This is a genomic window from Bacillus songklensis (assembly GCF_042649685.1).
Taxonomy (GTDB): Bacteria; Bacillota; Bacilli; order Bacillales; family Bacillaceae_H; genus Bacillus_BA; species Bacillus_BA songklensis.
The window spans coordinates 382613-440283 of record NZ_JBHRZT010000073.1; the positions used below are offsets into that span (position 1 = coordinate 382613).

General features: G+C 38.4%; 59 protein-coding genes and 2 riboswitches (2 of these 61 running past the window's edge). Of the genes, 51 read left to right on the top strand and 8 right to left on the bottom strand.

Going from position 1 to position 57671, the window contains the following annotated elements; genetic code table 11:
- Positions 1-508, bottom strand: the 5' portion of a protein-coding gene (locus ACFOU2_RS25015; protein ID WP_377919040.1) for a glycosyltransferase family 8 protein. It extends 293 nt beyond the left edge of the window; only the first 508 of its 801 coding nucleotides appear in the window; it begins with the start codon at positions 506-508; the stop codon falls past the left edge of the window.
- A gap of 107 nt (positions 509-615) precedes the next feature.
- Between ACFOU2_RS25015 and ACFOU2_RS25020 the strand changes: the two genes are divergently transcribed.
- On the top strand, positions 616-774 hold the full coding sequence (locus tag ACFOU2_RS25020) for a hypothetical protein (protein ID WP_377919041.1): 159 nt from the start codon (positions 616-618) through the stop codon (positions 772-774).
- 271 nt (positions 775-1045) lie between these two features.
- Here ACFOU2_RS25020 and ACFOU2_RS25025 read toward each other — a convergent pair whose 3' ends face one another.
- On the bottom strand, positions 1046-1831 hold the full coding sequence (locus ACFOU2_RS25025; protein WP_377919042.1) for a glycosyltransferase family 8 protein: 786 nt from the start codon (positions 1829-1831) through the stop codon (positions 1046-1048).
- Positions 1832-1864: 33 nt separating this feature from the next.
- Positions 1865-2650 carry a glycosyltransferase family 8 protein gene (locus tag ACFOU2_RS25030; protein ID WP_377919043.1) on the bottom strand — a complete coding sequence of 262 codons (786 nt, stop codon included), beginning with the start codon at positions 2648-2650 and terminating at the stop codon, positions 1865-1867.
- 651 nt (positions 2651-3301) lie between these two features.
- Here ACFOU2_RS25030 and ACFOU2_RS25035 point away from each other — a divergent pair.
- The 19 genes from ACFOU2_RS25035 to ACFOU2_RS25125 all read left to right on the top strand — a co-directional run bounded on the left by ACFOU2_RS25035 (position 3302) and on the right by ACFOU2_RS25125 (position 22557).
- Positions 3302-4006 carry a glycosyltransferase family 2 protein gene (locus ACFOU2_RS25035; protein ID WP_377919044.1) on the top strand — a complete coding sequence of 235 codons (705 nt, stop codon included), beginning with the start codon at positions 3302-3304 and terminating at the stop codon, positions 4004-4006.
- Between the two features lie 211 nt (positions 4007-4217).
- Positions 4218-4889, top strand: coding sequence for a GNAT family N-acetyltransferase (locus tag ACFOU2_RS25040; RefSeq protein WP_377919046.1), 672 nt, complete (start codon positions 4218-4220; stop codon positions 4887-4889).
- Between the two features lie 213 nt (positions 4890-5102).
- Positions 5103-5333, top strand: coding sequence for an acyl carrier protein (locus ACFOU2_RS25045; RefSeq protein WP_377919047.1), 231 nt, complete (start codon positions 5103-5105; stop codon positions 5331-5333).
- A 16-nt stretch (positions 5334-5349) separates the two neighbouring features.
- Positions 5350-5727 (top strand): VOC family protein, encoded by a 378-nt coding sequence (locus ACFOU2_RS25050; protein ID WP_377919048.1) that lies wholly within the window; start codon positions 5350-5352, stop codon positions 5725-5727.
- A gap of 390 nt (positions 5728-6117) precedes the next feature.
- Positions 6118-7380: a surface carbohydrate biosynthesis protein gene (locus tag ACFOU2_RS25055; protein ID WP_377919049.1), complete on the top strand. Its 1263-nt coding sequence runs from the start codon at positions 6118-6120 to the stop codon at positions 7378-7380.
- 345 nt (positions 7381-7725) lie between these two features.
- Positions 7726-8730, top strand: coding sequence for an SDR family NAD(P)-dependent oxidoreductase (locus tag ACFOU2_RS25060; RefSeq protein WP_377919050.1), 1005 nt, complete (start codon positions 7726-7728; stop codon positions 8728-8730).
- A 17-nt stretch (positions 8731-8747) separates the two neighbouring features.
- Entirely contained in the window at positions 8748-9692 is a 945-nt protein-coding gene (locus tag ACFOU2_RS25065; protein WP_377919051.1) for a dTDP-glucose 4,6-dehydratase, read from the top strand.
- A gap of 13 nt (positions 9693-9705) precedes the next feature.
- Positions 9706-10920: a UDP-4-amino-4,6-dideoxy-N-acetyl-beta-L-altrosamine transaminase gene (gene pseC / locus ACFOU2_RS25070; RefSeq protein ID WP_377919052.1), complete on the top strand. Its 1215-nt coding sequence runs from the start codon at positions 9706-9708 to the stop codon at positions 10918-10920.
- A gap of 121 nt (positions 10921-11041) precedes the next feature.
- On the top strand, positions 11042-11977 hold the full coding sequence (locus tag ACFOU2_RS25075; RefSeq protein WP_377919053.1) for an aldo/keto reductase: 936 nt from the start codon (positions 11042-11044) through the stop codon (positions 11975-11977).
- Positions 11978-12036: 59 nt separating this feature from the next.
- On the top strand, positions 12037-12861 hold the full coding sequence (locus ACFOU2_RS25080; RefSeq protein ID WP_377919054.1) for a cytidylyltransferase domain-containing protein: 825 nt from the start codon (positions 12037-12039) through the stop codon (positions 12859-12861).
- 2 nt (positions 12862-12863) lie between these two features.
- A complete protein-coding gene (locus ACFOU2_RS25085) occupies positions 12864-14153 on the top strand; it encodes an aminotransferase class III-fold pyridoxal phosphate-dependent enzyme (RefSeq protein ID WP_377919055.1) in 1290 nt (429 codons plus the stop codon).
- A gap of 32 nt (positions 14154-14185) precedes the next feature.
- Complete coding sequence (gene pseG / locus ACFOU2_RS25090) at positions 14186-15253, top strand: UDP-2,4-diacetamido-2,4,6-trideoxy-beta-L-altropyranose hydrolase (protein ID WP_377919056.1); 1068 nt, start codon at positions 14186-14188, stop codon at positions 15251-15253.
- A gap of 9 nt (positions 15254-15262) precedes the next feature.
- Positions 15263-16213: an ATP-grasp domain-containing protein gene (locus ACFOU2_RS25095; RefSeq protein WP_377919057.1), complete on the top strand. Its 951-nt coding sequence runs from the start codon at positions 15263-15265 to the stop codon at positions 16211-16213.
- Positions 16210-16887 carry an HAD family hydrolase gene (locus tag ACFOU2_RS25100; protein WP_377919058.1) on the top strand — a complete coding sequence of 226 codons (678 nt, stop codon included), beginning with the start codon at positions 16210-16212 and terminating at the stop codon, positions 16885-16887. Before ACFOU2_RS25095 ends, ACFOU2_RS25100 begins: the two co-directional genes overlap by 4 nt.
- 19 nt (positions 16888-16906) lie before the next feature.
- Positions 16907-17956, top strand: a complete 1050-nt coding sequence (pseI, locus tag ACFOU2_RS25105) for a pseudaminic acid synthase (RefSeq protein WP_377919059.1) — start codon at positions 16907-16909, stop codon at positions 17954-17956.
- Between the two features lie 419 nt (positions 17957-18375).
- Positions 18376-19149, top strand: a complete 774-nt coding sequence (locus ACFOU2_RS25110) for an AAC(3) family N-acetyltransferase (RefSeq protein WP_377919060.1) — start codon at positions 18376-18378, stop codon at positions 19147-19149.
- A gap of 37 nt (positions 19150-19186) precedes the next feature.
- Complete coding sequence (locus tag ACFOU2_RS25115) at positions 19187-20482, top strand: DUF4910 domain-containing protein (protein WP_377919061.1); 1296 nt, start codon at positions 19187-19189, stop codon at positions 20480-20482.
- 93 nt (positions 20483-20575) lie between these two features.
- On the top strand, positions 20576-22351 hold the full coding sequence (locus tag ACFOU2_RS25120; RefSeq protein ID WP_377919182.1) for an HAD-IIIC family phosphatase: 1776 nt from the start codon (positions 20576-20578) through the stop codon (positions 22349-22351).
- Positions 22348-22557, top strand: coding sequence for a hypothetical protein (locus ACFOU2_RS25125; protein WP_377919062.1), 210 nt, complete (start codon positions 22348-22350; stop codon positions 22555-22557). Before ACFOU2_RS25120 ends, ACFOU2_RS25125 begins: the two co-directional genes overlap by 4 nt.
- Positions 22558-22790: 233 nt before the next feature.
- Here ACFOU2_RS25125 and trhO read toward each other — a convergent pair whose 3' ends face one another.
- Positions 22791-23705, bottom strand: coding sequence for an oxygen-dependent tRNA uridine(34) hydroxylase TrhO (gene trhO / locus ACFOU2_RS25130; RefSeq protein WP_377919063.1), 915 nt, complete (start codon positions 23703-23705; stop codon positions 22791-22793).
- Positions 23706-24234: 529 nt separating this feature from the next.
- Between trhO and ACFOU2_RS25135 the strand changes: the two genes are divergently transcribed.
- The gene (locus ACFOU2_RS25135) at positions 24235-25497 is read left to right on the top strand and encodes a cation:dicarboxylate symporter family transporter (protein WP_377919064.1); all 1263 of its coding nucleotides are present in this window, start codon (positions 24235-24237) and stop codon (positions 25495-25497) included.
- A gap of 254 nt (positions 25498-25751) precedes the next feature.
- Here the strand turns inward: ACFOU2_RS25135 and ACFOU2_RS25140 are convergent, their stop codons facing one another.
- The gene (locus ACFOU2_RS25140; protein WP_377919183.1) at positions 25752-26705 is read right to left on the bottom strand and encodes an ABC transporter substrate-binding protein; all 954 of its coding nucleotides are present in this window, start codon (positions 26703-26705) and stop codon (positions 25752-25754) included.
- Between the two features lie 217 nt (positions 26706-26922).
- Here ACFOU2_RS25140 and ACFOU2_RS25145 point away from each other — a divergent pair, with 217 nt between their 5' ends.
- From ACFOU2_RS25145 to ACFOU2_RS25165, 5 genes are read left to right on the top strand one after another with little or no spacing between them, the layout of a single operon-like run.
- Entirely contained in the window at positions 26923-27927 is a 1005-nt protein-coding gene (locus ACFOU2_RS25145; RefSeq protein ID WP_377919065.1) for a FecCD family ABC transporter permease, read from the top strand.
- Positions 27924-28979: a FecCD family ABC transporter permease gene (locus tag ACFOU2_RS25150; protein ID WP_377919066.1), complete on the top strand. Its 1056-nt coding sequence runs from the start codon at positions 27924-27926 to the stop codon at positions 28977-28979. Before ACFOU2_RS25145 ends, ACFOU2_RS25150 begins: the two co-directional genes overlap by 4 nt.
- Before the next feature lie 18 nt (positions 28980-28997).
- Entirely contained in the window at positions 28998-29822 is an 825-nt protein-coding gene (locus tag ACFOU2_RS25155) for an ABC transporter ATP-binding protein (RefSeq protein ID WP_377919067.1), read from the top strand.
- Entirely contained in the window at positions 29809-30591 is a 783-nt protein-coding gene (locus ACFOU2_RS25160) for a (2Fe-2S)-binding protein (protein ID WP_377919068.1), read from the top strand. The genes ACFOU2_RS25155 and ACFOU2_RS25160 overlap by 14 nt, the downstream gene beginning before the upstream one ends.
- 21 nt (positions 30592-30612) lie before the next feature.
- Positions 30613-30861, top strand: coding sequence for a YusU family protein (locus tag ACFOU2_RS25165; protein WP_377919069.1), 249 nt, complete (start codon positions 30613-30615; stop codon positions 30859-30861).
- A 43-nt stretch (positions 30862-30904) separates the two neighbouring features.
- Here ACFOU2_RS25165 and ACFOU2_RS25170 read toward each other — a convergent pair whose 3' ends face one another.
- A complete protein-coding gene (locus ACFOU2_RS25170; protein WP_377919070.1) occupies positions 30905-31231 on the bottom strand; it encodes a spore coat protein in 327 nt (108 codons plus the stop codon).
- Positions 31232-31243: 12 nt separating this feature from the next.
- A complete protein-coding gene (locus ACFOU2_RS25175; RefSeq protein WP_377919072.1) occupies positions 31244-31513 on the bottom strand; it encodes a hypothetical protein in 270 nt (89 codons plus the stop codon).
- A 214-nt stretch (positions 31514-31727) separates the two neighbouring features.
- On the opposite strand from ACFOU2_RS25175, the gene ACFOU2_RS25180 reads away from it, so the two are divergent.
- Positions 31728-32645 (top strand): proline dehydrogenase family protein, encoded by a 918-nt coding sequence (locus ACFOU2_RS25180; RefSeq protein WP_377919073.1) that lies wholly within the window; start codon positions 31728-31730, stop codon positions 32643-32645.
- A gap of 144 nt (positions 32646-32789) precedes the next feature.
- Here ACFOU2_RS25180 and ACFOU2_RS25185 read toward each other — a convergent pair whose 3' ends face one another.
- Positions 32790-32939: a YuzL family protein gene (locus tag ACFOU2_RS25185; protein ID WP_377919075.1), complete on the bottom strand. Its 150-nt coding sequence runs from the start codon at positions 32937-32939 to the stop codon at positions 32790-32792.
- Positions 32940-33208: 269 nt separating this feature from the next.
- On the opposite strand from ACFOU2_RS25185, the gene ACFOU2_RS25190 reads away from it, so the two are divergent.
- The 24 genes from ACFOU2_RS25190 to ACFOU2_RS25305 all read left to right on the top strand — a co-directional run.
- Positions 33209-35593 (top strand): 3-hydroxyacyl-CoA dehydrogenase/enoyl-CoA hydratase family protein, encoded by a 2385-nt coding sequence (locus ACFOU2_RS25190; RefSeq protein ID WP_377919076.1) that lies wholly within the window; start codon positions 33209-33211, stop codon positions 35591-35593.
- 12 nt (positions 35594-35605) lie between these two features.
- Positions 35606-36781: an acetyl-CoA C-acetyltransferase gene (locus ACFOU2_RS25195; protein ID WP_377919077.1), complete on the top strand. Its 1176-nt coding sequence runs from the start codon at positions 35606-35608 to the stop codon at positions 36779-36781.
- Positions 36782-36803: 22 nt separating this feature from the next.
- Positions 36804-38588, top strand: a complete 1785-nt coding sequence (locus tag ACFOU2_RS25200; RefSeq protein ID WP_377919078.1) for an acyl-CoA dehydrogenase family protein — start codon at positions 36804-36806, stop codon at positions 38586-38588.
- Positions 38589-38952: 364 nt separating this feature from the next.
- On the top strand, positions 38953-39309 hold the full coding sequence (locus ACFOU2_RS25205; protein ID WP_377919079.1) for an arsenate reductase family protein: 357 nt from the start codon (positions 38953-38955) through the stop codon (positions 39307-39309).
- Positions 39310-39457: 148 nt separating this feature from the next.
- A complete protein-coding gene (gene gcvH, locus ACFOU2_RS25210; protein WP_377919080.1) occupies positions 39458-39841 on the top strand; it encodes a glycine cleavage system protein GcvH in 384 nt (127 codons plus the stop codon).
- A 93-nt stretch (positions 39842-39934) separates the two neighbouring features.
- On the top strand, positions 39935-40177 hold the full coding sequence (locus tag ACFOU2_RS25215) for a YusG family protein (protein ID WP_377919081.1): 243 nt from the start codon (positions 39935-39937) through the stop codon (positions 40175-40177).
- Positions 40178-40536: 359 nt separating this feature from the next.
- A complete protein-coding gene (locus ACFOU2_RS25220) occupies positions 40537-40887 on the top strand; it encodes a toprim domain-containing protein (protein WP_377919082.1) in 351 nt (116 codons plus the stop codon).
- 22 nt (positions 40888-40909) lie between these two features.
- Entirely contained in the window at positions 40910-41221 is a 312-nt protein-coding gene (locus ACFOU2_RS25225) for a thioredoxin family protein (RefSeq protein ID WP_377919083.1), read from the top strand.
- Between the two features lie 350 nt (positions 41222-41571).
- A riboswitch (SAM riboswitch) is annotated at positions 41572-41675 on the top strand.
- Positions 41676-41735: 60 nt separating this feature from the next.
- The gene (locus ACFOU2_RS25230; protein WP_377919084.1) at positions 41736-43049 is read left to right on the top strand and encodes an O-acetylhomoserine aminocarboxypropyltransferase/cysteine synthase family protein; all 1314 of its coding nucleotides are present in this window, start codon (positions 41736-41738) and stop codon (positions 43047-43049) included.
- Positions 43050-43223: 174 nt separating this feature from the next.
- Positions 43224-43335, top strand: a riboswitch (SAM riboswitch).
- Between the two features lie 120 nt (positions 43336-43455).
- Positions 43456-44481 carry a methionine ABC transporter ATP-binding protein gene (locus ACFOU2_RS25235; protein WP_377919085.1) on the top strand — a complete coding sequence of 342 codons (1026 nt, stop codon included), beginning with the start codon at positions 43456-43458 and terminating at the stop codon, positions 44479-44481.
- Entirely contained in the window at positions 44474-45142 is a 669-nt protein-coding gene (locus tag ACFOU2_RS25240) for a methionine ABC transporter permease (RefSeq protein WP_377919086.1), read from the top strand. The genes ACFOU2_RS25235 and ACFOU2_RS25240 overlap by 8 nt, the downstream gene beginning before the upstream one ends.
- 28 nt (positions 45143-45170) lie before the next feature.
- The gene (locus ACFOU2_RS25245; RefSeq protein ID WP_377919087.1) at positions 45171-46010 is read left to right on the top strand and encodes a MetQ/NlpA family ABC transporter substrate-binding protein; all 840 of its coding nucleotides are present in this window, start codon (positions 45171-45173) and stop codon (positions 46008-46010) included.
- A 345-nt stretch (positions 46011-46355) separates the two neighbouring features.
- On the top strand, positions 46356-47783 hold the full coding sequence (locus tag ACFOU2_RS25250) for an alanine/glycine:cation symporter family protein (protein ID WP_377919088.1): 1428 nt from the start codon (positions 46356-46358) through the stop codon (positions 47781-47783).
- A 319-nt stretch (positions 47784-48102) separates the two neighbouring features.
- The gene (locus tag ACFOU2_RS25255; protein ID WP_377919184.1) at positions 48103-48468 is read left to right on the top strand and encodes a carboxymuconolactone decarboxylase family protein; all 366 of its coding nucleotides are present in this window, start codon (positions 48103-48105) and stop codon (positions 48466-48468) included.
- A 389-nt stretch (positions 48469-48857) separates the two neighbouring features.
- Positions 48858-49643 carry a Fe-S cluster assembly ATPase SufC gene (gene sufC / locus ACFOU2_RS25260; RefSeq protein WP_377919089.1) on the top strand — a complete coding sequence of 262 codons (786 nt, stop codon included), beginning with the start codon at positions 48858-48860 and terminating at the stop codon, positions 49641-49643.
- Between the two features lie 17 nt (positions 49644-49660).
- A complete protein-coding gene (gene sufD, locus ACFOU2_RS25265) occupies positions 49661-50962 on the top strand; it encodes a Fe-S cluster assembly protein SufD (RefSeq protein ID WP_377919090.1) in 1302 nt (433 codons plus the stop codon).
- Positions 50962-52182, top strand: a complete 1221-nt coding sequence (locus tag ACFOU2_RS25270) for a cysteine desulfurase (protein ID WP_377919091.1) — start codon at positions 50962-50964, stop codon at positions 52180-52182. Before sufD ends, ACFOU2_RS25270 begins: the two co-directional genes overlap by 1 nt.
- The gene (sufU, locus tag ACFOU2_RS25275) at positions 52172-52618 is read left to right on the top strand and encodes a Fe-S cluster assembly sulfur transfer protein SufU (RefSeq protein WP_377919092.1); all 447 of its coding nucleotides are present in this window, start codon (positions 52172-52174) and stop codon (positions 52616-52618) included. The genes ACFOU2_RS25270 and sufU overlap by 11 nt, the downstream gene beginning before the upstream one ends.
- Before the next feature lie 33 nt (positions 52619-52651).
- A complete protein-coding gene (gene sufB, locus ACFOU2_RS25280) occupies positions 52652-54049 on the top strand; it encodes a Fe-S cluster assembly protein SufB (protein WP_377919093.1) in 1398 nt (465 codons plus the stop codon).
- Positions 54050-54437: 388 nt separating this feature from the next.
- Entirely contained in the window at positions 54438-55292 is an 855-nt protein-coding gene (locus tag ACFOU2_RS25285) for a DUF72 domain-containing protein (RefSeq protein WP_377919094.1), read from the top strand.
- Positions 55293-55309: 17 nt separating this feature from the next.
- Entirely contained in the window at positions 55310-55480 is a 171-nt protein-coding gene (locus ACFOU2_RS25290) for a hypothetical protein (protein ID WP_377919095.1), read from the top strand.
- A gap of 95 nt (positions 55481-55575) precedes the next feature.
- Entirely contained in the window at positions 55576-55878 is a 303-nt protein-coding gene (locus tag ACFOU2_RS25295; protein ID WP_377919096.1) for a YunC family protein, read from the top strand.
- 106 nt (positions 55879-55984) lie between these two features.
- Positions 55985-56743, top strand: coding sequence for a sporulation protein YunB (gene yunB / locus ACFOU2_RS25300; protein ID WP_377919098.1), 759 nt, complete (start codon positions 55985-55987; stop codon positions 56741-56743).
- A gap of 405 nt (positions 56744-57148) precedes the next feature.
- On the top strand, positions 57149-57671 hold the 5' end (the start) of the coding sequence (locus ACFOU2_RS25305; RefSeq protein WP_377919099.1) for a sodium-dependent transporter. Its footprint extends 995 nt past the window's final position; 523 of the gene's 1518 nt are visible here — the first part of the coding sequence; its start codon is at positions 57149-57151; the stop codon falls past the right edge of the window.

A 57671-nucleotide genomic window follows, 5' to 3' on the forward strand; every position in this document is an offset into this window, starting at 1 on the left:
ACTTTTGTAAATTGATTAACAAGACACCGGCATTAAAATAACTGGATTTTTTAGGTATTGATAGAGTTTTTTTTCTTTTTTTCTTAATACCTTCCTCGGTTGCGGCTAGGAAATAGTCATCAATATTTATATTCCATAATGTTGATATGTCTTCTTCTACGATAAGATCGCAGTCAAGATACAGTACTTTCGTAATATCCTTACTCAATAGGTCTGGAATGATAATCCGATAATATGCTTCTTTACTGCCGTAACAGAGTTTACTGCCGAACCAGAAAATACCTGTGTCAAAAGAATTAAAAAGATTGTCATCAACGGTGATAAATTTAGCCTGTAGATTAAACCTTTCTACAATTCTTTCAAGTTTACATTTATTTTCACTAGAGATATTTGCCTCAATAATAAAGATATGGGTATCGGTTTTGTTGTCCAGATTCTCTAATAATGAATGTAACATGACTCCCATGTGTTGGGCATAACCATCACTCGATGCGGTCACAATGTACATGTTGAATCACCTCAATGATTTGTGTTAGTCATATATTATGTAAGTTGATAATAATGTGATTGTGTGTTCTCCTATAGGAGGAATGTAAGACAAACGGTGCTGCAACAATGAAGCTTTGTTTTCATGATCAGTTGTACGAATGGATGACTCCAGATGCTTTTGTCGTTTGGATGGAAAAAGTGATACCCCACACGATTCCATTGGAGCATTCGCCTGTGACGAAGGCTATGTCTTTTCACGTGATTGATTTACAAGGTACTATTTAGAATAAATTATCATCAATTTTGCTGTATAAAATAGAAAAGAAGAGGGTGTCCCAATTTTAGGGACACCCTCCTGCAATGAACCGTCATTAAAACTCCAAGAAAATCAAGGATCTCGGTGACGGTTCATCACAGAAAAATAGATTATTGTCATTCCCTGAAGGCTTTTGAGTCGGCCCCTTCATTTTTTAACCTCCGTCATCGATCTTTCTTCTATTTGCGCTTTTCTGTTTTTCATCTTGAACGAGCTTACAAAGATCTTCGTATCGTCATGTTAGATTGATTCATTTTCTTGTTCCCATAGAGAAGAACTTAGATACTTAAAGTATTCTTTCTTAAATGGATGCTCTGAATTCCATGGTTTCTTCGCACTAGTGAAATGAATAATAGCCGGGTTATCAATGTGAATCTTTCCCTTATTCTCAGTTGTGTAATTCCATTTAGGGTCCAGTTCGAGCCACTTATCATGCAGAATAGCATTTAATCCATCTTGATCCCTGTATTCAATTTTTGTAGGGTTATCTTTAATATATTGGATCACTTGTGTTGACATATTATGTTCTCTCCACTTTTGCAAATTGATTAACAAGACACCGGCATTAAAATAACTGGATTTTTTAGGCATTGATAGACTTCTTTTCTTTTTTTTCTTAATGCCTAACTCCTCGACCGCAGCTAGGAAATAGTCATCAATATTTATATTCCATAATGTTGATATGTCCTCTTTTACGATAAGATCACAGTCAAGATACAGTACTTTCGTAATATCCTTACTCAATAGGTCCGGAATGATAATCCGATAATATGCTTCTTTACTGCCGTACCAGTGTTTACCTTTTTCCAAAGAATTAAAAAGATTGTCATCAACGGTGATAAAGTTGGCCTGTAAATTAAACCTTCCTACAATTCTTTCAAGTTTGGATTTATTTTCACTAGAGATATTTGCTTCGATAATAAAGATATGGGTATCGGTTTTGTTGTCCAGATTTTCTAGTAATGAATGTAACATTACTCCCAAGTGTTTAGCATAATCATCGCTCGATGCGGTCACAATGTACATGTTGAATCACCTCAATGATTTGTGTTAGTCATGTTAGATTAATTCATTTTCTTGTTCCCATAGAGAAGAACTTAGATATTTAAAGTATTCTTGCTTAAATGGATGCTCTGAATTCCATGGTTTATTCCGGCCGGTGAAATGAATAATAGCCGGGTTATCAATATGAAGCCTGTTCCGAATATCAGTTGTGTAATTCCATTTAGGGTCCAGTTCGAGCCACTTATCATGTAAAATGGCATTTAGTCCATCTTGATCCATTATTTTTATTTTTGTAGGGTTATCTCTTATATATTGGATCACTTGTGTTAAGATATTATGTTCTCTCCACTTTTGTAAATTGATTAACAAGACACCGGCATTAAAATAGCCAAACTTTTTAGGTATTGATAGAGTTTTTTTTCTTTTTTTCTTAACACCTAATTCCTCGACCGCAGCTAAGAAATAGTCATCAATATTTATATTCCATAATGTTGATATGTCTTCTTTTACGATAAGATCACAGTCAAGATACAGTGCTTTCGTAATATCCCCCCTCAATAGGTCCGGAATGATAATCCGATAATATGTTTCTTTACCGATATAACTGATTTTACGGTTTTCAAAAGAGTGAAAAAAATCATCGTCAATCGTGATAAATTCAGCCTGTAAATTAAACCTTCCTACAACTCTTTGAAGTTTACATTTATTTTCACTAGAGATATTTCCCTCAATAATAAAGATATAGGTATCGGTTTTGTTGTCCAGATTTTCTAGTAATGAATGTAGCATTACTCCCAAGTGTTTAGCATAACCATCACTCGATGCCGTTACAATGTACATTTTGAGTCACCTCAATCATTTGTGTTAGTCATATATTATGTAGGTAAATATTAATGTGATTGTGTGTTCTCCTATAGGAGGAACGTAAGACAAACGATGCTGCAACAATGAAGCATATCTAAACCTTCCTACAGGCTAATTCAAACAAGTGATTTCAAGTTTGCGGGAGGCAGGAGTTTATTACTTCCCAATCAAATCAAACAGCGTCGCTTTAATAGGGACGCTGTTTGATTTAATCTATTAAAATGGGCATTTGATGTATGATTATTGTCCAATCAGTTTTAGGAATTAACAATATACTATTAAAGGAGAATTAATTGATATAAAAAGCTTTTCAAGTTTTGAATCTCGATAAAAGATGGTTTGGTACTCCGGCTAATATGACCTCATGTGTTTACCCTGGTTATAGAAGAGTTTAAAGCGGTATATGACTTTCTATTGAACATTCTCCCAGCTTACAATCACTGCTATCGAGAGTAAATCATGTTGTTATTTTAACAGCGTGAGGTGAATGTATAAAAAACGAAGAATCCATTAAAAAGAAGAATGTTTTATATATACAATTAGTTAACTAATTGTAATTACGAGGCCCCGATTGGAAGACGCAAAAAGACTGAATAAATGTTCTTTCTTTGAAAGGAGTATAAGAAAATGGTTTCTATTGTATGTTGTTCAATGCGACAGAACTTTATGGAAAATGTGTTTCAAAACTATGAAAGACAAGCTTGGAAGGAAAAAGAGCTTATCATTATTTTAAACAAGGATAATATGGATATTACGAAATGGGAAGAAAGGGCAAAACAATCCCAAGGAGTATCCGTGTATCAATTATCGGAAGAGGTCACTTTAGGTGAGTGTTTAAATTACGGAATTGAAAAAGCAAAGTACGATTTTATTGCGAAATTTGATGATGACGATTACTATGCTCCTCATTATCTTGCACAGTCAATGGAGGCCTTAGAGGAGATGAATGCAGATATAGTTGGGAAAAGGACGGTCTATATGTACTTTGAAAATTTGCGAACACTCGCAATACACAGACCAGGTAATGAAAATATGTTCGTGGAAGGAGAATTAATGGGAGCTACATTGTTATTCAAGAAGGAAATCAGTGAACAAGTCAGGTTTCGCCATAAAAATAAAGGGGAAGATAGTACTTTTTTAAGAAAGTGCAGAACAAAAGGATATAGAATGTATTCAACAGACAAGTGCCATTATGCATGCTTAAGAGCATCAACACCGGAGCATCATACTTGGCGTAAAGGTACTAAAAGTCTTCTAAAAAACTCTTCTATCGTTTGCGAAACGGACGACTATAAATCTCTCGTTCAGTGTACGAGTGCGGATAGTGAGTGATGGATTACCTAATATAAATCCACATAAATCATTGAACATGAGCAAAAAGCGCTCTCATGTTCAATGATTTACGCATGAGCGTTTTTTGCTCATGTCAAATTCTTTATGTGGATTTATATATTAAGGTTAAATAATGAAAAAAATAATTTGAACTTTTGTCATTGTTAAGCATATGTATAAAAGTGACAATTTAGAGAAAGAAGGTGTGAAAATGGATGTATTTTTAAAAGGAACGGTAGTGGATCTAAGAGTACCAAATATAGAGAATGATATTATACAAGGTGACTGGCATACATGGTTTAATAATGATGAAGTAACAAAATATCTCCATCAAGGGGTATATCCTAACACACGTGAAAATCAAATGAAATATGTGACAGATGCATTAAACAGGAAAGATTGGATCATGTTATCAATCATTGACAAGAAAACAGAGGAAATGTGTGGTGTGGTTTCATTAAAGGATATAGATTTAATTAACAGAGTAGCCGAGGTTTCTCTAGTAATGGGAAATAAAATATATACCCCTGGCGCACCTTTTGAAGCAATCGCAATGATGACAGAATACGGCTTTCAAAAATTAAATCTAAATAGGATACAGGCTGGACAAATTGAAGGATTGTGGCAATGGGTAAATCAATTAACTCTGCTTGGCTATAAAATAGAAGGGCTTTTAAGGCAGCCGCTTATTAGATACGGTAAAAAACATGATGCTGTTAGAATGGCTATTCTATCGGAAGATTTTTACACCATACTAGAATCAAGAAAAGGAAAATACTTAACAGATAATATGATGAAACTCCTAAAGCAGCGGAAAGACATTAATTTAATCAAAGAGTTTAAAGTTCTGATTGGAAAATTTTATGATGAAAATTATAATTGATTTTTTACTAAAGAGAAACTTATAAGATTAGGGGCCGGTACTGTCCCATTCTGACTGACTTACGGAATTTTTAATGAAAAGGTCGACCTTCTTATCCTGCAGTTAAGGATGTGATGAATTTTATAGCATAGACAGATAGGGAATGAATCTCAAAGTAAATGAGTTATTGGTAATAGAAGAGAAAAATAAATACATTGCAAAGGATGGGTATGAATGATCCTAGAGAAGTTACAGGAAATATTTAGGGATATACTAGATAATGAGGAGTTAGTTATTACTGAACATACAACACGTGACGATTTTGAAGGATGGGACTCTTTAGCTACGGTAAGTATTATCGTTGCTGTGAGTGAAGAATTTAATATAAATATTGGTGTGGATGAGGTAGAAAAGTTTAAAAATGTAAAATCCATTGTTAATTTGATTAAATCTAAGATGGAATAAAGGGGGAAGAAATATTTTGGAATTCCATCATATTGGTATTGCATGTAAAGATATTGAAAAAGAAATAAAGAAGATCAAAAAAATCCATGATGTAAAGAGTGTAAGTGAAATCGTATATGATGAAAAACAAAAAGCAAGGTTATGTATGCTTTCAGTTGAGAATGGATTAAATATAGAGTTGGTCTCAGGTGAGCAAATCAGCACAATGTTAAACCGGAATATAACCTATTACCATATATGCTATAAAGTAAATAATATATCGTCTAAGATTGATGAATTAGTTTCAAATGGTGCTTTTTTAATTTCCCCTCCTAAACCTGCTGTTTTATTTAATGGAAAAAAAGTAGCGTTTTTACAAGGCGCATATGGCTTGATTGAACTGGTAGAAAGTTAATCTTTTTATTAGCGATTTCTTTTGTCTATTTTTAAAGGTGTATTATTTTCAATTTAATGATGTGTTCTTCCTCGCGTCTGACGGGCTAGTGTAACCTGAAGGCGTATATTTTTTCTTCTTTAATGAAAAGTTCAATCTTTCCGCAGGATCTTGATGTTATAGACTGAAAAATCTGATCGAAATGTTGTCTTTCTATATATGTATTTCTTGAAATTACTCTTATCATACCATTCGTATATCTGGCAGAAAGATTCATCCCCTTCATAATCCCTTTACAGAGAAAAATCTCCTTTCGGTAATTTCCGCTTTTGTCTATGTTCCACCTCCTATAAGCAGCAATATAATATGTTATGAAGAAATCGTTCTTTTCGTTTATAAGAATCAGAAAGGGTGTCTCTATTGTCAGAAAGATGGCTTTATTTACCGATGCAAGTAATAACAAGGGAATTGGATGCCAAATTACTCCTAACCTATTATGCAGTTAAACAAAACTATAGTGTACTTCTTGGAAAGCAAAAAAAAATATATGAAAACGCCGAATTGTTACCTAAAGGTATCTTTTTATTCAAGGGAAATTCAGGAGGCGGCGGAGCTAAAAAATATAAACCTATTGTAAAAAAGTTGGGGCATGCTGCTGTCGAATTGGATGAAGAAGCCTTATTTTTCGATGAAGATCGTTATTTACAAAAAAGAACGGACGAAAAGGACTATGAAATACTTGATCAAGTATATTGTTGGGGGAAGTTTCAAAGGGATACGCTTGTAAAGGCCTATCCTCAATTTAAAGAAAAATTTCATCTAACAGGTCATCCCCGTTTCGATTTACTATTGAAAAAATTTCGCAGCTTATACAGCGATGATGTTGAAAGGATAAAAAAACAGCATGGAGATTTTATTTTAATAAATACCAGATTCACAAGCTACAATCGAAAAGGCGGGTTTGGTGTTGGAAAAGATGACATGCAGAAACTTTATGAACACTTTATTGAGATGATTAAAGAATTAAGTCCAAAATATCCGAATCTAAACATTGTTATCCGCCCTCATCCTGGCGAAAATTGTGATAGTTACCGAGAAGAACTGTCGAATTGTAAAAATGTATTTGTTGCCCATGAGGGAAGTGTTGTAAAGTGGATTTTAGCTTCTAAATTAGTTATACACAATGGCTGCACTACAGGTATTGAGACATTTTTACTTGACCGGCCAGTTATTTCTTATATGCCATTTACATCTGAAGAAATTGATGAAGATTTACCAAATGAAGTTAGTTATAAGGCATTTACTATTAGTGATCTATTTTCTTTCATTGATTCCTTAGAAGATGGGAAAATGAATCATATTGAAGAGCAACAACAGATTAATGAACGAAAAACAATTCTATCTCAACATTATGAAGCGATGGATGAAAACTATGCTTATGAAAAGATTATCCACTTATTAGATAAGATCAGTTTAGAGGGTGAAAGTTCTTCAGACAATTCTTTTTTACAAAATAATCCCTTGAGACAAAGAGGTCCAGCGGAGCTGGAATTTACGGAAGAGCAAATTATAACCTTTTTTGATAAATTAAATAAAATAGAAAAAAGTGAAAATAAATTAATTGTTCGTAGATTAGCTTTTAATTTATTTGAAATAAAGCCTGATCATATATAAATCCACATAAATCATGTAACATGGACAAAAACGGTCCATGCTACATGATTTACGCATAAGGCTTCGCCCATTTCCCTTACGGGCCCTTGCCGAAGCCTGATACGAGAACCTTTTGAGTCTATTCAGGATGCTCAAACAAAGGAACATAAACAGGATAACAAGCGATAGATGATGTTAAAAAATGAAGTTGGAGTTATATAGAAAGACAAAATATCGCTTCATCAATTTTTAAAACCTCAAAAAATACTTCAACTAATAGTCTTCTTACTATTCTTTACACCATTTACTGTATAAATCCCTTAGTTGACTTAAGCGCCAAACTTTCAACAGAGAGAAGGATATGCGGTGTTTTTTAAAGACAAAAAAATTTTAATCATCGGTGGAACCGGAACTATTGGTCAAAGCTTGCTCAACCATATTCTTATAGAACAACCACAGGTTGTTCGGATTTTTAGCCGAGACGAGTTTAAACAATATCACCTGCAAAATCGCCTTGGAAATAGAAAAGATATCCGTTTTTTAATTGGAGATGTTCGTGATTATGATCGTGTTTTCAGCGCCATGCAGGATATTGATTATGTCTTTCATGTTGCAGCGATGAAGCATGTTCCAGCATGTGAATACAATCCTTATGAAGCTGTGCAAACGAATATTAATGGAACTTATAATGTCATCAAAGCTGCAATTGCTCAAGGCGTATCAAAAGTAGTATTCACCAGTTCTGACAAAGCCATTTCACCTACAAATACGTATGGAGCAACTAAGCTTACTGCTGAAAGGTTGATATCAGCCGCTCAGTACAGCAAAGGACGTGAAAAAACAACGTTTGCCAGTGTACGCTTTGGAAATGTAATGGGCTCCAGGGGATCCGTTATTCCATTATTTATTGAACAGATCAAAGAAAATAAAAGAATTACAGTAACCGACCTAAAGATGACCCGGTTCATGATGACATTAAGACAGGCGACTACACTGACTATTAAAGCTCTTCAAGAATCAAAGGGCGGTGAAGTATTTGTTTTAAAGATGCCCGTCATTACCTTAGGCGATTTAGTTACAGTTGTCATAGAAGAAGCCTGTGAAAAATATAATCTTAAAAGTGATGGAATAACAGTTGAAGAAATAGGGTTAAGGCAAGGCGAAAAAATGTATGAGGAATTAATGACTTATGATGAATCAACAATGGCTTGGGAGTTGCCCGATATGTTTATTATTCCCGGAATGCAAGGGGGACAGGAAACATATTTAAATGCAAGAAAACCAAAGTACGGAACGTACAGTTCAGAAAGTCAAACCCCTATTTCAGTCGAAGAAATACGAACATTGATTCGAAGTGAACAACTCGTTTAAGAGAGGAGAAGTTACATTTGAGAGTTCTTGTAACTGGTGGTGCTGGATTTATCGGCAGATGGGTTGTTAAACAATTGCTAAGTGATGGTCATCATGTGTGGGTTTTAGATGATCTTTCAAATGGAAGAAAAGAAAATATTGAAGAATTTATCAATCATAAACAATTTGTGAAATTCATTAAAGGTGACATTAAAGACGCCAACCTGCTTGAAACGTTATTTTTAAATGAGTTCGATCTTTGCTACCACTTAGGTGCAAGTATTAATGTGCAAGACAGTATTGATAATCCAAAAACGACTTTTGATAATGATACAGTTGGTACCTTTCATGTCTTGGAACAGTGTAAGAAACACAATGTAAAATTGGTGTTTATGAGTACTTGCATGGTTTATGATCGTGCTGCGCGTCCAACAGGGATAAAGGAGACAGATCGAGTGAAACCTGCATCCCCTTATGCGGGTGCAAAAATCGCTGCTGAAAATATGGTCTTGTCTTATTACTATGCATATGATCTCCCTACTGTTATTATTCGTCCATTTAATACGTACGGCCCTTTTCAAAAAACAGGAGGGGAAGGGGGAGTTGTTGCGATATTCATAAAAAATAAGTTGGATGACAAACCTCTTCAAATATATGGTGATGGGAAACAAACCCGCGACCTTCTCTATGTCGAAGATTGTGCACGATTTGTTGTGAAAACAGGATATTCAGATCAAGCAAATGGAGAAATTATTAATGCGGGTTTAGGAAGGGATATTTCAATAAATGATTTGGCTAAACTCATTGTCCAAGATGAGACACGTATTGAACATGTTAAACATATTCATCCCCAAAGTGAAATACCAAAATTATTATGTAACTATGAAAAAGCAAAAAAATTATTAGGCTGGGAACCACAAGTGAGTTTAGAAGAAGGAATAAACAGAACAGAAGAATGGATAAAATCAACTAATCTCATTTGAGTAAGGAGCATCTATGAACAATCATTTGGAATTAGCCATTCATGGAGGGAAACCGGTTAGGGATTCGTTTCTTTCTTATGGGAAACAGTGGATTGACGAAGAGGACATTCAGGCAGTTATCAAAGTGCTAAGAGGGGATTACCTTACTACAGGACCGGAAGTGGGAAGATTTGAAGAGGAGATAGCAAAATATGTCGGCTCAAAATATGCGGTTTCATTCTCTAACGGTACAGCGGCATTACACGGGGCATGTTATGCTGCTGGCATTTCCGGTGGAGATGAAGTCATAACGACTCCTATGACGTTTGTGGCAAGTGCAAACTGTGTTCTCTATTTGGGAGGCAGTCCTGTTTTTGCGGATATTGATCCAAAAACATACAATATCAACCCTCAAAAAATTGAACAATTGATCACCGATAAAACAAAAGCAATTATTCCAGTCGATTTTACAGGTCAGCCTGCTGATCTGGATGCCATTATTAAAATAGCAAAAGAAAATAATTTAGTAGTGATTGAGGATGCAGCTCATGCAATAGGTGCTAAATATAATGGTAAGAAGATCGGTTCTATCAGTGACATGGCAATGTTTAGCTTTCACCCTGTTAAACATATAACCACCGGAGAAGGCGGAGTCATTACAACAAACAGCGAAGATTATTACAAAAAACTGCTTCAATTCCGTACTCACGGTATTACGCGTGATCCGGGTCTATTAAAAGAACAACATGGACCATGGTATTATGAAATGCAGTTTTTAGGATTTAACTATCGTATGACAGATTTTCAAGCAGCTCTTGGGATAAGCCAGTTGGATAAACTTGAAAAGTTTTTAGAACTGCGAAAAAAATATGTAGAAATATACAACGAGGCTTTTCGGGAGCTTCGAGAAATAAAAGTTCCATATCAGCCGGCTTTTTCTGATTCAAGTTGGCATTTATATATTGTTCGATTAAATATGGAATTATTAAATGCGAATCGGAAGCAAATTTACGAAGCCCTTGTGAAAGAGAATATCGGAGTAAATGTACACTATATTCCAGTGTACATGCAGCCATATTATCAACAGCTTGGTTATAAAAAAGGAATATGCCCGGAAGCTGAAAAATTATACGAAGAAATGATCACTCTTCCTTTATTCCCGGCAATGGAAGAAGCAGATGTTTATGATGTGATAAGTGCAGTTAAGAAAGTGATTCGTTATTATTCAAAGGAAAAAAATTACAAGTAGGAATCAAATATATAGGTTAAGCTTAAACATGATTGAAATAGTCCAAATCTTAGTTTTCTATTTGCCATTCGGACGTAGCTGCTCTCCTGATTTTTAACCCTTTACTCAATGGAGGGGGAAAATGGATATTGAAATGAAAAATAACGTTTCAAAGTTAACCATGGGCACAGCTCAGTTGGGTCAGATGTACGGTATTGCAAATAAAACAGGTAAGCCCAATAAAAAAGATGCTTTAGATATCATCAATTATGCTGTTTCAAAAGGAATCAATTCATTAGATACAGCACCGGGATATGGAGAAAGTGAAAGCATAATAGGTGAATTTATACATGAACAAAAGACATTAAAGAGAAAATTACCAACTATTATAACAAAAATTCCCTCAGTTAATTTAGACTGCGGTTCTACAACCGAAAATATGGTTGCCTATGTTAAAAAAATGGTGATGTCTTCATTAAATAAATTAAATATTCAGTCCATTGATGTTTGCTTATTACACAATCCCGATGATATGACTTCCTATGAAGGGGAGGTGGTTTCTAGTTTAGTTAAATTAAAACACGAAGGCTTGATTAAAAAAATAGGTATATCTATATATCATCCAGATGAAATAAAACAAGTTATTTCCCTTGGTTGCTTTGATGCAGTACAAATTCCAATTAATATATTAGATCACCGCTTGATCAATTCTGGGTTATTAAATGAATTATCAAAACATGGGATTGACATATATGCAAGAAGCATTTATCTCCAAGGATTAATTTTTTTGGATCCTGCCGATTTACCTCCATATTTGCAAAATGCGAAAGAACCTTTACAGAAGCTTAGAAAGTTATCGCTTGAAATAGGATTAAGTCCTTCCGAGCTATCCATGCTGTTTGTTAGAGATATACCTGAAATAAAAAAAATAGTGATTGGTTGTGAAACAAAAAAACAAGTAGAAAGTAATCTAAAATTAATAACCTTACCTAAGTTAACCGACAATATTATAAAACAAATCCACTTTCTTTTTAACGATGTACCAGAGGAAATCATTAATCCAACTATGTGGAATTAGGGACATTAAGGATGATTTAATGAATAGTTATGCGGGATTAAAGGTTTATTAAAAAAGCGATGAATAGACAAGAAAATATTTATTATAAAGGGGATTTTATAAAAATGATATTGGCTATTCTCCAAGCCAGAGTTTCTTCCACTCGTTTACCGGGGAAAGTGCTAAAACCCATTCTTGGTTCTCCTATGCTCCTTAAACAAATTGAACGTATAAAACGGTCAAATTATATCGATCGGTTAATAGTTGCTACGAGTGAAGAGACTTCAGATGATCCGATTGAACAATTGTGCAAGGAAAACAACATTACATGTTTTAGAGGAAAACTAAAGAATGTTCTTGACCGATTCTATAAGGCTGCAATCCTTTTTTCTCCAATCAATATAGTAAGACTAACCGGTGATTGTCCTCTTATCGATCCCCATTTGATTGACAAAGTTATTGCATTTCATTTGCAGGGTGATTACGACTATACAAGTAATACAATTGAACCTACCTATCCTGATGGTTTAGATGTGGAAGTATTTCGTTTTTCTTGCTTAAAGCAAGCATGGGAAGAGGCTGTACTTCCTTCCCACACAGAACATGTTACACCTTTTATCTATGAACATCCTCATCGATTTAAAATTGGCAGTTATAAAAATCAAAGAGATTTGTCACAATTGCGCTGGACGGTTGATGAGGAAATAGATTTTGAGCTGGTAGCTAAAATATATGAACAACTATATCCATCTAATCCGTATTTTACAACAAAAGACATATTGATTTTTTTAGATAATAATCCAAACCTAAAGGATTTGAATAAACATATAAAACGAAATGAAGGGTTTCAGAAGTCACGGGAAGCTGATTTATTGATAAACCAAAAAAATAAAAAGAGGGAATAATCATGTCAGAACGTTATCAGTGTTCAGAAATGATGTTGGAGAGGGCGCTTAAAACGATCCCTCTTGGAAGTCAAACATTTAGTAAAAGTCATACACACTATCCTTTTGGGATCTCACCCTATTTTTTAAAGAAAGGATCAGGAAGCCGCGTTTGGGATGTGGATGACAATGAATATATTGATTTTATAAATAGCCTTGCTGCAGTCACATTAGGATATAACGATCCAGATGTGACAAAGGCTGTTCAGGATCAATTAAAAGAAGGCGTTATTTTTTCTCTTCCTCATCCAATTGAGGTTCAAGTTTCTGAAAAAATAGTCAGCATGGTTCCATGTGCGGAAATGGTTCGGTTTGGAAAAAATGGTTCAGATGCAACTTCAGGAGCAATACGTCTTGCAAGGGCATATACAGGACGCGATCGAATCGCTGTCTGTGGTTACCATGGTTGGCAGGATTGGTATATTGGAAGTACATCACGTAATCGGGGAGTACCAAAAGCAGTACGGGATTTGACGGATTCATTTACTTATAATGACGTAGATTCGCTAAGAAAAATATTTCAGGCATGGCCGGATCAAGTAGCGGCGGTCATTTTAGAGCCTATGAATACCACTGAGCCGAAAGATGGCTTTCTGGAAGAAGTGAAAGAATTAACTCATAAAAATGGTGCTGTTCTTATCTTTGATGAGACAGTAACAGGATTTCGTTACGCGAATGGCGGTGCTCAAGAGTACTTTGGTGTTATTCCGGATCTAGCGACATTTGGTAAGGGAATGGCTAACGGATATCCTTTGTCGACTATAGTTGGTCGGGGAAACATTATGAAATTGATGGAAGAGGTCTTTTTTTCTTTTACTTTTGGAGGGGAGGCTTTATCACTAGCGGCATCATTAGCGACAATGACAAAATTGCAAAAGCTGCCTATTATTGAAACGATAAAAACACAGGGACAGAAAGTAATAAAAGGTATACAAAGTTTAGTTGAGAAACATGATATTAGCCATTTGCTTTCGATAGCAGGCCATCCTTCCTGGTCATTTTTGTTATTTCGAGAGGGAAACCGTTATGACCAATGGGAAATAAAAACGTTGTTTTTACAAGAAGTCTTTGCGCGTGGAATTTTAACAATTGGCACACATAACATGAGTTATTCCCATAGTGACAGCGATATCCAAAGATTATTAACGGTCTATGATGAAGTTTTTCCTATTCTAAAAAATGCTGTTGATAATGAAAACCTTGAAAAATGCCTTCAATGTAACCCATTAAAGCCGCTATTTAAAATTCGATAAGCTTTACAAATAAAAAAATAGAGTGATTGTTTATGAACATATGTATCAGAGTAGATTCTTCTATAAAAATTGGAACCGGTCATGTGATGCGTTGTTTAACACTTGCAGATCAACTGTATCAGCAAGGACATAATATTTCTTTTATTTGCAGGGAACATGAAGGCAATTTATGCGACATAATTGAGAGAAAAGGTTATAAAGTCTACAGATTACCAAAAGATCATCAGTTTAATGATAGTAGTTTGTTAGGTGTGCCCTGGGAAGTAGACGCAGAACAAACAGCTTCAATTATTTCTAAGCAATTGGAGCCATTGGATTGGCTAATTGTCGACCATTATCAAATCGATATACAGTGGGAATCAAAATTATATTCAGTTGCGAAAAAAATAATGGTAATAGATGATTTAGCTGACAGGCACCATGTGTGTGATGTTATTTTGGATCAAAACTTATATCATGACATGAAGTCCCGTTATGAAAAGTTGGTACCTCATGATAGCAAGAAGTTATTCGGTCCTAAATATGCATTGTTACGAAAAGAATTTGTTGAAGAAAGGAAAAAATTAAGGCCTAGAAATGGAGAATTGCGTAGGATACTAGTGTTTTTTGGTGGTACAGACCCGACAAATGAAACTGAAAAAGTACTGGAATCCATAAGAATGATCAAGAGGGAAGAGTTATTCTTTGATGTGGTTGTTGGCAATACAAATCCAAGAAAAGAATATATAGAGGCTTTATCAGGTCAATTATCAAATGTTGAGTTTCATTGCCAAATAAATTACATGGCAGCATTGATGAACAAAGCAGATTTCTCCTTTGGCGCGGGTGGAAGCACTACTTGGGAAAGGTGTTATCTTGGTCTGCCGACGTGCGTAACAATTATAGCGGAAAATCAAGTTGAAGCAACAAACGCAATGGAATCACATGGGTGTATTATGAACCTCGGTAAATCTCAAAATGTAACAAAATATAGTTATACGGAATTAATAAATACTATTACTTCAAAAGACCTTGTTCAAATGAGCCGTAATTGTCTTTCATTAATGGAAGGATGCGGGACGTTATTCATAAGCAGTGTATTATCATCATACTTCCAGTGAGGGGATAGAATGGATGGCTATAACATATTAATTACTAGTATCTCAAAAAAAGTACCATTAATCAAAGCAGTAAGAAAAGCGAGTATGAAACTTGGGAATACTAGTAAAATTTTTGGTGCAGACCTCAATCCAAATTGTATTGGAAAATTTTTTGTTGATTCATTTTGGCAAATGCCATCAATTCATGAAATCGGTATAAATGAATTAATAAGCTATTGCGTCAATAACAATATTAAAGCCATTATCCCTACCCGTGATGGGGAACTACCTTTTTTTTCCGATTATAAAGAGGAACTATTTAATCACAAGATAAATGTCTTGATTTCACATAAAGAAATTATTGAGGTTTGTTTAGATAAATTGCTCTTTTATTCTAAATTACTCGAATTGAATTGCCCTGTAATCACAACTGTTGAAAATATAGATCAGCTAAATTGCAACTATTTCGTGGTGAAGGAACGATTTGGTGCAGGTTCGAAATATATCGGACTAAAATTAACAAGGGAAGAAGCTTTAAAAAAATCAAAAGAAATGAAAAAACCAATATTCCAGCCATATATTGAAGGTGAAGAGTATAGTATAGATGTGTATATTACACAAAGTAAACAAACTAAGGGAGTAATTGTTCGTAAAAGAGTTTTAGTTGAAAACGGCGAATCCCAAATAACTTCGACCGTAAGGAACCACAACGTGGAACTAATATTTTCAAAGGTTGCAGAAGACTTAGGATTATATGGTCATGCTGTTTTTCAGGCAATTGTTGATCGACATGGAACGATTCACATCATTGAATGTAACAGTCGGTTTGGCGGAGCTTCGACTTTAAGTATTGCTGCAGGACTTGACAGTTTTTATTGGTTTTTAATGGAGTCGTCTGGATTCAATATAGATAACTATGAGTTTAAGCGTTCCATCCATGAAAAAACACAGGTCCGATATGCTGAGGATATGGTTATATGAAAGTTTTAGTTTTTGATCTGGATGATACATTGTACGATGAAAAAACTTTTGTGATGAGCGGTTTCCGAGCGGTATCCGACTATTTACAAAGCAACTTTAATATTCCAAAGGAAGAAAGCTTTGGCTTAATGGTCGAAGATCTAAAAGAAAATGGCAGAGGACATATTTTTGATAATATCTTAAACAGGTATAACATTCATTCGAAATCTTCCGTAAAAAAATGTGTTTCTATTTATAGAACCCATCAACCAACTATTTCGTTAGATCCGGAGGCGGACAACTGCTTAAGTAAATTTAATATATATCCAATCTATATAGTGACTGATGGTAACAAAATGGTTCAGTATAACAAATTAAAGGCATTAGGGCTCCATGAACGTGTTAGGTTCTGTTTTATTACTCATAGATACGGATTATGCCACGCTAAACCTTCCCCATATTGCTTCAATAAAATATGTCACATGGAAAAAGTGGATCCAACACAGGTTGTTTATATTGGTGATAATCCTAAAAAAGATTTTATTGGTATTAAACCGTTGGGATTTAAAACCATACGCGTAAAAAAAGGAGATTATGCCGATTTAACCCTTTCACCCGAATATGAAGCACACTATACCATCCATTCTTTAAGCGAGTTAACCGATGATCTTTTAAAAGAATTGAGCCGCATATAATGGAAGGAGGTTTTTGAAGTTGAAATCTTTTACAGTTGAAAGTGTGGCAATCGGAATTGAAAATAGACCGTTTATAATAGCTGAAATGTCAGGAAACCATAACCACTCATTGGAAAGAGCTTTAGCCATTGTTGAAGCTGCTGCAAATGCAGGTGTAAGTGCGCTGAAACTTCAAACATACACTGCCGATACAATGACATTGGATATTGATACAAATGAGTTTTTTATTGATGATCCCCAAAATCTTTGGAAAGGACATTCTCTTTATAAGTTGTATAATCAAGCTTATACCCCTTGGGAATGGCATGAACCCATTTTTGAGCGCTGCAGAGAATTAGGGATCATCCCGTTTAGTACACCATTTGACGAAACAGCTGTAGATTTTCTTGAGAAATTAAATGTACCCCTCTATAAAATAGCCTCTTTTGAAAACAACGATATTCCACTTATCAAAAAAGTTGCATCAACAGGAAAGCCGATGATTATTTCAACAGGAATGGCCAGTTTGGCTGAAATCGATGAGACTGTTCGAACGGCCCGAGAAGCTGGTTGTAATGATTTGGTATTACTAAAATGTACGAGTACTTATCCTGCATCCCCAGAAAACACGAATATATTAACAATCCCACACATGAGAGAGTTGTTCAACTGTCAAGTCGGTTTATCAGATCATACAATGGGCATTGGAACAGCCGTTGCGAGCATTGCTTTAGGTGCATCAGTCATCGAGAAACATTTTACTCTTTTACGAGCTGATGGCGGAGTTGACTCGGCTTTCTCAATGGAACCGCTGGAGATGAAGTCTCTTGTTAAAGAAACAGAAAGAGCGTGGCAATCATTAGGGAAAGTGACCTATGGTCCGACAAAGAACGAAAGGGCGTCGCTAAAACATCGTCGTTCGTTATATATTGCAAAGGATATGAAAGCCGGGGATATCCTGACAAAAGAAAATTTACGGGCAATTCGACCCGGCTGTGGTTTATCCCCTAAGTATTATGATGTTCTATTAGGAAAACAAGTACAACAAAACGTGAAAAAGGGTACACCGGTTAGCTGGGATTTAATCTGACTTATTATAAGCTTATTAACTGTCAAACATGCTATATAAATCCACATAAATCATTTGACATAAATAAAAAGCATTTATGTCAAATGATTTATGCATAAGCGGCTGCCAATTTCCCTTCCGGGCTCTTGCCAGCCGCTTATACGAAGATCTTTGTCAGCTCATTCAAGATGAAAAAACAGAAAGGCGCAAATAGAAGAAGGACCGGTGACAGATGTTAAAAACTTGAGTTGGATTCATATAGCTGAGAAAAAAATTATAAAAATAGGGCATTTGTTGCCGATGCTCTATTTTTTGCAGCTTAGCGAATGTAAATGGTGACTCTACCCATACAAAAGGAAAAACCGTTACATAAGATAATATCAAAGCAGGGGGAATTTGTAAGCTTCCATACCAAGTAACAGTTAGAGAGGGGTATTTTTATGCCCAATTATGTTAGCTATTGTAATATAGTTAACCATTTAGATATTAAAGAAGGAGATATAGTGCTAATAGGCTCTGATATAACATCATTAGCTTTTCAATCCATGAAAAATAGGGAGAAATTAGACTTAAATTTATTTATAGACAGTTTTATTGAAAAAATCGGCCAAAACGGAACATTATTATTTCCTGCATTTAATTGGGGATTTTGTTCTGGGGAAGGATTTGATTATAAAAAAACTCCTTCTAAAACAGGCGCTTTAACGAATGCAGCACTAAAAAGAGACGATTTTATCCGTACTCAGCATCCTATATATTCTTTTGCCGTTTGGGGAAAAGACAGTAAAAAGCTATTTGAAATGGATAACAAGAGTTCGTTTGGAAGTGACTCGCCTTTTGCTTATCTACACCATAGCAAAGCTAAAATGTTAATCATTGGCCTGGACTATCAACGTTCATTTACTTATGCACATTATGTAGAAGAATGTGAAAAAGTTAATTATAGGTATATGAAAGATTTTACGGGTAGTTATATGGATCATGAGGGAAATAAAAGTGTCAGAACTTATTCTATGTATGTTAGGGATATAGAAAAGGGTGTAGTGACGAATTTAAACCCTATCGGTAGAGAATTGGAAAGAAGCGGAGTCTCAACTTTAAAGCACATTAATGAGGTTGATTTTTATTTAATTGACTTATTTTATGCATTTGATGTCATACAAAACGATATTCAAAATAACAATGCAAAAAATTTATATACAATTGAACGATAGAAAATGTAATTTGAATTTCTAAACGTGTGGGGGTGCAATGGCAATGAAACGAGAAGGAGAATTAATGCACCAGTTCATGGAGAAGCTATACCCAATTTGTCGTAGTATTACCGGAGATGGTGTTAGAAAGACATTAGAAATCATACAAGGAATGATCCCTCTAAAAATACAAGAAGTCCCTTCAGGAACGAAGGTATTTGACTGGGAAATCCCTAAGGAATGGAATATTAGAGATGCTTATATTCTTGATGAAGAGGGCCGGAAAATTGTTGATTTTAAGAAAAGTAACTTACATGTGGTTAGTTATTCTGCTCCAGTCGATAAAGTTGTAACATTAGATGAATTACAAAATCATTTATATTCAATTGAAGAGCAGCCGGATGCAATTCCATATATAACTTCATATTATGAAGAGCGTTGGGGATTTTGTATCACCCATCATCAAAGAATGCAACTTAAAGAAGGAAAATACCGGGTTTATATAGATAGTGAACTAAAAGATGGGAGTCTAACCTATGGCGAACTTATCATTCCAGGTGAAAGCGAGGAAGAAGTCTTTTTATCCACTTATGTATGCCATCCTTCAATGGCTAATAACGAATTATCAGGTCCGGTTCTAACGACTTACTTAGCGAAATGGATATTAAGTAATTCCAGAAAGTACACCTATCGAATTATTTTTATTCCGGAAACAATTGGCTCCATCACGTATCTCAGTAGAAATATGGATACAATGAAGACCAACATTATTGCAGGTTTTAATATTTCGTGCGTAGGAGATGAACGTGCATATTCTTATTTATCATCTAGGAGCGGAAATACATTAGCGGATAAAGTAGCATTAAATATACTTACATTTAAAAAATTGGATTTTAAAAGCTATTCATTTCTAGAACGCGGAAGCGACGAGCGGCAATATTGCAGTCCAGGTATTGATTTACCAGTTGCAAGTATTATGAGGTCAAAATTTGGTGAATATCCGGAATATCACACCTCCCTTGATAATATGGACTTAGTAACACCGACTGGCTTGCAGGGAAGTTTTGACATATATACAGAATGCATTGAATTAATTGAGAGAAACGAAACGTATAAGATTAATTGCTTTGGGGAGCCTCAATTGGGAAAGCGAGGATTATATCCAACTTTAAGTACAAAAGAATCAGGAAGAATAGTTAGGAATATGATGAATTTTTTAGCATACGCAGATGGGAAGAACGATTTGGTAGATATAAGCAATACCATTAATGTGCCCGTCAAAGAACTTTATTCAATTATTGATAACCTTTATAAAAATGGTTTGATTGTAACAGTAGATAGGAATGCGATGTAATCCGCCTGAAAGTTTAATATCGACTTAATATTTGTAGGAATGATTTTAGAGGTTATTCTAATAAAGTTGAGGAGGAATTAGAACTTGAATGGAATGTTTGACTATCCCTTGGATACCGGCCATTTACTTCGAAAAAAAAGGTCCATTAAAAAAGAACTCTTAAAAAAAGAAAATTTTATTAATAAAAAAGTAGCGATATTGGGTGGTTCTACAACATCAGAAATAAAGGAGATGTTGGAGCTATTTTTGTTAAATGAAGGAATGAAGCCTGAATTTTATGAGTCCGATTATAATAAATATTTTGAAGATATCATGTTTAGTGATGAACTAAAGGAATTTAGTCCAGATATTATTTATATTCACACTTCTTATAGAAACATCATTAATCGCCCTGAAATTCATGATGAAAAAGAGCAGATACAAAACAAACTAGAGAAGGAATTTGACTACTATAAATCTTTATGGGAAAAGGCGATTTCCGATCATAATTGCATCATTATTCAAAATAATTTTGAGTATCCCAGAAATAGGAGCTTGGGGAATTTAGATGCTGTCAATTATAATGGTTTGACATATTTTATCAATAAATTAAATGTAATGTTTTCAGAGTATGCTCAGGAAAATACGCAAATTTTAATTAATGACATTAATTATTTATCTTCGTGGATTGGACTTGATCAATGGCACGATATGTCTTTTTGGTATCATTTTAAATATTCCTTATCCTATCATGCAATACCACACTTAGCAAAAAATTTATCTAATATCATCAAATCGGTTTATGGAAAATCAAAAAAATGCTTAGTTTTGGATTTGGATAACACCTTATGGGGCGGAATTATTGGGGATGACGGTGTTGATCATATCAAAATTGGGAAGGAGACAGCTATTGCTGAGGTTTATACAGGCTTTCAGGAATACATTAAAGAATTAAGCAAAAGAGGAGTCACTCTTGCGATTGCTTCAAAAAATGATTACGAAAATGCAATAGAAGGGTTAAATCATCCTGAGATGACGATAAAAGAAGAACATTTTTCAAGTATTAAGGCTAATTGGGAGCCTAAATTTATCAATATTACCAAGATAGCTCAAGAAATCAACATTGGTATAGACAGTCTTGTGTTTATTGATGATAATCCTGCAGAACGTGATATTGTAAAATCCCAATTGCCATTCGTGGCTGTTCCGAACGTAGGAGAAGATGCAGCAAAGTTTATTGATTTTATCGATAGAAATGGTTATTTTGAACCGATTAAAATTTCTAAAGAGGATATGCAAAGAAATAAATACTATGAGGCAAATAAAAAAAGGGAAGAAGTAAAAGCGAAATATAACAATTATGATGAATATCTACAATCCTTAAATATGGTTGCTGATATTCATTACTTTAAATCTGTTTATCTGGAAAGGATTACACAGTTAACCAATAAAACAAATCAATTTAATCTTACAACAAAAAGGTATTCTTTTACGGAGATTGAGGAGATAAGCAAATCTAAAAGTAAAATTCCTCTTTGTGGAAGGCTTAAAGATAAGTTCGGCGATAACGGTCTAATTTCAGTAGTTATTGGAGATATAAAAGGAAAAGAACTGCATATTGATTTATGGCTCATGAGCTGCAGAGTTTTGAAAAGAGATATGGAAAAAGCAATGTTTGATGCTATAGTTGAAGAATGTAAGAAAAGGGGAATTAATGTAATTTACGGGTATTATTACAAAACACCAAAAAACAAAATGGTAAAAGACCATTATCGAAACTTGGGTTTTGAAGCTGTTGAAGAATCCGATGATCAAAGTAAATGGGTTATTGAGGTTAGTAAAATAATAGAAAAGAAAAATAAATTCATTGCAAGGGGGGATTATGAATGATTCTAGAGAAGTTACAGGAAATATTCAGGGATATTCTGGATAATGAGGAACTGGTTGTTACTGAACATGCAAGTGATTGGATTCAACAATGCAAAAGTAAACGAATGCTAATTTTAGGCAGGGATTCTCCAGAAGAGTATATGAAAAAGTTAGAAGGTACAGCACACCTTGCAGAGAAGTGGGGATACTACCTTAGGAGAGGATAATCGGCCAAGTTTTGTGCATTTTGTTTAACTCGCCCTGCCTCCACCAATACATATGGTGGTGTTTTTTATTTTGTATACTAAAAGGAAGGCTCGTGATGAGACTTCCTTTTTTAATTTACATCATAATTTAGCGGATTTTTGTATGGTGTCATCAAAACAGTTTTATTAGTAGTTTGTGGATAACAGCAGCGCAAATTGGAATCAATTCCTGCCTGTTTATCCAAGATGTCGAATTAAACCTGCAGCTCTGCGGAATGTTCCTTTACATAACGGTTATGCGGATGCTCTTTACACTCTTTGCTGCATGCTCTTAGGTGTTCATGTTCACATTCTTCACACAATAATAGATGTCTGTTGCACTCCGGATTTCCACATTTGACATAACGTTCTTCCGGCTTGCCGCAATGATAGCATTTCCCGACAACTGTTGCCTCTTCCGTACGATTGACAGGTACAGAAATTCGTTCATCAAACACGTAGCATTTTCCGTCCCACAAGCGGCCTTGTATTTCCGGGTCATACCCGTACGTGATGATTCCGCCGTGTAATTGGGATACATCCTTGAAGCCTTCTTTGACCAGGAAGCCTGAAAATTTCTCGCAACGAATTCCGCCCGTACAATACGTTAGCACTTTCTTATCTTTATATTCGTTTAAGTTATTACGAATCCAATCCGGTAGCTCACGGAATGTTTCAATGTCGGGTCTAATGGCATTTTTAAAATGGCCAAGATCATACTCATAAGTATTGCGTGCATCTATAATGATCGTATCTTCCTCTTGCATAGCTTCGAAAAACTCTTTGGGTGAAAGACGTTTGCCGGTCATTACATTCGGATTTATGTCATCTTCTAAATTGAGATGAACAATCTCCTTCTTCACCTTTACCTTCATTTTTTTGAACGCATGGCTTTCGCTCTTTTCTATTTTGAAAACCATATCTGAAAAACGAGGATCTTGATGCATAGCGTCTATATAAGCTTGAGTCTGTTCTTTTGTCCCTGACACTGTGCCGTTTAGACCTTCACTTGCTACAAGGATACGTCCTTTTAAGCCAAGTTCATTACAAAAAGCTAAGTGCTGTTCCTTAAACACTACAGGGTCATCTATGTGTACATATTTATAATAAAGTAAAACTTGATACTCCATTTTCCTCACACCTATTCTTTATAAAGTAAAGCTTTCATCAGTTGGCTCTTGCTGCCGTTACAGCAGGACAAAACTTTTCCTTCCTATCATAACAAAAAAAATAAAAAATGGTTGTCTTTCAGTGCAAACCTCATTTTACCATTTATTATCAAATGGAGAATGGATAATCAGCTGCTTTCCTAAATTTTTTAGGGGTAACATCTATAGAAATGGGGTAATGCAGAATCGTTTGTTGGGTGTATCATATCTGTTTTACAACAGATCATTTTTTTTGATGGTGATATATGTAAAAGTTTAGTGCTATACAAAAAAACATAAAAACATTATAATAAGATTATAATTTTTGCTTTTGGGGAAAAAAAAAGTATAGTTTTATCACATTGTTTATTGAATTTTTAGAAAATATAGAACGTTTGTGCCGGATACTGAGCTTTGTGAGAAAGTATAAAAATTATGATAACATAGTTATTATGTGTGAAAAAACTTACTATTTTTCTGCAATATAAAGCTAAGGAAGGGGATGCATACTATGAAAAGAATTGGACTAGCTTGGCAAATCCTAATTGGTTTAATTTTAGGTATTGCTGTAGGCGCTATTTTCTATGGGGATCCAAGAGTAGCAGAGTTTTTACAACCTATTGGCGATATCTTTATTCGTTTAATTAAGATGATTGTCATACCGATTGTTGTTTCCAGCTTGATTGTCGGTGTTGCCGGCGTAGGGGACATGAAAAAGCTCGGTAAACTTGGCGGTAAAACAATTTTATATTTTGAAATCATTACTACTGTCGCCATTCTTGTTGGTTTATTGGCGGCTAATATCTTCCATCCAGGAAGCGGCGTGGATATGTCCTCCTTGCAAAAAACAGATATCGGCAGCTATGTAGAAACAACGGAAGAAACCAAAAGCCATGGCTTTGCTGAAACATTCGTCAACATCGTTCCTCCAAACATTGTAGCCGCAATGGTGGATGGAAACATGTTAGCTATTATTTTCTTCTCTGTATTATTCGGGCTGGGAGTAGCAGCGATTGGCGAAAAAGGAAGACCTGTCTTAAAGTTTTTTGAAGGTACAGCAGAAGCGATGTTCTATGTAACAAACCAGGTGATGAAGTTTGCTCCATTTGGGGTATTCGCCCTTATCGGGGTTACCGTATCAAAGTTTGGTGTGCAATCACTTATTCCATTAAGTAAGTTAATGATTCTTGTTTATGCGACTATGATTTTCTTTGTACTAGTTGTTTTAGGACTTGTAGCAAGATGGGCAGGTATTAATATTCTCCATTTCATCAAATTATTGAAAGACGAATTGATTCTTGCTTATTCAACAGCCAGCTCCGAAACAGTATTACCTAGAATTATGAGTAAAATGGAGAAGCTTGGTTGTCCGAAAGGAATTGCTTCTTTCGTTATTCCAACAGGTTACTCCTTTAACCTGGATGGTTCTACACTGTATCAAGCATTGGCGGCCATCTTTATTGCTCAAATGTATGGCATTGATTTGTCTATCGCTGACCAAATCTCTTTAGTGCTTGTATTAATGGTAACATCTAAAGGGATTGCAGGAGTTCCTGGCGTATCATTCGTTGTATTGTTAGCGACCCTTGGTACAGTCGGAATTCCGGTAGAAGGATTGGCATTTATCGCTGGTATTGACCGTCTGTTAGATATGGCGAGAACGGCTGTAAACGTTGTAGGTAACTCGTTAGCCGCTGTTGTTATTTCAAAATGGGAAGGCCAGTTTAACGAAGCAGATAAAGAAGCTTACTTGAACGAAGTAAGAGCATCTTAAAATAATGGCACTGCTTTTATATAGGATACAAGTGACAACAGGCTTGCGAGTTATTCGCAAGCCTGTTTTTTATGGTATAAGGATAGAAAGAACTGCGTTGATGTTTCATTTTTAGTTATCAAGTTTAAAAAACGGTTGATTTTGCTTTTAATGTACAATGGGCCGCCATGTTATTAAATCCTTGATTTAGCGGATTTAACATGACGGCCCATTGCGCGGGGGGAGTCAAAAGGGACGATGACTCACCCTCCTCTTTATTTTTCCTCTAAGAAATATTTTTCAATATCATCTAAGAATAAGTTAGCTGCTTTTACACCGCCGGCCGTATTCCAGATTGCATCGTTTACTTTATGGGTATTGTTGTTTTTCACTACATTTAAGTTCTTGAATAATGGGTCATTGATCCATTCTTCTTCTAATTTTGGTGCTTCACCTTTGTTTTCCGCCGGATCGTATGTGAAGTAGAAGAGGATATCGCCATCCATAGCAGGAATACGCTCTTTTGTTACATTCTTTTCGGCAAAGTCAGGTTGATCTTGTCCTTCAGGACGGGCAAAACCTAACTGGTCTAAGATCACACCAGAGAAAGTATCTTTATGATAAATACGAACATCTCCAGGCATGAAACGAACAATGGATACTTTTTGATTTAATTTATCGCCAAGTTTACCTTTTAATTCTTCAACGCGCTGATCGAAGTCAGCGATTACTTTGTTGCCTTCTTCTTCTTTGTTTACTGCTTTTGCATAAAGTTTGAAGTTTTCTTTCCAGTCACCGCGCAATGTTTCAGCAAATACGGTTGGAGCAATCGCATTTAACTGTTCGTAAATTTTCTCATGACGCATCTTGTTGCCGATGATTAAATCCGGTTTTAGGGAAGCGATTGTTTCTACGCTTGGTTCACCTTCATTACCGACGCTTTTTACACCTTTCATTTCATCCTTAATATGATCGTACCAAGGATCACCTGTCCATGATTGAACTGCGCCTACCGGTTTTACACCCAATGCTAAAAGTGCTTCTGTTCCTTCGTTTGTTAAAATAACGACACGTTTAGGTGTATCTTTGATTTCGGTTGTTCCCATTGCGTGTTCTACTGTATAAGGCTTGCTTTCAGCCGTTTTTGCTCCATTTGAAGTATTGTTTTCTCCAGAAGCTTGCTTTTCTGCATTGCCGCAGCCTGCAAGTGCAAAAATTGCTACAAGCATAAGAGCTGCCAGCAACGAAGAGAAGCGGTTTTGTTTAAAGTATGTAAGCATATAATTCCCTCCGCTTTGAAAATGATTTTCATTTACAACTAGATAGTATTCGATAAATCAGAACATGTCAACACGAAAATGAAAATGATTCTCAAAGTCATTGACAGTATTTTACCCATCTCCTAAACTTAAAGTAGAAATAGAAATATTAGAGGAGAAGAAATAGATGCTGCTAAGACAAACAGGAGGAAAAGCCTTCGGATTGATAGTTAGTATATGTATATTACTTATTTGCATCGGACTTAGTATTGTTCTTGGATATACTGATACAAGTGTAAAAACGGCTATTCAAGCGTTCCAACATTTTGACGGTTCAAATGAGCACATTATTATTCAGGATGTCCGTCTTCCCAGAGCATTGATTGGTGCTGCTGTCGGAAGCAGTTTGGCAATAGCGGGAGCGCTCATGCAAGCATTAATGAAAAATCCGCTTGCTTCACCTGATATCATTGGAATTAATGCGGGTGCGAGCTTTTTTATCGTGGTTGCGTTGATGGTTTTTTCCGTTAATTCCTTGCAGGCATTCACATGGCTTGCTTTCGCTGGTGCTGCGTTTGCTGCCTTTATTGTATATTTTTTCAGCGGGATTGGGAGCGGAGGCTTGACGCCAATGAAATTAACGCTCGCAGGTGCGGCGGTTGCAGCGTTGTTTTCCTCTTTGACTCAGGGACTATTAGTAATGGATGAATCGGCTCTTGATCAAGCCTTATTTTGGCTTGCGGGATCGGTTCAAGGGAGAAAGTCAGAAATTCTTCTTTCGGTTCTTCCTTATCTTGCAGTTGCAACGATTATGGCCTTTTTAATGTCTCAAAAAATTAATATTCTGACGATGGGCGAAGATGTAGCCAAAGGGTTAGGTCAAAGAACGGGAACAGTTAAGCTGATGATTGCGGTTGCCTTCGTGCTGCTTGCCGGCGGTTCTGTAGCGGTTGCCGGTCCGATTGGATTTGTGGGAATTATTGTTCCCCATATCGTCCGCTTATTGATTGGGAATGATTATCGCTGGATTTTGCCTTATTGCGGTGTAATAGGAGGCATTTTGCTCTTGTTGGCAGATATCGGGGCTCGCTATGTGATCATGCCGGAGGAGGTACCGGTTGGGGTGATGACGGCTTTTATCGGTACGCCGTTTTTCATTTACATTGCACGTAAAGGAGGCCGCACATCATGAAGAAATATTTCCCGCTTCGTCTTGGAAAAGGGAACGTTTCACTATTACTTGATCGAAAGGCCGTTTGGATTAATATAAGTTTTATTTTTTTATTGCTAGCGGCGTTTTTAGTAAGTGCCGGAATGGGAGAACAGTTTATTCGACCATGGCATGTTATGAATATATTGTTAGGACAGGGAGATGCATTTGAACAATTGATAGTCAACTCATTTCGCATGCCTAGAATATTGATCGCTGTCCTAGTGGGTATGAGCCTTGCGGCAGCGGGGGCTATTTTACAGGCGGTTGTTCGAAACCCATTGGCATCTCCTGATATTATCGGGATTACAGGCGGAGCGTCGGTAGCTGTTGTGCTGTTTTTGGCGATTTTTAGTGATGAGAATAATGCTTTGACAGTAAGTATTCATTGGATGCCGCTAAGCGCCTTTATCGGTGCAGCCGTTGTAACGTTCTTGCTGTATATACTTGCGTGGAAGAACGGCTTATCTCCTATTCGTCTTGTGTTAATTGGAATCGGTATGTGGGCATTGACGAAAGCATTGACTACTATGTTTATGCTTTTAGGTCCCATTTATCAAGCAAGTCAGGCAAACGTTTGGATTACAGGATCCGTTTATGGGTCCAGTTGGAAGAATGTATGGGTGTTGGCGCCTATTACCGTAACTCTTCTTGTTATCACTATTGTCATGATAAGAAATATTAATATTCAAGAACTGGGAGAAGAAATCGCAATTGGAGTTGGAACAAATGTTCAAAAGCAGCGCTTGCTTTTATTGCTGATGAGTTCGGCATTAATCGGAAGTGCAGTTGCATTTGCAGGAGGCATTGGATTTGTCGGGTTGATGGCTCCACATATCGCCAGAAGGCTTGTCGGCTCCTCGTTCGGGGCATTGCTGCCTTTATCCTGCGTTATTGGGGCGATTTTAGTGGTAATGGCTGATTCTATCGGGCGAACATTTTTCCTGCCTGTTGAAGTTCCGGCAGGGGTATTTACAGCTGCCATTGGAGCCCCTTATTTCATTTATCTTTTATATAAGCAGCGAAACGCTTAAAAAAGGAGCGAAGAGTAAATGCAAGCATTAGAAACAAAGTCGCTGACATTGTCTTATGGAGATACCATTATTATAGATGAATTGAATTTAACGATTCCAAAAGGAGAAATCACCGTTTTTATCGGAAGTAACGGCTGTGGGAAATCCACGCTTCTTCGTTCATTAGCCCGCTTGTTGAAACCGCAGTCCGGCTCCATTTTAATTGAAGGAGAGATGGTATCAAAACTTCCTACCAAGGAGATTGCCAAGCGGTTAGCCATTTTGCCCCAAGGCCCCATTGCTCCTGAAGGGCTGACAGTCTTGCAGCTAGTGAAACAAGGGCGTTATCCGTATCAAAAATGGTATCGTCAATGGTCTGAAGAAGATGAGCAAATTGTAAATAGTGCACTCCAAGCCACAGGTATGGAGGAGTTGGCCGATCGCTTCGTAGATTCGTTGTCTGGCGGACAAAGACAGCGTGCCTGGATTGCCATGACTTTAGCGCAGGATACGGACATCATTTTGCTGGATGAGCCGACTACGTATTTAGACATGACACACCAAATAGAAATTTTAGATCTTTTATTTGAACTCAATGAGAAAGAAGAACGTACCATCATCATGGTGCTCCACGACTTGAACTTAGCGTGCCGTTATGCCCATCACCTTGTAGCGATTAAGGATAAAACGGTTTACGCTCAAGGAAAGCCGGAACAAGTGATTAGCTGTGAGCTCGTAAAGGACGTGTTCAATATGAATTGTGAAGTAACGGTTGACCCGCTTTTCGGAACACCATTATGTATCCCTCACGGCCGGGGAAGATACATTGCGGACAAGGTGGGAAAAAGCCATGAAGCAATTTAGCGATGAGGAGTTAAAGATCTTTAAAGGGAATTTTCGTCTGACGGAATGCTCGAATGCTTCTCCTTTATCCATTAAAGCCGTTGACTTAACGGATGAACAACAATTAAAAGCCTATTTAATAAAGGTCAGAGAAAAAGTAGAAGCTGCAAATCTTACGGTGGCAGCTTCGCTTTTTATTAAACGGTACAGCTTTGCTGTTTTAGTGGCTCTTTACTCTATGAGTGTTCTTGACAAACGTCTGAATTTTTCGGTGGAAAATGTTTCTGTTGAGACATTGGATGAAGAAGATAATCTCTGGCTTCCTTCTTTTAAACTCCATGATTTATCAATAGAAGAGACTTCAAGGGCTGACCGATTGATATGGCGGGATGATGTCTTGAAGCAAATTTTTTGTCATCATGTGGATGTGTTGTTTACTCATATAATGAAAGTGTGCAAATTACCTAAATTGATTATGTGGGAAAATCTTTATGTGTACATTTGCTGGATGTATGAACAGTTGCTAAACGATTCCCAGCTGCATTCCATTCATAAGCGAATAAGAAGTGACTTTCAATACATTCTAAAAGAAGGGAAAGGCCATTTATTTGGTATCTATCATCAAAATCCTTTCTTGAAATATGACCAGCCAGACCAATTCAGTGAGAAGGACGGCCAAGAAGTCCGAATTCGTAAAACTTGCTGCTTTGCTTATTTAACAGCCATGAAAGGAAAGCATTGCAAAACGTGTCCTGTTAGTTGCGGCCGTGAAGAAGCAGGGAAGTCATAATCAAAAAGGTGGGACTGCTGAATGGATAAGAGATTTTTAGAACAAATAGATGGATTGGTGGAAAAGTATACAGAACTATTACTGGGCGAAACATCTGAGGAACTCGCTGAAAAGGTAAAAGTATGGGCGTTATATACGCACATTGCCAAATCCATGCCGGCACTTGCCAAGCATTGGAATGAGACATACCCAGAAGCCAAGGCTGAAATGATTAAAGCAATTGGCGAGATTAAAACACTAAATGAGCAGCATAAAGCACAAAATAAATAAATAAAAGAAAACTCCTTGTTATTGCACAAGGAGTTTTCTTTTATTAATGGACGGGAAATTGAGATTTGTAGCCGGAGAATTGTTGGTATGATTGTTGTAATTTTTGTTGTTCCGCTGCCTCGATTCCATACCATCCCTTTTTAAACATTAAATTGTAAAGCTCACGCTGTGTGTTTTCAGTTTCATTAAAGATGCCAAGGATGTCCCGGTAAAGTGCATCATGGCTAAATTCATGGAGCGCTGTACAGTAAGATGTCGTCATATATTTTTCAGTTGCTAATATATCGTTAATAAAGTCGCGATCATTCATCTGGGGAGTTTTAGGAACTTGTGTTTCCGGATTTTGGATTTTATTCTGGTTTTGATTCATCATTTTCACTCCTTATTGAAGCATCTGGGATTGTTGATTGTTTTGTAAATGCTGAAGAATTTTATCGTAATGACGCTGATGCATTTGACAGCATTTTTCAAGTGCCTGCGAAATCTCTTGATCCTGACATTGGGCTGCAAAGAAATGAGCTTTTTTGACAGCCATTAAGTTCCATGAAAGCATGTCTGTTAAATATAATGAATCTTTCGTAGATATTACTTGCGGCGGCTGCGGCATCATAGCGGCCTGCTGGCCTTGTTGTTGTTGCGGTTGCATTTGCATACAAAATACCTCCTGCTTAAAATGTTCATCGCTATATAGTTTGTCGGGTCTGTTCTTTTACTATGCAGTACAGCATGTGGCAAAATGTTTAAAATCATATTCGAATAATTAGAGGAATGCTGAGATAATGCTAAACCATCTGCGCAACATACGATTAACATGGAAGTATATGGATTGCAGGCAAATGTTAGGGTGGGACAGGAGGGGAACCATTATGGAACAGGTAATGCGGAATTTTTTCTTGTTCCTATCAAAAAACAAAGCACTCACAAAGCTGGCCAAGAAGTATGGATTACGCTTCGGTGCATCTCGTTTTGTAGCAGGAGAAACAATTGATTTAGCGATTAAAGCAATCAAGGATTTGAATAAAAGAGGCTTAGCTGTGACCGTCGATTACCTGGGTGAGTTTATAGATAATGAAAGAGAAGCAAACGAAATGGCTGATCAATCCATTGAAGCAATGAAAGCGATCAGCCGTGAAAAGCTTGATGCTCAACTCTCCCTTAAGCTGACCTCGATGGGACTTGATGTTTCAGATGAAGTGGTACTGGGGAATATGCGCCGGCTTTTAGAGAGTGCAAAGGACAATGGGGTATTTGTAACGATTGATATGGAAGATTATTCACGCTGCCAAAAAACAATTGAAATCTTTAAACAGCTGAAAGAGAAACATGACAACGTAGGAACAGTTATTCAAGCCTATTTATATCGGGCGGAGAAGGATATTGCAGATTTAAATGAGTACCGTCCCCATTTGCGTCTTGTAAAAGGAGCGTACAAAGAATCGCCTCAAGTAGCCTTTCCAGAAAAGAAAGATGTAGACGAGAACTTTAAAAAGATTATTAAACAACATTTGCTGAATGGAAATTATACAGCGGTCGCTACACATGATGAGGTGATTATCGAGTACACGAAGCAGCTAGTAAAAGAACATGGGATCCCCAATGATCAGTTTGAGTTTCAGATGTTGTACGGAATCCGTCCGGAGAGACAGGATGAGCTTGTGAAGGAAGGTTACAGGATGAGAGTGTATGTACCATATGGAGTCGATTGGTACGGCTATTTCATGCGGCGATTAGCAGAGCGCCCGGCAAACGTTGCATTTGTGCTAAAAGGTATCCTCAAAAAATAAAAATCAAGTTTTTTGATTGATTGGAGACTTATGGGACAGCTTCTAAGTAAACTCAATGTTAAGCTACAATATTTTTAGAATGAATGAACCGCCACTGAGATGATCGGTTTGAGCATTTTTATCGTGACGGTTCAAATCCCTTTTTTATTCGTCCTGCATATTTTGCTTTTTGTATTGTTGATTTTGCGAAGTGCGTTTGCCTCCGCCATCCCTTTCAATGTTTGGGCCGGCATTTCCTTTCACACTAGCCGCACTGACTCCTGCTTTGGAAGGACTTTTCTTTAAACGTGCCATCACAATCACCTCCAGTTATTAGATTGCCCATCACAGCAGAAATCATTTATCTTAAGATGTCGGGATTGACGTCAGGTATAACAGGAGAGCCAGAGGGAGAAGCCTGGAGAAATTAGAATATATTTTTTATGCAAAACTGCCTGTTTTTTAGTTTTTATATTGCGAAAATTCACAAAATAATCTATATTAAATTTAGAGAGAAGGGAAATTATCATTTTTTTGATCATAAAATGAATGAGTATTCATTCAAGATCTAAAGGGGGATATGTATGAGCTTACAAATTCGAAAGGCAGCTGTACTTGGCTCCGGTGTGATGGGATCAGGTATTGCAGCGCACTTAGCAAATATCGGAATTCCAACATTATTGCTTGATATTGTGCCTGCCCAACTAACAAAAGAGGAAGAGGCAAAAGGATTGACATTAGAAGATATGTCAGTGCGCAACCGTCTTAGTACAGGTGCGCTACAAAAATTATTAAAACAGAAACCAGCTCCGCTAACCTCAAAAGAAAACCTTGCTTTGATTCAAGCAGGAAATTTAGAAGACGATTTAGAAAAGTTAGCGGATTGTGATTGGATTATTGAAGTAGTCGTTGAAAATCTAGAAGTTAAAAAGCAATTATTCAATAAAATTGATACAGTGAGAAAACAGGGAAGCATCGTAAGCTCCAACACCTCGGGTATTTCTGTTCACGCAATGGCAGAGGGCAGATCAGAAGACTTCAAACAGCATTTCTTAGGCACACACTTTTTTAACCCGCCTCGTTACTTAAAACTTCTTGAGATTATTCCAACAAAAGATACAAAAACAGAAGTCGTTGAATTTATGCAAACATTCGGTGAGGATGCGCTTGGCAAAGGGGTCGTTCTTGCGAAGGATACACCAAACTTTATTGCCAACCGTATCGGGACATATGGCTTGCTCGTAACAGTCCGGGAAATGCTAAAAGGCGGTTACGGTGTCGGTGAAGTTGATTCTGTTACAGGTCCTTTGATTGGACGCCCCAAAAGTGCTACTTTCCGTACCCTTGATGTTGTTGGTTTGGATACATTCATCCATGTGGCGAACAATGTGTACGAAAAAGTTGAGGGTGATGAAAAAGCCGTTTTTGAAGTACCCTCCTTTATGAAGCAAATGCTTCAAAAAGGTTGGCTTGGAAGTAAATCAGGCCAAGGTTTCTTCTTGAAGCAAGGGAAAGAAATTTTGGAATTAAATCCTCATACAATGGAATATGAGATACGCAAAAAGTTAAAAACGGGCTCCACTGAAATGAGCAAACAAGAAAAAGGCTTAGCGAATAAATTGAAAGCGCTTCTATACGCGGATGACCGCGCAGGTTCACTGCTTTGGAACATCATCAGCCCTGTGCTGATTTATTCGGCCCAGCTAAAAGATGAAATCGCGGATAACATTGCAGCCATTGACCGTGCGATGAAATGGGGCTTCGGATGGGAACTGGGGCCGTTTGAAACATGGGATGCCATAGGCGTACGGCGCTCTGTTCAGAAGATGGAGGAAAAGGGTGCGAAGGTTCCGGATTGGGTTAAATCGATGTTAGAAGAAGGATTTGAATCGTTCTACCAGAAGCAGGAGGGCGCTGTCTATTTTTATGATAACGGTGATTATTGCCTGCTTGCTGAAAACAAAAAAGTTATCCATTTAAAATCCCTCAAAGAACAAAACAAAGTGATCAAGAAGAACAGTGGTGCAAGTTTAATTGATTTGGGAGATGATGTAGCCTGTCTTGAGTTTACATCTCCAAACAATGCAATCGGGCTGGATATTATCCAGATGATTAACTTTGCCATAGAGGAAGTCGGGCGCAATTACAAGGGTCTTGTGATTGGGAATCAGGCGAAAAATTTCTGTGTCGGTGCAAACCTGGCAATGATTTTAATGGAAGCACAAGATGACAACTATTTTGAAATTGAGATGGTCGTTCGTCAGTTCCAACAAGCGATGATGAACATTAAATACAGCTCCAAGCCGGTTGTTGCCGCTCCGTTTGGCATGACACTTGGGGGCGGAACGGAAATCTGTCTGCCAGCAAGCAGAACTCAGGCTTCAAGTGAGACATATATGGGTCTTGTAGAAGTCGGCGTTGGCCTGATCCCTGGGGGCGGCGGTAATAAAGAGCTTTATATCAAACATTTAAATAATATGGCAAACAACGTAGATTTCGATCTCCAAAAAGTTGCCAACAAAGTGTTTGAAACGATTGCTATGGCGAAAGTATCGACATCCGCTGCAGAGGCACGCAGTTCGAACTTCCTTGATAAAAAAGATGGCATCAGCGTAAATGGGGATCATCTCTTACATGATGCAAAGCAAGCAGTCATCCATTTATTCGAAGAAGGATATCAACCGCCGGTGCGTAAAAAAGTTCCGGTAGTAGGTGAAACAGGATATGCAACCCTATTGCTCGGTGCCCAAGGATTAAAATACTCTGGTTACATTTCTGAACATGACTACAAAATTGCCCAAAAGCTAGCTTATGTAATTGCAGGAGGCAAGGTACCATATGGAACGGAAGTAGATGAGCAATATTTATTAGATTTAGAGAGAGAAGCGTTCTTAAGTCTTGTGGGAGAAGCGAAATCTCAGCAACGTATGCAGCACATGCTGTTAAAAGGAAAACCATTGCGTAACTAAGGGGGATGAATCATGAGGGAAGCGGTCATTGTAGCCGGTGCCAGAACACCGGTCGGAAAAGCGAAAAAAGGGACACTTGCTAATGTACGCCCAGACGATTTAGGCGCATTAGCAGTGAAAGAAACATTAAAAAGGGCAGGGAATTATGAAGGACCGATTGATGATTTAATTTTTGGCTGTGCGATGCCGGAAGCAGAGCAAGGGTTAAATATGGCACGAAACATCGGAGCTTTAGCGGGGCTTCCGTACACCGTGCCTGCCATTACGATCAACCGCTATTGTTCTTCAGGCTTACAAAGCATTGCTTTCGGGGCAGAGCGAATCATGCTTGGCCATTCCGAGGTCGTATTGGCCGGTGGAGCCGAATCAATGAGTTTAGTACCGATGACAGGCCATGTTGTTCGACCAAATGTCAAATTGGTCGAAAACGCACCTGAATACTATATGGGAATGGGTCATACTGCAGAGCGAGTTGCCCTGAAATATGGTATTACACGTGAAGAGCAAGATGCGTTTGCGGTACGCAGCCACCAACGGGCAGCGCGGGCACTTCAAGAAGGTAAATTCAATGACGAAATGGTCCCTGTGGAAGTGACGATTCGCAAAGTCGATCAAAACAACAAACTGCAAGAACAAACCATTCTTTTCTCACAAGATGAAGGAGTTCGTCCTGATACATCTTTACAGGGATTAAGCAGGCTGCGCCCGGCTTTCTCCGTAACAGGCTCGGTTACCGCAGGGAACTCATCTCAAATAAGTGATGGAGCAGCTGCAGTTTTGATCATGGATCGCGAGAAAGCGGAAGCAGAGGGATTGAAGCCGCTGGCTAAATTCCGTTCTTTTGCCGTCGGAGGAGTCCCGCCGGAGGTAATGGGAGTCGGTCCAGTAGTTGCCATTCCTAAAGCGCTGAAACTGGCTGGGCTGGAAGTATCAGATATCGGGCTATTTGAGTTAAATGAGGCGTTTGCTTCACAAGCAATCCAAGTCATACGCGAACTTGGGCTTGATCAGGAAAAAGTGAATGTAAACGGTGGTGCAATCGCCCTTGGTCATCCGTTGGGGTGTACAGGAGCAAAGCTAACCTTAAGCATAATCAATGAAATGAAGCGCAGAAATGAACAATTTGGTGTTGTGACCATGTGTATCGGTGGAGGTATGGGAGCTGCCGGCGTGTTTGAATTACTTTAATTAAACAAGGGGGAGAAAAAGGATGTCTAATCAAACAGGAAAAATGGTTAAAGGTGGAAGCTTTCTTATTGAAGATGTATTACCATCCCAGGTGTACACACCGGAGGATTACACAGATGAGCATAAAATGATTGCAAAAACGACGGAAGATTATGTGGAAAATGAAGTGTTGCCGGAAGTGGAACATTTGGAAAATCATGAGTTTGATCGTTCTGTTAAGTTATTAAAGCAAGCTGGGGACTTGGGCTTATTGGGTGCTGATGTACCGGAAGAATACGGAGGTTTAGGATTAGATAAAATCAGCTCAGCTCTTATTGCTGAAAAAATGTCCCGTGCCGGCGGATTCTCGATTTCCCACGGCGCCCATGTAGGAATCGGTTCCCTTCCGATTGTGCTGTTTGGTACGGAAGAGCAAAAACAAAAATACTTACCTGCCCTGGCAACAGGTGAAAAATTAGCGGCCTATGCCCTAACAGAGCCTGGATCAGGTTCAGATGCTCTAGGAGCGAAAACAACAGCGCGTTTAAACGCAGAAGGCACTCACTACATCCTAAACGGTGAAAAGCAATGGATTACAAATGCGGGCTTTGCGGATGTATTCGTTGTATACGCGAAAATTGACGGTGAGCAGTTCTCGGCATTTATCGTAGAACGCGAGTTCCCTGGCGTCTCGACAGGCGCGGAAGAAAAGAAAATGGGTATTAAGAGTTCCTCTACTAGAACGCTAATCTTAGAAGACGCTCTCGTTCCAAAGGAAAACTTACTGGGTGAAGCCGGTAAAGGACATGTGATTGCATTTAATATCTTAAATATCGGCCGCTACAAACTAGGAGTCGGCGGTGTCGGAGCGGGTAAACGCGCGCTTGAAGTCACAGTTCAATATGCAAATCAACGTCAACAATTTAAAACACCAATTTCTCAATTCTCTTTAACACAAGAAAAACTAGCAACGATGGGCGCAAAATTGTATGCGACAGAAAGCTCTGTTTACCGTACAGTAGGTCTATTTGAAGACCGGATGGGAGGCTTATCGGAGGCAGAAGTGAAAGATGGTAAAGCGGTTGCTGCTTCTATTGCAGAATATGCGATTGAATGTTCTTTAAATAAAGTATTTGCAACAGAAACGCTTGATTACATCGTGGATGAAGGGGTTCAAATCCATGGTGGATACGGTTTTATGGCCGAGTATGAAATTGAGCGCATGTACCGTGACTCCCGCATCAACCGCATTTTTGAAGGGACAAATGAAATTAACCGTTTATTAGTGCCAGGGACATATTTACGCAAAGCAATGAAGGGTGAGCTGCCTTTATTGCAAAAAGCACAGGTCTTACAAGAAGAATTGATGATGTTAATGCCTGAAGAAGTGGGCGACGGTGTTCTAGAGCAAGAAAAATATTTAGTGAAGAACGCGAAGAAAATTGCTTTAATGATCACGGGCCTCGCTGCTCAAAAATACGGCAAAGCGTTAGAGAAGGAACAAGAGATTCTTGTGAACATTGCCGATATTATCAGCAATGTGTATGCGATGGAATCAGCGTTGCTTCGCACAGGAAAGGCAATCGAGAAAACGGGTGTAGAGAAAAACCAGTTGAAAGTATTGTATACGCAAGTATTCTGCCAAGAGGCATTCAATGAAATCGAAGCGCATGCGAAAGAAACATTAGTGGCGGTTGAACAAGGAGATAGGCTCCGCATGATGTTTTCTGCTCTTCGCAAACTTACAAGGCATACACCAATCAATGTCATCGGCAAAAAACGTGAAATTGCCAAAGTGCTTATTGATGCTGAGCGCTATGTAGTGTAATGATTGTTTGTCAGCCTCCCGGGTTAATTTCGGGAGGGTTGCATAGTTTGCTCCTATCAAGATCATGAATAAGATTACCGTCCGTTAAAACATAATTATATCAACTCATCTTATCATTCTGGCATAATCGATGTGATCTTTTGGTGTTCAAACGGGTGGCTGAAAGCAACGATATATTAAAGGTGTTTTTATATAAGGATTTGCCAAGAGACCGTAAGGTAACTTGGCAAATCCTTATGCTTTTCCAGAACGGGGGAAAGTTTTTCTCTCCCGTACCGGAAAAGTAGGTCTAGATAGTATGAAAAGAAAAAAAGGATGTGTTAAAATACGAAAAAAGTCTAAAATAAATAGGTAGGTGTTGTTTATGGCGCTAAAGTTTTATACATACCCGAAATGCGGAACATGCCGCAAAGCGAAAAAATGGCTGGATGACAATGGTGTACCATATGAAGAGATTCATATCGTAGAAAACCCTCCGTCCAAAGAAGAAATCAAAGCGTACTATGAGAAAAGCGAATTAGAACTGAAAAAGCTTTTTAATACAAGTGGAATGAAATATCGTGAACTTGGATTAAAAGACAAAATCAAAACGGCAACAGAAGAGGAGCTGCTCGACTTGCTGGCATCGGATGGCATGCTGATCAAGCGCCCGCTTGTCACTGATGGAAAGCATGTGACGGTAGGGTTCAAGGAAGAACAATTTGAGGAATTATGGTCATAATTTTTAGTACATAAAACTTTTTATTACATTAGAATACTTTCAAATAGAAAAAATGAACGAATTACGTTACACTAAATAGTAGCGTATTTGTAAAAAGATTCTATTTTTGATAAGTATTAAACTTTAGATGATTGTTGGAGGGATTAAGATGAACACACCAAATGAATTACGTTATTCCGAAGAGCATGAGTGGGTAAAAACAGAAGGAAATGTAGTGCGTGTAGGGATTACAGATTTCGCTCAATCAGAGCTTGGAGATATCGTATTTGTTGAGCTGCCTGAAGTAGGCGCGACTGTACAAGCGGACGAGCCTTTCGGAAGCGTTGAATCTGTTAAAACAGTTTCTGAATTATACGCTCCAATTAGCGGTAAAGTGGTAGAAGTAAACGAAGATCTAAATGATAATCCTGAGTTTGTTAACGAGTCTCCATATGAAAAAGCATGGATGATCATCATTGAACCGTCTGATGCAAGTGAAGTAGACAAGCTTATGACAGCTGAAGAATATGAGAACATGGTAAACGAAGGATAATTCGCCATTAAAAAGCTGTTTCACTTCAGATTTTTTCTGATTGGTGCGGGCACTCTATGCCTAAAGGAACTTTAGGAAAGGGTGTCTGTTTTTATGTTTGAGAAAAAAAAGATTGATGTGACTGATCGAATAACCGCTAAATTTCATCAAGATGGCATGAATTTATATATGGAAAAACAGCCGATCGGAAGAGCCGTAATCGGAGAAAACGGATATAAGTATGAACTCGATCCAGGCTTTGAACATAATCAATCCAAGTTTTATCAATACGCCGATGTGCCTTCTAAGACAGATGAAAAATATACAGATTGCGATGCTGAAGAGGGCTGGTGCTAGGAAATGGTGAAAAGACAGTGGGGATTGTTTCCGCTGTCTTTTTTTCAAAAGGTTTTTTGATAGTAACACCGCTGTCACGGCATCCGTTAGGAAGCTCATTTTTTCTTAAGAACTTGTTAAGGAGTCATGCTGATTTTCACTATTTTTGGCCCATCTTTGCCAATTCTCCTTTTCGCATACTTTTGGGAAAAGCTGAAGATGGGCCGAAAATGAAGATAGATTCTCAAAATCGGTGTTTTTGAAAAGATTTTGTTAAATTCTTCTTAAAAAACAGGGGAACACATAGAAAGTAACGAATATCGTATAATGTAGGGATATCTTCGCCCTCGTATACAACTGATGAATAATGGGTGATGGCTATGTTGGTAGAAGAGACTGGAAAAGTGATTATTGTGGAAGGCAGATCTGATAAGAAGCGAATCGAGAGTATTATTAAGGAGCCAATTGAAATTATTTGCACAAACGGCACCATTAGTGTGGCTCGGCTGGATGAGATCATTGACACAATTTATCAGAAAGAGGTCTATATTCTGGTGGACTCAGATGACTCCGGAAATAAACTCCGAAAGCAATTTAAGCGGGAATTACCTGAGGCAGAACACCTATACATCGACAAAATGTATAGAGAAGTGGCTGCTGCACCTAAAAATCATATTGCGACCGTATTATTAAGTGCTAATATAGATGTAAATGCAGAATATTTAATATAAAAATAGAAATGGATTGACCTTCATGATCGATTGGACAGAAACACAACTTGACAGACAATTGAAAGAAAATGATCGGGTGATTGTTTTTTTCCATACACCTTTATGCGGGACATGCCAGTTAGCGAAGAAAATGCTGACGGTAACAGAAGCCTTGCTTCCTGATGTGGAAATAGGAATGTGCAACTTAAACTTTATGCCCGATAAAGCTGAAATATACGCCATTGAAAGCGTGCCATGTTTAATCATGATAGAGAACAATCAAGTTAAAAAGAAAATATATGCCTTTCATTCCATCGAGTATTTATTAGAGGAATTAAAAAGTTTTTCGCTATGAAAAGGGGATGACTCAAAAGCCTCCGGGGAAGGGCGGTCATCTATTTTTTCTGCGATGAACCGTCACTGAAATCCGTCATTTTCTTGGATTTTTCATGACGGTTCATTGCAGGAGGGTGTCCCATAAGTCTCCAATCAATCATAAAAATTGATTTTTATTGAAAGGGCCCGTCATTGAATCCCTTGATTTTGCCGGATTTTCATGACGGGTCCTTCTTCTGCTTGCGCCTTTCTGTTTTTTTATCTTGAACGAGCTTACAAAGGTTAATATGGTTGATTTAATTTTCTGAAATGTGATACTATTTATTTGTAAGATCCGCTGTCAATGAAGCAGAATTTATATAAAAATCAAACTTATCGAGAGAGGTGGAGGGACTGGCCCTTTGAAGCCCGGCAACCGGTTATTCGACACGGTGCTAATTCCAGCAGAGTAGAGACGCTCTGAAAGATAAGAAGAGACGATACCCCTCTTCTTAAGAAGAGGGGTGTTATCTTTTAAAAAGGAGAGTTGGAAAATGGGAGACAAAAAATCTTACCGTTTAGAAACAATCGGGATTCACGGGGGATTAAATCCTGATCCTGTAACAGGAGCACGTTCGCTCCCGATTTATATGTCAAATGCTTATCAATTTAAGGATACAGACCATGCTGCCGATTTATTTGCTTTAAAGGAACCAGGCTATATTTATACCCGGATACATAACCCGACAGTGACAACGTTTGAAGAGCGAATCGCTCAGCTGGAAGGCGGAGTGGGGAGTTTAGCCGTAGCAAGTGGGATGGCCGCTATTACGACCGCCATTTTGAATCTAGCCGGGGCAGGGGATGAAATTGTATCTGCATCCAATCTATACGGAGGAACATACAATTTGTTTGACACGACACTGCCGCGCTACGGAATTACGACTAAATTCGTTGACCCTTCCAATCCTGAGAACTTCCGTCATGCCATTACACCAAAAACGAAAGCTCTTTATGCTGAAACGATCGGTAATCCAAGCTTAAATGTATTGGACATTGAAAAGGTAGCAGAAATCGCTCATGAAGCAGGTATTCCGTTAATTGTGGATAATACGTTCGCAACTCCTTATTTATGCCGTCCGATTGAATATGGAGCCGATATCGTTATTCATTCCGCTACGAAATGGTTGTTGGGGAACGGGACAACATTAGGGGGCGCTATCGTAGATGGAGGGAATTTTGATTGGAACTCACCGAAATTCCCGGGATTTACAACGCCTGATCCAAGTTACCACAATATTGTCTATGCTGAAGCATTAGGGCCGCTTGCGTACATTGTCAAAGCAAGAGTTCAATTGTTGCGGGATATTGGCGTATCTATGAGTCCGTTTAATGCTTTTCAGTTTAGCTTAGGGCTTGAGACGCTCCATGTACGCATGAAAGAGCATATCGCCAACGTAAGAAAGGTGGTTGAATATTTGCAGCAGCATCCTGCCGTTGATTGGGTGCTATATCCTGAGCTTGAGGATCATCCTCAACATGAAGAAGCGAAAAAATATTTGCCAAAAGGAGCCGGCGCTGTGCTGGTATTTGGAATTAAAGGGGGCAGGGGAGCCGGGCAGAAATTAATCAATTCGGTTAAGCTGTGGTCTCATGTCGCCAATGTTGGAGATGCCAAGAGTCTTATTATTCATCCTGCCAGCACGACGCATCAGCAATTAAATGCCGAACAGCTGAAGGCCGCAGGAGTAAGTGAAGATCTTATTCGCTTATCCGTGGGAATCGAGCATATCGATGATTTAGTGGAGGATTTAGAGCAAGCAATTAAAGAGGCGACTGGATTAACCTCTTCTGCGGTGAATGTTTGATTCTCGTTCAGCAGAACAGCTGAACATTCGGTGTTTGGTAACTATTAGAAATAGCACGAAAAATAAAACAAATTCATTGACACTGATATATGGACGTGCTACAATCACTTTCGTACCTTTTAGACAACAATCGACAATTGCTTAACATAAACTGAATATTTGAAACGATAAGTACTCTTATCAAGAGAGGTGGAGGGACTGGGCCCGATGAAACCCGGCAACCGTCAGTTATGGCTGAAATGGTGCCAATTCCTACAAAGCATGTTTAAGCTTTGGAAGATGAGAGAAAGGAACTATGACAAAGCCTTTCTGCTCATATTCATATGCAGAAAGGCTTTTTATTTATAAGCAACTGTTCGGGGGAAGATGAATAACAACGAGTTTAACGAAAAGAAGGTGAGAATGCATGATTACATTAACAGGTGTCAAAAAGGTTTACCGTGCTAAGCATGGAATAGTTACAGCCGTTAACAATGTAGATTTACAGATCAAGCCTGGAGAAATATTCGGAATCATCGGATACAGCGGTGCCGGTAAAAGCTCCTTGATTCGTTTGTTGAATGGATTAGAGACTCCGACAGAAGGAACAGTTCAAGTGGCAGGAAACGACATCGGAAAAATTAAAGGTGAAAAACTTCGAAAAGCGCGCCAAGAAATCAGTATGATTTTCCAACATTTCAATCTATTATGGTCACGTACTGTAAGAGAAAATATCGCGTTTCCGCTTGAAATTGCAGGGATATCAAAAAGTGAGCGCCTGAAGCGAGTGGATGAGCTAATTAAACTAGTTGGTTTAGAAGGCAGGGAAGATGCTTATCCATCCCAGCTGAGCGGAGGACAAAAACAGCGTGTAGGCATTGCAAGGGCTCTTGCCAATAATCCGAAGGTGCTTCTATGTGATGAAGCGACATCTGCCCTTGACCCACAGACAACGGATTCTATTTTAGATTTGTTAGTCGACATAAATGAAAAACTTGGTTTAACTATCGTACTCATTACCCATGAGATGCATGTTATCCGTAAAATTTGCCATCGCGTCGCGGTAATGGAAAACGGACTTATCGTGGAACAGGGGGATGTACTCCATGTATTCCGAAAGCCGGAGCAACCAATTACGAAACGATTTGTTCAACAAGTGACGGAACCGGAAGAAACGTTTGAAGCAATTGGACATGTAAAAGAAAAATATCCAAACGGTCAAGTCGTTCAGCTTATATTTGTAGGTGATGCAGCCGAGCAGCCGTGGATCACAAATGTTATTCGTCAATTTGATGTGTCAGTGAACATCCTGCAAGGAAAAGTGTCCCAAACTCAAAACGGTTCATACGGCACACTGTTCGTTCATATTGATGGGGCTGAACAGGAAGTCCAAAAGGCTATTTCGTTTATTCGGGAGCAGCAAGTGGAAGTGGAGGTGATGGCCAATGCTTGAGCAATTATTTCCGAATGTAGAGATCGACAAACTAGTGGAAGCAACGATTGAAACACTTTACATGACGAGCATCTCTGTCATTGCCACCTTCCTTCTTGGGATAGCCCTTGGTTTGCTGTTATTCTTGACTTCAAAGGGAAACCTTTGGGAGAACAAAGTCATTAATTTAATTGTTTCAGCCTTTGTTAACGTATTTCGCTCGATTCCATTTATTATTTTAATTATCTTATTGATTCCTTTTACAAAGGCCATTGTCGGCACCATTTTAGGAGCGGAAGCAGCGTTGCCGGCTTTAATTATCGGTGCCGCGCCGTTTTACGCACGCATGGTGGAAATTGCCCTTCGTGAAATTGATAAAGGAGTCATTGAAGCCGCAAAATCAATGGGGGCGAAAACAAGTACAATCATCTTTAAGGTTTTAATTCCGGAGTCATTGCCTGCTCTCGTATCCGGTATTACTGTAACGGCCATTTCTCTTGTTGGTTATACAGCGATGGCCGGGGTAGTTGGAGCCGGAGGATTAGGAAACCTGGCATATCTAGAAGGATTCCAGCGCAACCATAATGATGTAACACTTTTAGCTACAGTTCTTATTCTAGTAATTGTCTTCATTCTTCAGTTTATAGGCGATCTCGCCACATCTAAAATCGATAAACGTTAATACGAAAATTTTAAGGGGGAACCAAAAAATGAGAAAATTATTAACTTCTATTTCAGCTTTAGCTCTTTCTATTTCTTTGGCTGCATGCGGTACTGGCAATGACAATGCTGGAGGGGGCGCTGATGAAGGCGACAAAAAGCTGGTAGTCGGAGCATCAAATGTACCTCATGCTGAAATTTTAGAGGAAGCACAGCCTTTATTAGAGAAAAAGGGAATTGACCTAGAAATTAAAACATTCCAGGATTACGTTTTACCAAACAAAGCGTTAGCGGATAAAGAGCTTGATGCCAACTACTTCCAGCATATCCCTTACCTTGAATCTCAAAAGAAAGAAAATGGATATGACTTCGTGAATGCGGGCGGTATTCATATCGAGCCAATCGGCGTTTATTCTAAAAAATATAAAAGCCTGGAAGAGCTTCCAAAAGGCGCTAAAGTCATCATGAGTAACTCTGTAGCGGATCACGGCCGTATTTTATCAATGCTTGAAGAAAAAGGCTTGATCAAATTAAAAGAGGGCGTGGACAAAACGAAAGCAACAGTTAGCGATATTGCGGAAAACCCGAAAAATCTGCAATTTGAAGCAGATGTAGAAGCAGGATTGCTTCCTCAAGTGTATAACAATAATGAGGGAGATGCTGTGTTAATCAACGCCAACTATGCGCTGGATGCAGGGTTAGATCCTGCGAAAGATCCGATTGCCGTAGAATCATCTGAAAACAACCCTTATGTGAACGTAATCGCTGTTCGCAAAGGTGATGAAAACAAAGAAGAAATCAAAGCATTGGTAGAAGTACTTCATTCAAAAGAAATTAAAGACTTCATTAATAAAGAATATAAAGGTGCAGTTGTTCCTGCCGCTGAGTAATGTAAAGTTAGAAGGCAGCTCAAAAGAAATGACCGTTTTCGCTAAGTCGTTGATATATCAATGGCTTAGGAAAACGGTTTTTTTATTGCTTCTTTCTTTTATAAATAAGTCGGTTAACGGATCATGCTAATCTGAAATATTTTTTAAATAGAATTAATATTTATAATAGTTTATATATTTTTATTTGTATTGCCATATTTGTTATCTCAATATATAATTCGATTAGTTCATGTGAGGATTCCTCACATTTAAAGGTCTGTCTCACTCTTTTTAACCTTGATGTTTTTTGTTTGTTTTATCCATTCTTTTTCTTATAAACTACTATATTTTATACGAGGTGACGTCATGGAGCAATTGCTGCAAGGAGTAGTTGGAGCAACAAATGAGTTCCTTTGGTCGAAATTATTGATTATTATGCTTGTTTCTTTCGGATTTTATTTTACGTTTAAATCAGGATTTCTACAGATTCGCATGTTGAAAGAAATGGTTCGTGTTTTAATGGAAGGCGCAACACGTTCTAAAGGCGGTATTTCACCGTTTCAAGCTTTTTGTATTAGTATGGCTGCTCGTGTCGGAACAGGTAATATTACGGGAATTGCCATTGCTGTTGCTTTAGGGGGACCTGGGGCCGTTTTTTGGATGTGGATGATTGCGATTATCGGTTCAGCATCCAGCTTTGTTGAAAGTACGTTAGCGCAAGTTTATAAAATAAAAGGTAAAGATGGTTTCCGCGGCGGTCCAGCTTATTATATGGAAAAAGGTTTGAAAAAACGTTGGATGGGTGCTCTCTTTGCCATTTTAATCACTCTGTCTTTCGGTCTTGTGTTTAATGCCGTACAATCAAACACGATTACGATTGCGTTTGAAAATTCATTTGGCACAGATCGCTTAATGCTGGGAATTATTATGGCGATTGTTTTTGCTGCCATTATTTTTGGCGGTGTTAAGCGCATTGCCAAAATGTCCGAATACATCGTTATTGTTCTGGCGGTATTGTACATTGGTGTAGCTTTATTTATCGTGCTGACAAATATTACGAAAATGCCGGAAGTACTTTCTCTTATTGTGAAGAATGCCTTTGGTATTGAGCAAGCTGTAGGCGGCTCGCTTGGTGCTGCATTAATGAACGGGGTTAAACGCGGTTTATTCTCGAATGAAGCGGGTATGGGCAGTGCTCCAAATGCTGCAGCAACTGCTGTAACAAGTCACCCGGTAAAACAAGGGCTCATCCAGGCGTTTGGGGTATTAACAGACACATTAATTATTTGTACAAGCACAGCATTTATTATTTTACTTTCTGATGCTTACAAACAGCCGGGACTTGACGGTATTGAGCTTACCCAGGCGGCATTAAGCACACATATTGGTTCTTGGGCATCGGGTTGTCTTGCGATTATCGTTTTCTTATTTGCGTTTAGTACATTAATTGGCAACTATTATTACGGTGAAACCAATATTGAATTTTTAAACACGAGCAAAACGTGGTTAATGCTTTACAGAATCAGTGTTTTAGGTATGATTATCTTCGGTTCGGTTGCAAAGGTTCAACTTGTATGGGATCTAGCTGACTTATTCATGGGCTTCATGGTTATCGTCAACTTAATTGCAATCATTTTATTATCTAAAGTAGCCTTTGCTGCCTTAAGCGATTATATAAAGCAGAAAAAAGCTGGTAAAGATCCTGTTTTCTATAAAGATAGCATTAAAGGTCTCGACAATATTGAATGTTGGGAGAACTCTCCATCAACTCACAAAAAAGCAAACATCGTATAACATGAAAAGGACCTATCCTATAATTCTATAAAAGATGGAAATTCCGCTTTTGAACTGAAGTGGACTGTCAATGAAACTCTTGATTTTACGGGGATTTCTCATGATGGTTTCTGTTCGGGAGGCTGACGCAAAAGCATGTTCTTTATGTTTTGGCATCAGCCTCTTTTTTGTCATTCTGCCATTTCGCTTTGTTGATTCTTATCATTCGGTTATAGTAAGTAACCTGACACATATCGGGACAATTGCTTTTTTGTATACATTTATCCACTTTAAGCATACTAACGTTGAAAAAATTGTAAGATGGGAGTTGACGTTAACGATGCAACAAGAGACACGCGCATCGACTGAAAATGCTTTGCGTAATTATAAAACGGGAATTGGTCAGTTCACTCAAAAACTACCTGAAGTAGCCCGTGCGTTTAACGCTTTTACAGAGGCTTGTTTTGAGGAAGGAACCTTGTCCAAAAAGGATAAGCAGCTCATCGCTCTTGGAATCAGCCTGGTTGCTCAGGATGAGTACTGTACGATCTACCATACAAAAGGATGTTTAGATCAAGGAGCATCTGAACAAGAAATTTTAGAAGCGTGTGGTGTCGCGACGGCCTTTGGAGGAGGAGCAGCAATGAGCCAGGCTGTCACACTCGTCCAAGAATGTGTTCAAGAACTGAATCAACAAACTCATTAATTGGGATTTTTTTTCGGAAAAGGAATGAGAGGTTATTTCAGTTTGATCAATCTGAGACTGGTTTACACACTCTCGAAACGTGCCCTTCTTTGTTTTGATACGAAATGGGCGTCATTGAAAAACTCGTTTTTACTAAACTTACATGGCGTCCCGTTTCAGGAGGCTGACCGAAAAAGGGAGTCCTTTTTTCGGTCGGCTTTTTTACATATATTTAAAATGCTAAAAAAATTGAAATATTGTAGGGTTTTTCACTACCTGGATAGTGGTAAAAGGTTGCTATAACTTTTCAATTGTTATAAGATTGTAATGAGAATAAAATGAGAATGGAATACAAAATGATGTAAGATGTAATCTCATATATTATACGTCATATTACTGGAGGTTTTATCATGGCTGGTTCAACTTTAACAATCAAAGATCTTCATGTTTCGATTGAAGACAAAGAGATTTTAAAAGGTGTCAATTTAGAAATTAAAGGCGGGGAAATCCATGCAATCATGGGTCCAAACGGTACAGGTAAATCCACTTTATCTTCTGCGATCATGGGGCATCCTAAATACGAAGTAACACAAGGAAGTATCACAATCGATGGTCAAGATGTATTGGAAATGGAAGTGGATGAGCGTGCACGTGCGGGTCTTTTCTTGGCAATGCAGTATCCAAGTGAAATCAGCGGTGTAACGAATGCAGACTTTTTACGTTCTGCTATGAATGCTCGCCGTGAAGAAGGTGACGAGCTTTCATTGATGAAATTCATCCGTCAATTAGATAAAAACATGGATTTCTTAGAAATGGATCCAGACATGGCGCAGCGCTATTTAAACGAAGGTTTCTCAGGCGGGGAGAAAAAACGTAACGAAATTCTTCAATTAATGATGCTGCAGCCAAAAATTGCGATTCTAGACGAAATCGACTCTGGGTTAGATATCGACGCGTTAAAAGTGGTATCAAAAGGTGTAAATGAAATGCGCGGTGAAGAGTTCGGCTGTCTAATCATTACACACTATCAACGCTTACTAAACTACATTACACCTGATCATGTTCATGTTATGATGCAAGGGCGCATTGTAAAATCAGGCGGTCCTGAACTGGCGCAGCGCCTAGAAGCAGAAGGATATGACTGGATTAAGAAAGAGTTAGGAATCGAAGACGAAACTGTAGGGCAAGAAGCGTAAGCGTTAGGAGGATTAACATGACTATCGAGACGAAATTACCATTCGATCAAGAGTATGTCAGCAGCTATTCAAAAGAAGCGGGCGAACCAAGCTGGCTTCTTGACCTTCGCTTACATGCTCTGGCGAAAGCGGAAGAACTTCCGTTACCAAGACCGGATAAAACAAATATCACGAAGTGGAATTTTACTTCTTTCAGCAGCCACACAGCGAACACAGCAGCAGTTCAATCAATCGATGAGCTTCCTGAAGAAGTGAAGGCACTGATTAATAAAGACGAAGTTAAGAACTTATATGTTCAGCGTGATCAAACTGCAGCATATGCAGTGTTGGCAGACGAGCTAAAAGAACAAGGCGTGATTTTCACAGATATCCTTACGGCAGTAAAAGAACATGGTGAGCTTTTACAAAAGTACTTCATGAAGGATGGCGTAAAAGTAGATGAACACCGTTTAAGCGCTCTTCATGCGGCATATATGAATGGAGGCGTATTTGTATACGTACCGAAAAATGTAGAAGTAAAAGAGCCGCTTCAGGCTATCTTTACTTATGAAGACAGCGACACGGCATTATTCAACCATGTGATCGTAGTAGCGGATGACAACAGTTCTGTAACATATGTAGAGAACTATGTGTCAACAACAGAAAAAGGCACTGTTAACATCATTACAGAGGTATTTGCCAATACAAATGCTAAAGTAACGTTCGGTGCTGTGGATTATTTAGGGAAAGATACAACGACTTATGTCAACCGACGTGGTGTAGCAGGTCGTGACGGCCGTATCGAGTGGGCGCTCGGTTTAATGAATGAAGGTAACACAGTCTCTGAGAACATCACGTATTTAATGGGGGATGGTTCTTACGGAGACACAAAAACAGTTACAGTCGGCCGCGGCGAACAATCTCAAAACTTTACGACAAGTGTTGTACACTATGGTAAACATTCTGAAGGATATATCTTAAAACATGGTGTTGTAAAAGACAGTGCAAGCTCTATCTTTAACGGTATCGGCAAAATTGAGCACGGTGCTTCCAAGTCCAATGCTGAGCAAGAATCCCGTGTATTAATATTAAGCGGAAAAGCTCGCGGAGATGCAAACCCTATCCTACTAATCGATGAAGATGATGTAACAGCAGGCCATGCAGCTTCTGTAGGACGTGTTGATCCTACTCAACTGTATTACTTAATGAGCCGCGGTATCCCACAAACGGAAGCAGAGAGACTTGTCATTCACGGCTTCTTAGCACCGGTTGTGAATGAATTACCGATTGAAACGGTTAAGAAGCAATTGACTGAAGTCATCGAAAGGAAAGTACGATAATGAATATCCAGGATATTCGTGAACTTTTCCCGATTTTACATCAAGACGTCAATGGTCATCCGTTAGTATATTTGGATAGTGCTGCAACCTCCCAAAAACCGCGTCCTGTTATTGAAGCAATCGATAAGTATTACCGCGAGTATAACTCAAATGTGCATCGCGGCGTCCATACTCTCGGCACGAGAGCAACGGACGGCTACGAAGGAGCACGAGAGAAAGTCCGTAAATTTATTAATGCCGCTTCTATCGAAGAGGTCATCTTTACTCGTGGGGCGACAACTTCCTTAAATGCCGTTGCATCAAGCTATGCTCGTGCAAATTTAAAAGCCGGTGATGAGATTGTCATCACATATATGGAGCATCATGCCAATATCATTCCGTGGCAGCAAGTTGCAAAGGCTACAGGGGCTGTCTTAAAGTATATTCCTTTAACAGAAGACGGTCGTCTAGACTTAGAGGATGTCCAAAAGACAGTTACAGCTAAGACAAAGATTGTATCAGTCACGCAAGTGTCGAATGTTCTTGGTACGATTAACCCGATTAAGGAAATTGCTAAAATTGCTCATGAAAATGGAGCGATCATGGTAGTGGATGGTGCGCAAAGCACTCCTCACATGAAGATTGATGTGCGAGATCTTGACTGTGATTTCTTTGCATTTTCAGGTCATAAAATGTGTGGACCAACTGGTATTGGGGTATTATACGGTAAAAAGGAATTACTGGAGAACATGGAGCCTTTTGAATTCGGCGGGGAAATGATCGATTTCGTTAACTTACACGAATCAACATGGAAAGAGCTTCCTTGGAAATTTGAAGCTGGAACACCGATTATTGCTGGGGCGATTGGATTAGGTGCTGCAATTGACTTTTTGGAACAAGTGGGTTTGAAAAATATTGAAGCCCATGAGCATAAATTAGCGCAATACGCATTAGAGCGTATGTCTACAATTGAAGGCATTACCATTTACGGCCCGAAAGAGCGTGCAGGCCTTGTAACATTCAATATTGAAGATGTTCATCCGCATGATGTAGCAACGGTTTTAGACGCTGAGGGCATCGCTGTTCGTGCAGGCCATCATTGTGCACAGCCATTGATGAGATACTTGAATGTAACAGCTACAGCCCGTGCAAGCTTTTATCTGTACAATACAGAAGAAGAAGTCGACAAGCTTGTTTCGGCATTAATTAAAACAAAGGAGTATTTTACAAATGTCTTTTAACAACAACCTTGATCAACTGTATCGTCAGGTCATTATGGATCACTATAAAAATCCGCGCAATCGAGGTGTCCTTTCAGAAGACACCGTTACGATTAACATGAACAATCCGACGTGCGGTGATCGCATTCAGCTTTCCTTGAAAGTGGAAGACGGGAAAGTAGTGGATGCAAAATTTGAAGGTGAAGGTTGTTCGATTTCATTGTCTTCAGCATCGATGATGACGCAAGCTATTAAAGGTCAACCGATTGAACATGCACTAAAGCTCTCGCATATCTTTTCTGATATGATGCAAGGGAAGGATTATGATGACAGCATTGATTTGGGAGATATGGAAGCACTTCAAGGTGTTTCTAAGTTCCCGGCACGTATCAAGTGTGCGACATTGGCGTGGAAAGCGATGGAAAAAGGTTTAAGAAATCAATCTGAGGCGGAGTAAAATCCCAAACCTATCAAGTAGGGGGTATTAAAAATGGCAAAAAAAATGCCGGAGATCGGCGATTATAAATACGGTTTTGCGGATAAAGACGTGTCCATTTTCCGTTCAAAACGCGGATTAACGAAAGAAATCGTAGAAGAAATTTCTCGTATGAAAAACGAGCCCCAGTGGATGTTGGATTTCCGTTTGAAATCATTGGAGCATTTCTACAACATGCCAATGCCTCAATGGGGCGGAGATTTAAACAGCTTGAACTTTGATGAGATTACGTACTATGTAAAACCATCAGAGAAATCAGAGCGTTCTTGGGACGAAGTACCTGAAGAAATTAAAGCAACGTTTGATAAATTGGGGATTCCTGAAGCAGAACAAAAATATTTGGCCGGTGTTTCCGCTCAATACGAGTCTGAGGTTGTTTATCATAACATGCAGGAAGATCTTGAAGCAAAAGGAATTGTCTTTAAAGATACAGACTCTGCTTTAAGAGAAAACGAAGACATTTTCCGTGAGCACTGGGCAAAAGTCATTCCACCGACAGATAATAAGTTTGCTGCATTAAACTCTGCAGTTTGGTCAGGCGGCTCATTCATTTATGTTCCAAAGGGAGTAAAAGTAGATACACCACTACAAGCATACTTCCGCATCAACTCTGAAAACATGGGACAATTCGAGCGTACGCTTATTATCGTAGACGAAGGGGCACACGTACACTATGTAGAAGGCTGTACGGCTCCTGTTTATACAACAAACTCTCTTCATAGTGCAGTAGTAGAAATCATCATCAAGAAAGACGCATACTGCCGTTATACAACGATTCAAAACTGGGCAAACAACGTCTACAATCTTGTAACGAAACGTGCAGTTTGTGAAGAGAATGCAACCATGGAATGGATTGATGGTAACATCGGTTCTAAATTAACGATGAAATATCCTGCAGTCATTTTAAAAGGTGAAGGCGCGCGCGGTATGACATTATCGATTGCTCTTGCAGGGAAAGGTCAGCATCAGGATGCAGGTGCGAAAATGATTCACTTAGCACCAAACACGTCTTCTACAATCGTGTCTAAGTCCATTTCTAAACAAGGCGGTAAAGTAACATATCGCGGTATCGTTCACTTTGGCCGTAAAGCTGACGGCGCTCGTGCAAATATCGAGTGTGACACATTAATCATGGATAATCAATCTACTTCTGATACAATTCCATATAACGAAATCTTAAATGATAACATTTCACTTGAGCACGAAGCGAAAGTATCGAAAGTATCAGAAGAACAACTATTCTATTTAATGAGCCGCGGCATTTCTGAGCAAGAAGCAACAGAAATGATCGTAATGGGCTTCATCGAGCCGTTCACAAAAGAACTTCCAATGGAGTATGCAGTAGAAATGAACCGCCTAATCAAATTCGAGATGGAAGGTTCAATCGGCTAATATTTGAATCCACATAAAAAATTTGACGTGTATAAAAGACATACACGTCAAATTTTTTATGCATAAGCAGATGACAAGCTCCCTTACGGGCTCTTGTCATCCGCTTATACAAGAACCTTAGTAAGTTTATTCAAGGTGTAAAAACAGAAAGACGTAAATAGAATAAGGTAAAATATTGATGTTAAAAAATTAATGTGGATTTACTATGAAAAAACTCGCTTGCCAATAGACAAGCGAGTTTTTTCAATATGGGGGCAGGGATAGTAATCTGGACCGGAATAGGGTAAAAAAGTAGTAAAGATATTTTTATGTAAATGGTTATTTAATAAAGATAATTGGGAAAGAGCCAATAACAAATATGATATGTTATGATAAGGGGGATACAACGATGATTTATATAGGTGTAACCGGATGGGGAGATCATGATTCCTTATATGGACCAGGCGTTTCCGCTCGCGATAAATTGCCTGTGTATGCCGGGCATTTTCCCATTGTGGAAGTGGATTCTTCTTTTTATGCGATACAGCCTCAATCCAATGCGGAGAAATGGGTTAGTGAGACACCTGATTCCTTTCGGTTTGTCGTGAAAGCATATCAGGGAATGACGGGACATCAACGGGAGGCGAGCCCATTTAAGGACAAAGAGGAAATGTTCGAGGCGTTTCGCCAGTCCTTAACACCTTACATAAAAGCGGGTAAGCTGGCGATGGTTTTGTTCCAGACACCACCGTGGTTTGATTGCCGCAAGGAGAACGTCGATTATTTACGCTATAGCCGTGAACAGCTGGCGGATTTTCCCGTTGCGTTAGAGTTTCGTAACCGTACCTGGTTTTCACCTCCTTTTTATGAGAAAACTCTTGCGTTTATGGAGAATGAAAACTGGATTCACGGTATTTGTGATGAGCCGCAAGCGGGTGAGGGATCTGTCCCCATTGTATTAAGAGCAACAAATAAAGAGAAAACCCTCATTCGCTTTCATGGCCGCAATGTCCATGGATGGAATAAACCGGCGGCAGGAAATTGGAGGGCTGTTCGTTTTTTATATCGCTATAATGAACGGGAACTGCAAGAGTGGAAAGAGAGATTGCAACTATTGCAGGAACAGACGAAAGATGTTTATATCTTATTCAATAATAATTCCGGAGGGGATGCGGCCGATAATGCCAAACAGCTTATTGATTTATTGGATATTCGATATGAGGGGCTGGCACCGAAACAGCTCGGTTTGTTTGATAACATTTAAGGAGTAGGGTGAGAGAAATGGCAGTTGGATTTTCGTTTATCATCTTATTATGTTTTTTTGTAGGATTAGTGCTACTGCTTTTCGGATTTAAGCGTAAAAGCAAGATTTTGCTGGGTGGTTCCCTGTTTGCTTTTTTGTTGGGCATCTTTTTAACTTATCTTGCTGTACGCGCCATGACACGTATGTAAGGTAATAATAGAATTAATCGTTGTTTATTTTAAAAGGCTTCATCACTTTTTTTCTTTTTTCTTCATAAGTTGATTAAAGGAAAGGGGTGGTTGTGATGGTTACATTAGAGCCAGTGGTAATGGGCGGGCACACTTTCATAGCAGTAACGGTTTTATTGCCTAAAACGACACTTTTAATGGTGTCTTCTGATAAAGGATATATCATGTGCGGAGCTCTCGACATAGGGTTGTTTAATGCAGAGCTAAAAGATCGAAAAATCGTGGCAGGGAGAGCAGCCCGTGTTCGGACCATCGAACAATTATTAGAAGCTCCATTAGAATCTGTGACGTTAGAAGCTGAAAAAATAGGCATTACTCCTGGGATGAAAGGAAGAGAGGCTTTATTAAAAATGGTGTGAAGTAAGGGAATCCTTATGCGACACAAAGGTAATATAAGATTTTTATAGAAAAAAGCGTTAGCCCTTCTCGTTCAAGCATACATATAGCTTGTAAGGAGGGATTTTTTTGCGCCGGATTCGGATTAAACGTCCCCGAAGAGGTCCTTTGCCTTTTCGATATGTTTTTTTGCTGACTTTTGTGTTTTTTATGCTATCAACAGCTTCAGGTATTTGGTTGATTAATAAGGGAATTGAGCCCACGTTAATGAGTTATGCTGAAACCCAAACAAAGCGGATTGCCAGCTTAGTCATTAGTAAAGCAATTAATAAAAAAGTAGCAGAAGAACTGGATGGGGATGAGCTGATTACCATTGAAACGGATGAAAAGGGAGAGATTGCAACCATTGACGTTAACACGGCAATAGTCAACCGGGTATTGTCTCAAACCATTCATTTAGTTCAGGCAAACCTAAAAGAAGCGGAAAAAGGGAATTTATCAATGTTGGAAATTCCTGCAGATGTGGAGATTGAAACGGATGAGAAATTAAGACAGCAAGGAATCGTGTACCAAATTCCACTAGGTCAGGCGACCAATAATGCCTTATTAGGGAATCTAGGCCCGCTCATTCCCGTAAAATTCAACGCAATCGGGGATGTGCGCTCTGACGTAAAAAAAACCATTCAACAATTCGGGATCAACAATGCTTTAATTGAAGTAGCCATTGAAGTGGAAGTAAACGTTCAAGTCATTATTCCGTTTTCTACCCGCGTTGCAACCGTTAAGACGGATATTCCCGTCGCAATGCGTGTCATCCAAGGCAAAGTGCCGAATTTTTACAATAACGGGGGAGACTCTGCTCCGTCTATCGAGCTGCCTTCGAGTTAAAGAACAATCATTGAGAATGCTGAAAATAGGAGTATGTTAGGTGTAAATGCCAAATGATCGTAGGAGAAAAGACCTTTTGTGAAGGAAGGGCATTGTGTCAATGATACCTGTTATTCAATCTTTGGCTTGATGGAACTACCAGCTCTTATTTTATTAGTATCATTTCTTTTATGGATATGTGGTTCGCTTGAAGTTTCAGTAGAATAACATATTTGTAAAAAAGAGGAATGTATACCCTTACATTCCTCTTTTGTTTTTGATTTCTACATCCTGTCAAAGGTCAAATAAAGATTTTTTGAAATATTGTTTTGACAGAAGACCTAAGACTAGCTATACTATCTATAGAATATTAAAAAGTCTGAAAAATATAAAAATTAGTAACTTTTAGTAAAAGGGGGACTTAAGATGGAGAATCGTCCGCAATGGGGAACTCGTGCAGGATTTATTTTAGCAGCTGCGGGTTCAGCCATCGGTTTAGGAAATATTTGGCGTTTTCCAGCAACAGCATTTGAAAACGGTGGAGGTGCTTTCTTTTTACCATATTTATTCGCACTTCTCACAGCAGGAATTCCACTTTTGATCATGGAATTTACTTTGGGACATAAATACAGGGGCTCAGCTCCTTTGACTTATGCAAGGTTAAACCGCAAAACAGAATGGCTCGGCTGGTGGCAAGTGGCCATCTCGTTTGTTATATCTGTTTATTATGCAGTTATTATCGCCTGGGCGATGTCATATGCCGTTTTCTCATTCAAATTGAGTTGGGGGAAAGATACAGAAGGATTTTTATTCGGTGATTACTTAAAGCTTGCTGAGACACCTGGACAAACTGGCAGCATTGTACCACATGTCTTAATTCCATTAATTATTGTATGGATTGTAACCTTAGGCGTCTTACTGAAAGGCATCAAGAAGGGGATTGAAGCAG

Excerpts from the sequence above, each read along its gene's own strand:
- ACFOU2_RS25020 (WP_377919041.1), top strand. The coding sequence starts at position 616 with ATGAAGCTTTGTTTTCATGATCAGTTGTACGAATGGATGACTCCAGAT.
- ACFOU2_RS25025 (WP_377919042.1), bottom strand. The coding sequence starts at position 1,831 with ATGTACATTGTGACCGCATCGAGCGATGATTATGCTAAACACTTGGGA.
- ACFOU2_RS25030 (WP_377919043.1), bottom strand. The coding sequence starts at position 2,650 with ATGTACATTGTAACGGCATCGAGTGATGGTTATGCTAAACACTTGGGA.
- ACFOU2_RS25035 (WP_377919044.1), top strand. The coding sequence starts at position 3,302 with ATGGTTTCTATTGTATGTTGTTCAATGCGACAGAACTTTATGGAAAAT.
- ACFOU2_RS25040 (WP_377919046.1), top strand. The coding sequence starts at position 4,218 with ATGGATGTATTTTTAAAAGGAACGGTAGTGGATCTAAGAGTACCAAAT.
- ACFOU2_RS25045 (WP_377919047.1), top strand. The coding sequence starts at position 5,103 with ATGATCCTAGAGAAGTTACAGGAAATATTTAGGGATATACTAGATAAT.
- pseC (WP_377919052.1), top strand. The coding sequence starts at position 9,706 with ATGAACAATCATTTGGAATTAGCCATTCATGGAGGGAAACCGGTTAGG.
- ACFOU2_RS25075 (WP_377919053.1), top strand. The coding sequence starts at position 11,042 with ATGGATATTGAAATGAAAAATAACGTTTCAAAGTTAACCATGGGCACA.
- ACFOU2_RS25080 (WP_377919054.1), top strand. The coding sequence starts at position 12,037 with ATGAATAGACAAGAAAATATTTATTATAAAGGGGATTTTATAAAAATG.
- ACFOU2_RS25085 (WP_377919055.1), top strand. The coding sequence starts at position 12,864 with ATGTCAGAACGTTATCAGTGTTCAGAAATGATGTTGGAGAGGGCGCTT.
- pseG (WP_377919056.1), top strand. The coding sequence starts at position 14,186 with ATGAACATATGTATCAGAGTAGATTCTTCTATAAAAATTGGAACCGGT.
- ACFOU2_RS25095 (WP_377919057.1), top strand. The coding sequence starts at position 15,263 with ATGGATGGCTATAACATATTAATTACTAGTATCTCAAAAAAAGTACCA.
- ACFOU2_RS25100 (WP_377919058.1), top strand. The coding sequence starts at position 16,210 with ATGAAAGTTTTAGTTTTTGATCTGGATGATACATTGTACGATGAAAAA.
- ACFOU2_RS25110 (WP_377919060.1), top strand. The coding sequence starts at position 18,376 with ATGCCCAATTATGTTAGCTATTGTAATATAGTTAACCATTTAGATATT.
- ACFOU2_RS25115 (WP_377919061.1), top strand. The coding sequence starts at position 19,187 with ATGGCAATGAAACGAGAAGGAGAATTAATGCACCAGTTCATGGAGAAG.
- ACFOU2_RS25120 (WP_377919182.1), top strand. The coding sequence starts at position 20,576 with ATGTTTGACTATCCCTTGGATACCGGCCATTTACTTCGAAAAAAAAGG.
- ACFOU2_RS25125 (WP_377919062.1), top strand. The coding sequence starts at position 22,348 with ATGATTCTAGAGAAGTTACAGGAAATATTCAGGGATATTCTGGATAAT.
- trhO (WP_377919063.1), bottom strand. The coding sequence starts at position 23,705 with ATGGAGTATCAAGTTTTACTTTATTATAAATATGTACACATAGATGAC.
- ACFOU2_RS25135 (WP_377919064.1), top strand. The coding sequence starts at position 24,235 with ATGAAAAGAATTGGACTAGCTTGGCAAATCCTAATTGGTTTAATTTTA.
- ACFOU2_RS25140 (WP_377919183.1), bottom strand. The coding sequence starts at position 26,705 with ATGCTTGTAGCAATTTTTGCACTTGCAGGCTGCGGCAATGCAGAAAAG.
- ACFOU2_RS25145 (WP_377919065.1), top strand. The coding sequence starts at position 26,923 with ATGCTGCTAAGACAAACAGGAGGAAAAGCCTTCGGATTGATAGTTAGT.
- ACFOU2_RS25150 (WP_377919066.1), top strand. The coding sequence starts at position 27,924 with ATGAAGAAATATTTCCCGCTTCGTCTTGGAAAAGGGAACGTTTCACTA.
- ACFOU2_RS25155 (WP_377919067.1), top strand. The coding sequence starts at position 28,998 with ATGCAAGCATTAGAAACAAAGTCGCTGACATTGTCTTATGGAGATACC.
- ACFOU2_RS25160 (WP_377919068.1), top strand. The coding sequence starts at position 29,809 with ATGAAGCAATTTAGCGATGAGGAGTTAAAGATCTTTAAAGGGAATTTT.
- ACFOU2_RS25165 (WP_377919069.1), top strand. The coding sequence starts at position 30,613 with ATGGATAAGAGATTTTTAGAACAAATAGATGGATTGGTGGAAAAGTAT.
- ACFOU2_RS25170 (WP_377919070.1), bottom strand. The coding sequence starts at position 31,231 with ATGAATCAAAACCAGAATAAAATCCAAAATCCGGAAACACAAGTTCCT.
- ACFOU2_RS25175 (WP_377919072.1), bottom strand. The coding sequence starts at position 31,513 with ATGCAAATGCAACCGCAACAACAACAAGGCCAGCAGGCCGCTATGATG.
- ACFOU2_RS25180 (WP_377919073.1), top strand. The coding sequence starts at position 31,728 with ATGGAACAGGTAATGCGGAATTTTTTCTTGTTCCTATCAAAAAACAAA.
- ACFOU2_RS25185 (WP_377919075.1), bottom strand. The coding sequence starts at position 32,939 with ATGGCACGTTTAAAGAAAAGTCCTTCCAAAGCAGGAGTCAGTGCGGCT.
- ACFOU2_RS25190 (WP_377919076.1), top strand. The coding sequence starts at position 33,209 with ATGAGCTTACAAATTCGAAAGGCAGCTGTACTTGGCTCCGGTGTGATG.
- ACFOU2_RS25195 (WP_377919077.1), top strand. The coding sequence starts at position 35,606 with ATGAGGGAAGCGGTCATTGTAGCCGGTGCCAGAACACCGGTCGGAAAA.
- ACFOU2_RS25200 (WP_377919078.1), top strand. The coding sequence starts at position 36,804 with ATGTCTAATCAAACAGGAAAAATGGTTAAAGGTGGAAGCTTTCTTATT.
- ACFOU2_RS25205 (WP_377919079.1), top strand. The coding sequence starts at position 38,953 with ATGGCGCTAAAGTTTTATACATACCCGAAATGCGGAACATGCCGCAAA.
- gcvH (WP_377919080.1), top strand. The coding sequence starts at position 39,458 with ATGAACACACCAAATGAATTACGTTATTCCGAAGAGCATGAGTGGGTA.
- ACFOU2_RS25215 (WP_377919081.1), top strand. The coding sequence starts at position 39,935 with ATGTTTGAGAAAAAAAAGATTGATGTGACTGATCGAATAACCGCTAAA.
- ACFOU2_RS25220 (WP_377919082.1), top strand. The coding sequence starts at position 40,537 with ATGTTGGTAGAAGAGACTGGAAAAGTGATTATTGTGGAAGGCAGATCT.
- ACFOU2_RS25225 (WP_377919083.1), top strand. The coding sequence starts at position 40,910 with ATGATCGATTGGACAGAAACACAACTTGACAGACAATTGAAAGAAAAT.
- ACFOU2_RS25230 (WP_377919084.1), top strand. The coding sequence starts at position 41,736 with ATGGGAGACAAAAAATCTTACCGTTTAGAAACAATCGGGATTCACGGG.
- ACFOU2_RS25235 (WP_377919085.1), top strand. The coding sequence starts at position 43,456 with ATGATTACATTAACAGGTGTCAAAAAGGTTTACCGTGCTAAGCATGGA.
- ACFOU2_RS25240 (WP_377919086.1), top strand. The coding sequence starts at position 44,474 with ATGCTTGAGCAATTATTTCCGAATGTAGAGATCGACAAACTAGTGGAA.
- ACFOU2_RS25245 (WP_377919087.1), top strand. The coding sequence starts at position 45,171 with ATGAGAAAATTATTAACTTCTATTTCAGCTTTAGCTCTTTCTATTTCT.
- ACFOU2_RS25250 (WP_377919088.1), top strand. The coding sequence starts at position 46,356 with ATGGAGCAATTGCTGCAAGGAGTAGTTGGAGCAACAAATGAGTTCCTT.
- ACFOU2_RS25255 (WP_377919184.1), top strand. The coding sequence starts at position 48,103 with ATGCAACAAGAGACACGCGCATCGACTGAAAATGCTTTGCGTAATTAT.
- sufC (WP_377919089.1), top strand. The coding sequence starts at position 48,858 with ATGGCTGGTTCAACTTTAACAATCAAAGATCTTCATGTTTCGATTGAA.
- sufD (WP_377919090.1), top strand. The coding sequence starts at position 49,661 with ATGACTATCGAGACGAAATTACCATTCGATCAAGAGTATGTCAGCAGC.
- ACFOU2_RS25270 (WP_377919091.1), top strand. The coding sequence starts at position 50,962 with ATGAATATCCAGGATATTCGTGAACTTTTCCCGATTTTACATCAAGAC.
- sufU (WP_377919092.1), top strand. The coding sequence starts at position 52,172 with ATGTCTTTTAACAACAACCTTGATCAACTGTATCGTCAGGTCATTATG.
- sufB (WP_377919093.1), top strand. The coding sequence starts at position 52,652 with ATGGCAAAAAAAATGCCGGAGATCGGCGATTATAAATACGGTTTTGCG.
- ACFOU2_RS25285 (WP_377919094.1), top strand. The coding sequence starts at position 54,438 with ATGATTTATATAGGTGTAACCGGATGGGGAGATCATGATTCCTTATAT.
- ACFOU2_RS25290 (WP_377919095.1), top strand. The coding sequence starts at position 55,310 with ATGGCAGTTGGATTTTCGTTTATCATCTTATTATGTTTTTTTGTAGGA.
- ACFOU2_RS25295 (WP_377919096.1), top strand. The coding sequence starts at position 55,576 with ATGGTTACATTAGAGCCAGTGGTAATGGGCGGGCACACTTTCATAGCA.